This window comes from Candidatus Lokiarchaeota archaeon, assembly GCA_014730275.1.
GTDB lineage: Archaea > Asgardarchaeota > Thorarchaeia > Thorarchaeales > Thorarchaeaceae > WJIL01.
Map to the genome: position 1 here is coordinate 1 of WJIL01000089.1, position 47,352 is coordinate 47,352.

Annotated in this window: 41 protein-coding genes; 25 read left to right on the top strand and 16 right to left on the bottom strand. The window is 44.5% G+C overall.

Translation table 11 applies throughout. The annotated features are described in order from the left end of the window. On the top strand, positions 1-854 hold an 854-nt coding region (locus GF309_10050; GenBank protein MBD3159117.1), incomplete at its 5' end, for a hypothetical protein. A 4-nt stretch (positions 855-858) separates the two neighbouring features. On the opposite strand, the gene GF309_10055 is transcribed toward GF309_10050, so the two are convergent. Both GF309_10055 and ligA read right to left on the bottom strand, forming a co-directional pair. Beyond that, positions 859-1,461 carry a DNA ligase gene (locus tag GF309_10055; protein ID MBD3159118.1) on the bottom strand — a complete coding sequence of 201 codons (603 nt, stop codon included), beginning with the start codon at positions 1,459-1,461 and terminating at the stop codon, positions 859-861. A gap of 32 nt (positions 1,462-1,493) precedes the next feature. After that, complete coding sequence (ligA, locus tag GF309_10060) at positions 1,494-3,572, bottom strand: NAD-dependent DNA ligase LigA (GenBank protein ID MBD3159119.1); 2,079 nt, start codon at positions 3,570-3,572, stop codon at positions 1,494-1,496. A 97-nt stretch (positions 3,573-3,669) separates the two neighbouring features. Here ligA and arcC point away from each other — a divergent pair, with 97 nt between their 5' ends. The 8 genes from arcC to GF309_10100 all read left to right on the top strand — a co-directional run bounded on the left by arcC (position 3,670) and on the right by GF309_10100 (position 14,830). Beyond that, positions 3,670-4,629, top strand: a complete 960-nt coding sequence (arcC, locus tag GF309_10065; GenBank protein ID MBD3159120.1) for a carbamate kinase — start codon at positions 3,670-3,672, stop codon at positions 4,627-4,629. 106 nt (positions 4,630-4,735) lie between these two features. Next, positions 4,736-5,113 carry a deaminase gene (locus GF309_10070; GenBank protein MBD3159121.1) on the top strand — a complete coding sequence of 126 codons (378 nt, stop codon included), beginning with the start codon at positions 4,736-4,738 and terminating at the stop codon, positions 5,111-5,113. A 27-nt stretch (positions 5,114-5,140) separates the two neighbouring features. Then, positions 5,141-5,899, top strand: a complete 759-nt coding sequence (locus GF309_10075; protein MBD3159122.1) for a hypothetical protein — start codon at positions 5,141-5,143, stop codon at positions 5,897-5,899. Between the two features lie 183 nt (positions 5,900-6,082). Beyond that, complete coding sequence (locus GF309_10080) at positions 6,083-7,561, top strand: hypothetical protein (GenBank protein ID MBD3159123.1); 1,479 nt, start codon at positions 6,083-6,085, stop codon at positions 7,559-7,561. A gap of 151 nt (positions 7,562-7,712) precedes the next feature. Further along, complete coding sequence (locus tag GF309_10085) at positions 7,713-8,318, top strand: tetratricopeptide repeat protein (GenBank protein ID MBD3159124.1); 606 nt, start codon at positions 7,713-7,715, stop codon at positions 8,316-8,318. Positions 8,319-8,540: 222 nt separating this feature from the next. Then, positions 8,541-11,237 (top strand): hypothetical protein, encoded by a 2,697-nt coding sequence (locus GF309_10090; protein MBD3159125.1) that lies wholly within the window; start codon positions 8,541-8,543, stop codon positions 11,235-11,237. Between the two features lie 18 nt (positions 11,238-11,255). Then, the gene (locus tag GF309_10095) at positions 11,256-12,641 is read left to right on the top strand and encodes a hypothetical protein (protein ID MBD3159126.1); all 1,386 of its coding nucleotides are present in this window, start codon (positions 11,256-11,258) and stop codon (positions 12,639-12,641) included. 332 nt (positions 12,642-12,973) lie between these two features. Next, positions 12,974-14,830: a hypothetical protein gene (locus tag GF309_10100; protein MBD3159127.1), complete on the top strand. Its 1,857-nt coding sequence runs from the start codon at positions 12,974-12,976 to the stop codon at positions 14,828-14,830. A gap of 77 nt (positions 14,831-14,907) precedes the next feature. Here the strand turns inward: GF309_10100 and GF309_10105 are convergent, their stop codons facing one another. The 3 genes from GF309_10105 to GF309_10115 all read right to left on the bottom strand — a co-directional run bounded on the left by GF309_10105 (position 14,908) and on the right by GF309_10115 (position 20,138). Beyond that, positions 14,908-16,980, bottom strand: a complete 2,073-nt coding sequence (locus tag GF309_10105) for a hypothetical protein (GenBank protein MBD3159128.1) — start codon at positions 16,978-16,980, stop codon at positions 14,908-14,910. Further along, entirely contained in the window at positions 16,977-18,740 is a 1,764-nt protein-coding gene (locus GF309_10110; GenBank protein MBD3159129.1) for a tetratricopeptide repeat protein, read from the bottom strand. The genes GF309_10105 and GF309_10110 overlap by 4 nt, the downstream gene beginning before the upstream one ends. A gap of 81 nt (positions 18,741-18,821) precedes the next feature. Further along, positions 18,822-20,138 carry a hypothetical protein gene (locus GF309_10115; protein ID MBD3159130.1) on the bottom strand — a complete coding sequence of 439 codons (1,317 nt, stop codon included), beginning with the start codon at positions 20,136-20,138 and terminating at the stop codon, positions 18,822-18,824. A gap of 83 nt (positions 20,139-20,221) precedes the next feature. Between GF309_10115 and GF309_10120 the strand changes: the two genes are divergently transcribed. Then, positions 20,222-20,710: a hypothetical protein gene (locus GF309_10120; protein MBD3159131.1), complete on the top strand. Its 489-nt coding sequence runs from the start codon at positions 20,222-20,224 to the stop codon at positions 20,708-20,710. Between the two features lie 146 nt (positions 20,711-20,856). Continuing rightward, the gene (locus tag GF309_10125) at positions 20,857-21,921 is read left to right on the top strand and encodes a hypothetical protein (protein ID MBD3159132.1); all 1,065 of its coding nucleotides are present in this window, start codon (positions 20,857-20,859) and stop codon (positions 21,919-21,921) included. A gap of 95 nt (positions 21,922-22,016) precedes the next feature. Here GF309_10125 and GF309_10130 read toward each other — a convergent pair whose 3' ends face one another. Continuing rightward, positions 22,017-23,564 (bottom strand): mucoidy inhibitor MuiA family protein, encoded by a 1,548-nt coding sequence (locus GF309_10130; GenBank protein MBD3159133.1) that lies wholly within the window; start codon positions 23,562-23,564, stop codon positions 22,017-22,019. 6 nt (positions 23,565-23,570) lie between these two features. Then, positions 23,571-25,178, bottom strand: coding sequence for a mucoidy inhibitor MuiA family protein (locus tag GF309_10135; GenBank protein ID MBD3159134.1), 1,608 nt, complete (start codon positions 25,176-25,178; stop codon positions 23,571-23,573). Between the two features lie 99 nt (positions 25,179-25,277). Between GF309_10135 and GF309_10140 the strand changes: the two genes are divergently transcribed. Together GF309_10140 and GF309_10145 are read left to right on the top strand one after the other, a co-directional pair. After that, on the top strand, positions 25,278-25,853 hold the full coding sequence (locus GF309_10140; protein ID MBD3159135.1) for a hypothetical protein: 576 nt from the start codon (positions 25,278-25,280) through the stop codon (positions 25,851-25,853). A gap of 53 nt (positions 25,854-25,906) precedes the next feature. Further along, complete coding sequence (locus tag GF309_10145; protein ID MBD3159136.1) at positions 25,907-26,287, top strand: hypothetical protein; 381 nt, start codon at positions 25,907-25,909, stop codon at positions 26,285-26,287. Positions 26,288-26,380: 93 nt separating this feature from the next. Here GF309_10145 and GF309_10150 read toward each other — a convergent pair whose 3' ends face one another. Further along, complete coding sequence (locus GF309_10150; protein ID MBD3159137.1) at positions 26,381-26,944, bottom strand: hypothetical protein; 564 nt, start codon at positions 26,942-26,944, stop codon at positions 26,381-26,383. 2 nt (positions 26,945-26,946) lie between these two features. Beyond that, positions 26,947-27,465, bottom strand: coding sequence for a hypothetical protein (locus GF309_10155; protein ID MBD3159138.1), 519 nt, complete (start codon positions 27,463-27,465; stop codon positions 26,947-26,949). A 133-nt stretch (positions 27,466-27,598) separates the two neighbouring features. On the opposite strand from GF309_10155, the gene GF309_10160 reads away from it, so the two are divergent. Further along, a complete protein-coding gene (locus GF309_10160) occupies positions 27,599-29,002 on the top strand; it encodes a CoA-binding protein (GenBank protein ID MBD3159139.1) in 1,404 nt (467 codons plus the stop codon). 26 nt (positions 29,003-29,028) lie between these two features. On the opposite strand, the gene GF309_10165 is transcribed toward GF309_10160, so the two are convergent. Then, positions 29,029-30,159 carry a type 2 isopentenyl-diphosphate Delta-isomerase gene (locus tag GF309_10165; GenBank protein MBD3159140.1) on the bottom strand — a complete coding sequence of 377 codons (1,131 nt, stop codon included), beginning with the start codon at positions 30,157-30,159 and terminating at the stop codon, positions 29,029-29,031. Positions 30,160-30,305: 146 nt separating this feature from the next. On the opposite strand from GF309_10165, the gene GF309_10170 reads away from it, so the two are divergent. Together GF309_10170 and GF309_10175 are read left to right on the top strand one after the other, a co-directional pair. Then, positions 30,306-30,824: a hypothetical protein gene (locus GF309_10170; protein ID MBD3159141.1), complete on the top strand. Its 519-nt coding sequence runs from the start codon at positions 30,306-30,308 to the stop codon at positions 30,822-30,824. A gap of 344 nt (positions 30,825-31,168) precedes the next feature. Then, a complete protein-coding gene (locus GF309_10175) occupies positions 31,169-32,317 on the top strand; it encodes an acetoin utilization protein AcuC (protein MBD3159142.1) in 1,149 nt (382 codons plus the stop codon). 1 nt (position 32,318) lies between these two features. Here GF309_10175 and GF309_10180 read toward each other — a convergent pair whose 3' ends face one another. Then, complete coding sequence (locus GF309_10180; GenBank protein ID MBD3159143.1) at positions 32,319-32,906, bottom strand: hypothetical protein; 588 nt, start codon at positions 32,904-32,906, stop codon at positions 32,319-32,321. Positions 32,907-32,992: 86 nt separating this feature from the next. Between GF309_10180 and GF309_10185 the strand changes: the two genes are divergently transcribed. The 3 genes from GF309_10185 (at position 32,993) to GF309_10195 (ending at position 35,264) form a co-directional block, all read left to right on the top strand. Further along, positions 32,993-33,748, top strand: coding sequence for a hypothetical protein (locus GF309_10185; GenBank protein MBD3159144.1), 756 nt, complete (start codon positions 32,993-32,995; stop codon positions 33,746-33,748). 169 nt (positions 33,749-33,917) lie between these two features. Beyond that, on the top strand, positions 33,918-34,478 hold the full coding sequence (locus GF309_10190; protein MBD3159145.1) for a hypothetical protein: 561 nt from the start codon (positions 33,918-33,920) through the stop codon (positions 34,476-34,478). Positions 34,479-34,703: 225 nt separating this feature from the next. Then, complete coding sequence (locus GF309_10195) at positions 34,704-35,264, top strand: hypothetical protein (protein ID MBD3159146.1); 561 nt, start codon at positions 34,704-34,706, stop codon at positions 35,262-35,264. Positions 35,265-35,403: 139 nt separating this feature from the next. Here the strand turns inward: GF309_10195 and GF309_10200 are convergent, their stop codons facing one another. The 3 genes from GF309_10200 to GF309_10210 form a co-directional block, all read right to left on the bottom strand. Beyond that, a complete protein-coding gene (locus tag GF309_10200; GenBank protein ID MBD3159147.1) occupies positions 35,404-35,742 on the bottom strand; it encodes a hypothetical protein in 339 nt (112 codons plus the stop codon). A gap of 17 nt (positions 35,743-35,759) precedes the next feature. Beyond that, positions 35,760-35,993 (bottom strand): hypothetical protein, encoded by a 234-nt coding sequence (locus GF309_10205; protein MBD3159148.1) that lies wholly within the window; start codon positions 35,991-35,993, stop codon positions 35,760-35,762. A gap of 84 nt (positions 35,994-36,077) precedes the next feature. Then, on the bottom strand, positions 36,078-36,659 hold the full coding sequence (locus GF309_10210) for a hypothetical protein (protein MBD3159149.1): 582 nt from the start codon (positions 36,657-36,659) through the stop codon (positions 36,078-36,080). A 440-nt stretch (positions 36,660-37,099) separates the two neighbouring features. Here GF309_10210 and GF309_10215 point away from each other — a divergent pair, with 440 nt between their 5' ends. From GF309_10215 to GF309_10240, 6 genes are all read left to right on the top strand, one after another. Further along, positions 37,100-37,738, top strand: a complete 639-nt coding sequence (locus tag GF309_10215) for a hypothetical protein (protein ID MBD3159150.1) — start codon at positions 37,100-37,102, stop codon at positions 37,736-37,738. Positions 37,739-37,916: 178 nt separating this feature from the next. Then, positions 37,917-39,053 carry a hypothetical protein gene (locus tag GF309_10220; GenBank protein MBD3159151.1) on the top strand — a complete coding sequence of 379 codons (1,137 nt, stop codon included), beginning with the start codon at positions 37,917-37,919 and terminating at the stop codon, positions 39,051-39,053. Positions 39,054-39,106: 53 nt separating this feature from the next. Then, positions 39,107-39,496 (top strand): hypothetical protein, encoded by a 390-nt coding sequence (locus tag GF309_10225; GenBank protein ID MBD3159152.1) that lies wholly within the window; start codon positions 39,107-39,109, stop codon positions 39,494-39,496. Between the two features lie 233 nt (positions 39,497-39,729). Then, a complete protein-coding gene (locus GF309_10230) occupies positions 39,730-41,838 on the top strand; it encodes a DUF255 domain-containing protein (protein MBD3159153.1) in 2,109 nt (702 codons plus the stop codon). Between the two features lie 184 nt (positions 41,839-42,022). Next, positions 42,023-43,159: a hypothetical protein gene (locus tag GF309_10235; GenBank protein ID MBD3159154.1), complete on the top strand. Its 1,137-nt coding sequence runs from the start codon at positions 42,023-42,025 to the stop codon at positions 43,157-43,159. A gap of 159 nt (positions 43,160-43,318) precedes the next feature. Next, on the top strand, positions 43,319-45,466 hold the full coding sequence (locus GF309_10240) for a hypothetical protein (GenBank protein ID MBD3159155.1): 2,148 nt from the start codon (positions 43,319-43,321) through the stop codon (positions 45,464-45,466). 1 nt (position 45,467) lies between these two features. Here the strand turns inward: GF309_10240 and GF309_10245 are convergent, their stop codons facing one another. Beyond that, positions 45,468-46,955 (bottom strand): hypothetical protein, encoded by a 1,488-nt coding sequence (locus GF309_10245; protein ID MBD3159156.1) that lies wholly within the window; start codon positions 46,953-46,955, stop codon positions 45,468-45,470. 83 nt (positions 46,956-47,038) lie between these two features. Then, the gene (locus tag GF309_10250) at positions 47,039-47,326 is read right to left on the bottom strand and encodes a hypothetical protein (protein MBD3159157.1); all 288 of its coding nucleotides are present in this window, start codon (positions 47,324-47,326) and stop codon (positions 47,039-47,041) included. Between the last annotated feature and the right edge of the window lie 26 nt (positions 47,327-47,352).

A 47,352-nucleotide genomic window follows, 5' to 3' on the forward strand; every position in this document is an offset into this window, starting at 1 on the left:
CATATCATAACAGCTACATTATTGCAGACTTCACGGAAGCTTGGATTCTCGAAACTTCGGGCCGACAGTGGGTAGCAAAACAAGTCGAAGGGTTTCAAGCCATTTCAAATGGTTATACGATAACCAACGACTGGGATAGAGCTTCGGAAGACGTGATTGATCATGCTATTGAGAGGGGATGGTTTGATGAGGAAGAAGAGTTCTCTTTTGCGGGTGTCTATGAAAACGAAGCCATGAGGTATATCACTCGTTGTGATGATAGACTCTCAGAATCAACAACACTATTGCAGGATGAGTTCGGCAAGATAGAGTTCTCCACGTTGATGAAGCTTCTCAGAAATCATCCTGATGATTGGAGACCGTGGAATCAACCTAAAGCAGCCATATGTCAGCATGCTTGCCATGAGAATTCCTATGTAACGGCGGGCAGTCAAATATCTGAGCTGGGTGATGATCATCTTCACTGGTTTACTGGTTCGTCTAATCCTTGTACCAGCGTTTATTGGCCATTTACCTTTGATTCTCCGTATGTATACGATGGTTTCGATATGGCTTCTGAGAAATACTCCGAAGAATCATATTGGTGGATTAGAGAGAAGCAAAATCGTGCAATATCAAAAAGCTTCGACGTAGCTATGACAGAGGCGCAATATACTGTAGCAAAGCATCAAGATATTGTCTATAGACTGGCTAGCAGGAGAATAGAGCAGGATGTCGTTGAAAGAACAATCATCGAATACATGAGAGAGCTACAAGGCAGCATTGAGAGCGCTGCTGTTGATACTGGTATTCCGACGGAGTTCAAAAATTACTGGAATAAGAGGAATGCTGAAGCTGGTATGAAAGTACCCTGAATACTCACTCTTTCGTAGATTCTGCGATTTCTTGCAAGGTCTTTCCGGTTAATGCTGATTCTGGCTCCTCCTCCAAAACATTCCGGTCTGGTTCTGCTTTTTCATCCCTCATCTTGATTAGAAGCCATCTTGCATTCTTTCCGCTTCCAGTTCGAATCAAAACATAACCACCTTCTAGTTTCTTGCCTTCCAGCCATACCTCCACTTTCCCATCATCTAGACTTTCAGCCATATTCTTGCGGTCTTCTCTCTCTTCTTTCTCAGCGCGTAGATTACGATACGTCCCATAATCCCATACCATTACAGTGCCCGCACCATATTCGCCCTCAGGAATGACGCCTTCAAAATCAGCATACTCTAATGCATGATCCTCAGTAGGCACGGCTAAACGTCTGGTCGATGGATTGGTTGAGGGTCCTTTCGGAACAGCCCATGATTTCAAGATACCTTCCACTTCCAGTCTGAAATCGTAATGGAGATTACTAGCATCATGTTTCTGAATCACGAATATTGGCTCCTCCGATGGACTCCTTTCACCCCCTTCAGGTTCAGGGGTTTTAGAAAAATCTCGTTTCTTGCGATATTCCGTAAGCGGGTCTTCTTCCATACTCCTCTTCTCCCTTTACAAAGCTCGGAGCTTCATTCTTCAGTCATTGCAATAAATTCTTCCTCATCGATAACAGGGACCCCTAACTCTTTGGCCTTGTCTAGTTTCGAGCCAGCACCGGGGCCAGCTACAACATAGTCAGTAACACCGCTGACGCTTGATGTTGCCCGCCCACCCAAACGGGTAACCAGTTCTTTGGCCTCAGTCCGAGTGAAATTGTCCAGGGCTCCCGTGAATACAAAAGTAAGCCCTTCAAGTGGCTGTTCTTCTTCTCCATAGAGAGGATTCTCAAGTGTTAGGCCGCTCTCACGAACTTTTTCTATGGCTTCTCTGTTCTCTGGCTCGTTGAAGAAGGTGGTAACACTATCAGCAACTTCAGGACCGATTCCCTCTATCGATAGCAAATCATCCGCACCTGCCTCCATCAAATCGTCTAATGTGTGATAGTTCTGCGCCAGAAGCTGTGAAACATGAACACCAACAAGAGGGATTCCCAGTGCGTGGATGAATCTGTGCAGAGGCTGCTCCTTGCTTTCTTTGATTTCACTAAGGAGATTCGAGGCAGATTTCTCTCCAAATCGCTCCAATTGTGTCAAGTCGTCTAACGTCAGGGAGTATAGCGACTGAAAACCGTCTACGATTCCAGCCTTGATAAACTGCTCAGCTCGCTTTTCCCCTAGGCCTTCAATATCCATTGCTTCACGAGATGCGAAGTGCGTTAGCCGTTCTCTAACCTGAGCAGGACAGCCAATGTTTGTACATCTAGCAGTTTTCTTGTCTTCGCTCATGAAAACATCAGAACCACATACGGGACAAGAATCAGGCAAGGTGAACTTCTGCTCAGACCCGTCTCGCTCCTCGTCTATTGATTTCACCACGTACGGTATCACATCGCCGGCACGAACAACGAGAACTGTATCACCAATACGGATGTCCTTGCGCTCGATTTCGCTCATATTGTGCAGTGAAGCATGCGAAACCTCAACACCCCCGATTTCAACAGGATCTAAAATAGCCACAGGTGTTAATTTCCCGGTTCTACCGACTTGAACCTCGATATCTAGAATTTCAGTAGTCGCTCTTCTAGGTTCAAATTTGTAGGCTAATGCCCAGCGAGGGTCTCTAGTTCTTGTGCCAAGCCTCGATTGAGCTTCCAAAGAATTGACTTTGAAGACAACACCATCTATTTCAAAAGGAAGGTCATCACGCTGCTCTGCCATTTCTCTATGATATGCAAGAAGCTCATCTACACCCGTACACTTGCGTGATAAATCGAAATTGACCCTCAATCCCCATTTTGGAAGAGCTTCTAGGACATCCCATTGAGTATCAAACTCGATACCAGTAGCTTGTGCAGCAGCGTAGAAGTAAATATGTAAAGGTCTTCTAGCAGTTACATTTGGGTCAAGCTGGCGAAGGGATCCAGCAGCAGCATTTCTTGGATTTGCAAAAGGATCCTCTCCACGTTCTAGTCTTTCTTCATTCATCTCCTCAAACTCATCCAAACGCATGTAGATTTCCCCTCGGACAACAAGTCGTGAAGGAATGAAGAGACCCATGTCTCCAAGCAGCATAAGAGGGACTTCCTTGATTGTCTTGACGTTTGCTGTTACATCCTCACCTGTCTCGCCATCACCTCTAGTCGATACTACGGAGAGACTTCCCTCCTCGTAAATCAGTTCTACAGCTAGGCCGTCGTATTTTGGTTCAGCAACATATTCAACTTCTTCAAGTCCCAGTTCTTCCCGGCATGTCCGGTCAAAGTTCAGAACTTCGTCTTCTTCATATGCAGTTTTCAGACTGAGCATGGGAATCGGATGCTCTACCAATCCTAGCTCTTCACGTGGTGCTCCACCTACCTGTTGTGTCGGAGAATCAGGGGTCTGAACTGCTGGATATGTTTCCTCAAGATTTCGAAGTGTGCGCATCAGTTCATCGTACTCTCGATCCGAGATTACTGGATCATCCAAGACGTAATAGCGATAATTGTGGTAACGTATTGCTTCACGAAGCTTCTCAGCAGCCTCTCTTGCTCCTTCTTCTGTTTCTATAGCTTCGAGAGATACGTCTGGTTTTCGGTTTGAATTCACTACTCTTCCTCCAAGACTCATTATTCATTGCTGCAAAAGAGTATATCAAGGTCCCCAATATACGATAACAAACTCTTTAATTAGGAGGAACAAGGCACCGGTCACCTCTTAGTGTAATATGGAGTTGATTACGACGAGTCGCAGAGCAGTTGTAGCAATAGGCGGAAATTCGCTGATTAAGGACAAGGAACATCAATCCATTCCAGACCAATATGCCGCTGCAGCAGAGAGCTGTAAGCATATCGCGGATATGATTTCGAAAGGTTGGGATGTTGTGCTAACATCTGGAAATGGACCCCAAGTAGGTTTCATTATGCGGCGTTCAGAGCTTGCCAAACATGAGCTGCACGAGGTCCTGATGGATTACGCTGGAGCTGATACTCAGGGTGCAATAGGATATATGCTCCAAAGAGCCCTGCATAATGAGTTCAAGAGAAGAAGTATAGACAAACATGCAGCAACTATTATCACTCAAACGCTTGTTGACAAAGACGATCCAGCTTTTGAGGATCCCGCAAAACCAGTAGGCACATTCATGGACAAAGAAACCGCAGAAAAGAGAGCCAAAAAGCAAGGTTGGGAAATAGTTGAAGACGCTGGTCGCGGCTGGCGAAGAGTTGTTCCATCTCCAATCCCCATAGAAATCATACAACAGCCTGCTATTGATGCCCTCATCAAAGAGGGAATTGTTACCTACGCCGTTGGTGGAGGTGGCATCCCCGTGATTAAAAATGAAGATGGTACTCTCGAAGGTGTTGAGGCAGTCATAGACAAAGACAGAGCATCTAGTCTGCTTGCTAGTGATATGGGTGTAGATCTATTGCTAATCTCGACTGCAGTTGAGAAGGCTTATCTTAATTTTGGAACTGAGGAACAAGAGCCAATTGATGAGATGACACCCTCAGAAGCAGAGAAGTATATCAAAGAAGGTCATTTCGCTCCAGGAAGCATGCTGCCAAAGGTAGAAGCCTGTGTTGAATTCATCAAGCAAGGTGGAGATCTTGCGATAATAACCGATCCACCAAATATCACCAATGCCTTAGAAGGCAAAACAGGAACACGAATTGTTCCGGAATAGAAAAAGTGTTCATCAAAAGCAAAAAAAGCCTCAGATATGTCTCGGAACCTGATGGCATAAGAGGACAGATTAATACAGTCGTTTGTGGATGAAAAGGTGAAGTAAAATGAGAGAAGTAGTGCACACCAAAGATGCGCCGCAGGCTGTCGGACCGTATTCACAAGCTATCAAAACAGGAGAGCTCATCTTCTGTTCAGGCCAAATACCCATGGAACCCGATACAGGCGAGATTGTAACAGGCACTATAACAAATCAAACCAGACAATGCCTTAGCAACATCAAAGCTGTACTTGAAGCAGCTGGCTCATCTATGGAGAAGGTTGTGAAGGTTACCGTTTTTCTGAAGAACATGGATGATTTCGGCGAGATGAACGAGGAATATGCCAAATGGTTTGGAGATGAGCCCCCGGCCAGAGCAGCCGTCGAAGTACGAAGGCTTCCAAAGCATGTGGGTATAGAGATCGAGGCAATTGCGCTTCAGTAAATCGAAAATGTGTAAGGAGAGAATCCCTTGAGACAGCAGCTGTCCCAAATTGGAACTATACTTGTAATAGTTTCAGGTTTCATAGTTGCGTTAACTGTTATAGCTGATGCCATGCTTGGTCTTGATGTCATTGGAGACCGGATTCCCTTCATGATTATTGCTGCTCTAATTTTCATACTTGGGGGATCTGTTTGTTTCAATGCTCAACTCCAACACCGATCACTACTCATAACAGCAGGACTGGCTGTCATTGGGATTTCTCTCTATCTGATTGAGCCATTCATTATCTCTCTTTTCGCCCTCGCTTCTGGAGCTGTTCTCCTGTCAGCAGGTTTTGTTGGGAGACACAAACCACCAGACACTCCATTCAAGTTCGATTTGGCAAATGATTGGCATTTTCGTAATGCTCGCGGAGATGAACAACAGGGTAGCCTCCAAGCAGCTACCTTCGTTGAAAGCGACCTCGTTGTTTTCTTGTTGATGTGGAACAAAGCGGAAGGGGCTGTCAAGGATGCATTCAGCAAAATCAGGAAAGAGGTAATGGAACCGCGAAGTGAGGATATCACCTCAAGAACAACCGAGATTCATGGCCACGAAGCCAAATCATTCATGGGAACCAGCACCGATGGTCACTACTTCGAAGTGTTTCAGTACTTCTGCGAACGTTCAAACACTCACATACTCCTTCAGATAAGCTCTCAAGCAGGAGAGGCTCCAGTAAAGGAAGGCCACGATTTAGTCACTTGTCATGATTCATTTGAAGAAGAAACGGATAGTCAGACATAAGATGCATACCCGATAGGCCACCATAGAAATCAAACTCAGAACCACGCAATTTATTGGCGTTTATCTTGTCCGTAATATCTCTTTCTGGCAAAAAAAGCATGCTAGACTGTCTTAGAGCTGTTCCCTAAGCTATATATTTCATTACGAAATGCTTGGTCGTACATAACGTTAGGGTGCTAAAGAATGTCAAGCAGTCCAGATACAAAGAAATTAGCAGCCTTCATCGTTGTCGTAATTGTCATAGCAGGGGCTGCGTTCGGTGTTATCATGTTGATGCAACCGAGTGTAGAGCCTGGCGGTCCAGAAGTGGGAATTGCTACACCTGATGAGGCTACGAATATTACACTCAATGAAATCAAAGCAATGGAAACCGTAGAAGGCTTTGCATCATTTCAAAACTCTTACGGAAATATAAGAGGTCAAGGAAACTACAGCGGAATCAAAGTTTCCTATTTGCTTGATGAACTCGTTGGCGGTATGGAAAGCAATCAGATACTTACAGTAAACGCCACCGACGGGTATGCTGTCACATTTCCATACTCAAAAGTATACCCCAATGAGACAATTCAGGCAATCCAAGGAGATATGATTCTGGCGTACGAATACAACGGAACCGAAGTTCCTGACTGGGAAGATGGTTACAGAATTATCTTCCTTACTGAGGATGGGTATTACTCAACTGAGGACGCCAATCAAACAACCCCTGATGAATACTTCATGGGGGCTGCGGGACCAACTTGTATCAAGATGGTTGATACGCTGAAAGTTGAGACCCTAGAACCGACGGCTCTCACCGTTGTGAGGGAAGAAGGGACAACAGAATTTACCATGACTGAATTGAAAGAAATGGATACGATTACCGGCCTAGGGGGTTACAAACGATCGTCCGGCACTATGGAAGGACCACATAATTACACCGGAGTCACATTTCAAACAGTTCTGAGTGCTACGGGTCTCCTACCTGCGAACTACACAGTTGAAGCCATGGGGAGTGATGGCTTCACAACATACTACAACAAAACACAAGTTGAACTCGGATACTTCCCCGGGTACGACCCCGAAACAGGAGATGATATCGGAACAATAGCCTGTAATGTATCACTAGCATGGGCTGATGAAGGCGGAACTCTTCCTTCAGATATCGGTCCACTTCGCGCCGTCTTAATCAATGAAGATGGCAATTTCACCGATGGGCATTTCTGGAACAAAGACGTTGTCAAGCTAACTGTGATTGAAGAAGTGCCAGACTGGGAGGTTGAGCTGGATGGCGTAGATCATTTCAACATGAGCCATGATGATTACTATGCCGGCGCCTCGTGTAGTCACCATCGGACTGAGATAGAAATGAACGGTGATACATACAAAGGATTGCCACTATACGTACTCGTTGCTGCGATGGATGGCGGCGATGATACGCATTTTACATTCAATTCCAGCCTAGCACTCCAAACCCATTACAATGTCACACTCTATGATAGCGAAGGTACCAATGTAACGATATCTGTGGACCAGATTGCTGATAACACCAGTATTGTGGTTGCTGGCTGGAAGAATAACAAGCTTCTTGAAGGAGATGAGTGGCCCATTAAGCTTGTTACGCCCAATGCAACCGCAGTACTTGACGGTATCGTCAAGATTGAGATGGTTGGCTGGGAAGACTAAAACCTGTTAGGGGGATTTGGGTGGGTTTTCCCGCTCCTATCCCTCAACACACTATTTCACTACGATTGCACTCAGAACAACCCTTTTTTGTAAACGATTGACGCCTTTTCTCAAATAGTATGTGCCATGATTATAGGGAGCAAGGCAGTTAATGACCAAAAATACACCTCGAAGCCAGCGAATGGGGGATTTCTTAGAGAAAGCCGCGTCTCTCATTAACAGAGCAAAATACAGCGAGGCAGTGGATGCACTTGAAGAAACTCTGAGAATTCAACCTGACAACGCTGAAGCATGGAAAAGGCTCATCGCCTGTCAAATCGAAATGAAACAGCCACAGCAAGCAATTGATGCTCTTGATAATTTGTTGAGAATTGAACCGGGAGCGCAACGGGCATGGGCAGATAAGGGGTATCTTCATCTCCTTCTGAATCAGCAATCGGAAAGCGTAGAATCTCTAAGGAAAAGCCTAGAACTATCACCCAGAAACTGGCGGCACTGGCTACTTCTGGCTGCGGCCCACCTTCTTGAAGAAGAATGGGCAGAAGCCCTTCTAGCTCTGGAGAAGGTCCTGCGTCTCAACCCAAATCATGCAGAGGCGTGGTACAACTGCGCAGTATGTTATCTGATGTTGGGGGACGAAGAGGCTGCTGCGATAGCACTTGACTATGCTACATCTTTGGACCCGAATTTCGAGGACCTTATTGAGGAATGGTCTGATATAGATAATAAGGCTGAGAACTTGGGCGAAGCGTCATAGTATATCCATGATGCTAACAGCATTTCGAATCAGAGAAAGATGTTGTTGAGTTGCAATACAAGGTTATTATAACTGAGGCATAGGAAGTAAATCATAGCAAGAACCGGCTATTTCGAAATAACACAATATAATGGTCCAATTCGAAGAAAATCCGAATATTCGCGAAATAGACTTTAATATGTGGTTGACAAGTTTGAAGAAGACTATCAGGAGGTAGGCCCTTTGAATACTACAGAATGGAGGAGAGAATTAGACAGACTCTCTGAAGCAAAAAGCATACTTGTGCGCTTGAATCCAAAGACTGATGAGAAACTCAAAAGGCCAATGCGTCACCTGTACGACGTATTTGCCAAGCTAACGCAAATTGAGGACGAACTGGAAGGCACCTCAGGCATAAACATTCTCAAGAAAAGGAAACTATCGGATCAACTTGAGAAAACAAAAGGTGAACTCAGAGAAGGCTTCATGAGAATAGTAAGAGATTTAGCTGACGAGGTACGGCAAGAATATCAACAGACTGTCCAGCTTACTCAACGCCTCCAGAATATATCACCAACAAAAACCAAAGCACTACAAGCGCTTGAATTCCCTCCGGTAGGAGCTGGAGATGTAAAGGATTTCAAAGAGCTCTACCAATTCCTGAAGGAGTATTCCGATAGATACTCAGCTTTGCACAGAGAAGTTGCAAGACAAGTAGGTTCTTTGCTTGATGAAAACAAGCGCACCTTGGAAACTTATGAGAGACACATAACAATAGACCGGGGAGAGGTCTCTGCAACAGTTTCTATGAACGGTGTAGAAGGGCAACCTATCAACGACCTTGTTGAATCAATGGAGAAACTCAAGGCGGAGAAGTCCTACCTTGACGGTCGAAAAGACGAAGTAGGTAGAATGTTGGCAGCCTCCCTGGTTTCTGAAGTAGAATCACTTCAGGCTTCAGTTGATACTGCTTCTCGATTGGGACTCGATTTGCCAATAGATTACTCAAAAGAAATCAGAAGCATAGCCAGAGATGCCACCAAAACAGACAACCTTACCTCTCTAGTAAGTTTGGAAAGCCGATTACGATCTTCCAAACAGAAGATGGCAAACATGCTCAGAGACAAGATTATCAACATCAAGCATAGTGTGACATCAAGGGTTGTGGAAGGAGGCATACCAACTAGTTCTGATATGATTCCCGAACCACCTACAGCAATCTCAGAAAGCGAAGATGTGGCCGGTCTTCTGTCATCATACCAAGAGATGATTGAGTGGCGAGGGCAAGTCAAAATAGCCCTAAAAGATCAAATCCAAGAAGTGTTAGAAGAAATCGAAAAAGCCACTGAACGTCCCGAAGATACGGGCATCAAGGATATACTCAAGGTCAGGGAATTTCTTGCAGATGCGAAAAAGAAGCTCGATAAAGCAGAAATCGATGACATGATTAAGATTTACTTGAAAGCTAGTAAGATGCAGGAGAAATATCGGAAAACAGTTACCGAGGAAATCCGAGATTACCTGCAGCGATTCAATGAGCTAGCAACCTCAGCAGACCGTGTGCTTGACTACGCTCAACTGAGCAAAAAGGCTCCAAAAGTAGACGAATTGCAGGGCGGGTTAGTGTATCTACTTGAGTCTCTGGATAATCTCCGCGATGCTGTTGAGAGCGGAGTTGCTACATTTAGAGATGCCGCCAAACAGGAACTCGAGGCAATCATCAACGATCTTCAAACTATCAAGCCAGAGTATGCAGAGTTATTCCTTCCAATAATCGTTGACTTGGAAGACGGTGTAGCGAGAATAGAAGAGCTTGATGAATTTGGTGCAATTCGCTCCGAGATGAGGACGATAAAGGATAGCATCCTGGTGAAAGCAAAAGAAGCCATTGAGAACCTCCGTTATAGACTTGGAGTCAAAATCCGACTCGCCGCAGCAAAGCTCATGGGTGCGGGAGTCAAGATGCCCGCTGAAGTCCAAGATTCAATTAGCGAACTAAACAACGTTGGAGTCGCTGCTGATTCCGTATTCAAATTGCCAGCAAGAGCACGAAAAATGATTGAAATCTATGAGAATGACATCACCGATGAAATCGTGGAACTTCTAATAGATGAAATCGACGAACTCATGGAATCATTTGAACAAGCTGCAAAGGTGGGAGTGCCAATGGATGAAGAATTAACAAGACTAAAGTCCATCAAGCACGAGCCGCCTCGTGAGCTGGAAGCTGCAGCAGAGACCTATGATGAACTACGTGCTTTGACCTCGTCAAATGATCTACAGCAGAAAATACGCAGCAGAGGAGATCAAGCGTATGACCAGCTTAAGGGAGCAATATCTATCTTCGAACAGGAAGGCATGACAGATTTTGTAGAACGGTTGAACAATCTGCTTGATCAGGTCCCTGAAGAGATAGCCAGTGATGACACAGAAATTACAGAGGCTCTTGATGTATGTCTTACCATGGCTAATATCCAGGAGGAAATGCTTGAGGTAATCAAGGAAATTGCGGGGAAGAATCAAGCAGCATTACATGAACAGCTTTCAGAGGAGAGCAAATACTACTCTACGATTCGTCGGGTTTACGAGAAACACCCTAAGGAATTCAGTAAGAAGGTCTATCCACTAAACCGTATGGAAAACCTTCAAGAGGATTTGCAGAATGCCGATATACTAGATACTGCAATAACGAAGTTCAAGGAAATCAAGGAGCTTCAAACCGGATGGGTGCAGCAAGCGAAGAAAATGGATGATTGGCACAAATCATTGCGCATGTACATGTCTGGATTCACACCAGCAGCACCAGTTGATGATCGAAACAAGTTCATTGAGGATGCTATAAGAGAAATCAAGGACAACTATAGCAAGGAAGATATTGTTTCCTATCTATCCTGGGCTATGCGTGTAATAGCCGATACGATGGTAGAAAAACGAGAATAGACAAGGTGGACGACAATTATGCAAGGAATGGGATCAGCAGGAACTGAAGGCGACTCAGCTCGAGCTGCCGAAGTATTTGCCATAGGAATTGGGGAATGTGGATCGAATATCGTTGGCTCTTACCTGCAGTCAAGCAGAGACAAGAAACTGCCCTCCAGAGTGAGGGGCTATATGCTCATCAATACAGATAGAGCTGACCTAACCAAAGTTAGGGACAAGTATGGAATTCCAAAAGAACATACCCTCCTGTATGGAGCAAGCGAAATCGGTGTAGGTGGACGCTTCATGGATGGTTATGAAGCTGTCATGGATTCAAAGGACATCATTTTCGACCAGCTGGCCGGGCTGGGCTTTGAAGGAGTTTCTGGATTCTGTATTTTCACCAGTCTTGGTGGAGGTACCGGATGCGGTGGCACTCCTGCACTCATCAAGCTATTGAAGCAGAGATTCCAAGAAGAAGAAGGTAGGCGAATATTCGTCTATGTGATTGGAGTGTTGCCTTTTGAAGGGCAGTCAAGCGAAGCACTCAACTCGCTATGGGGAATGTCAAAATTACTTCGGGAACAGCTTCAGGAACGCGGCGCTGATCTTACCATTCTTCTCAGCAATCGAACTATGTTAAAGCGCATCCTCCAGTCCAGAAGGACAGATAGTGTGGATTACCTTCAAAGGGAGCTTGAAGTCGATATTGCAAATGTGAATTCTATCGAGAGAATGGTTCCATCTACGCTCGAATCTGCAGCCCCTCAAGATGTTAGGACTGAACAAGCCTTCGTTGAACTTGTCAATCCCCTCGCACTTGAGGTAATCGATGCCATGCTTTCTCCAGGGGTATATGAACCTGAAAAGGATGTTTTCCCAACCACGGACCTAGCAGACTACAGTAGGCGCCTAGACCCAGTAGTCATACCAGCTCTTTACCGAGATGCAGGCTTAATACCTGATGCAGGTAATATGCAAAACCAGCTGAAGGCAATGGTCAACTATGCAGCTACAGAAAGATCCTATGCTGATATTGGAGAACAGCCCAACGCGGAATCGGTCTTCTATGTTTTGAAAGGGTCACGAAGAATCGCAAAAGCAGAATACGGGGCATATCTCAAGGAGTCACTTAACCAGTTTACGGCACCCGGCGCAGCGGTAACTCCCTGTTACGTGAAATATAATAACGAAACCCCAACGGACCTACTGATTCTTTTTGGTTTACCAAAAATACCTGAACTCGTACAGATTGTCAAAGAGGCCACACAGCTTGTTAATCTGCACAGTGGGAAATCTCCACTCAAACAGTCGTGGTTCAAGCGTTCAAAGGGTGTTGAGCGCAGAGAGTTGGTAAATGCAATCAACGATATCCGCGAGCTTTTTGGCTACTATGCAGATTTCTCTACTCAACCCACTGAGTAGCCCCAGATTGCTCTTCAGTACAGCAATACAGGGTCAATCCGGCAAGCAAGGTGACATAGCTAGAGTGTGTTGGCACACGTCCAGATTATAGGAAGCTTGGCTTATCTAGGATGATGATTGTTCAAGTTCTACGATTGACAAAACTCCACAATCCACCTTTCATTTGTATTTCCCGTACAAATCCGTCTGAAGCAGCAAGCAGGCTGTATGACTCTGTGGGCTTCAAGGTAGATTCTAGGGGGAATACTTCTGTAAGCACTATTGTCGAATGTACTAAACCTTTTTAGAAGAAAGGCCGAACCTTAAACAGAATTTCGTACCGAGGTTTCAGTTTGGAAGAATATAGAGGGAGAATTGTAGCAATCTACCTGCTAGTTTTTTTGATTCTGGGAGGTTTGATTTTCACATCACCAGAAGTCACTCCAGATGGCACCAGCACTCTGGAGGAAGTTGAATCATTCGAAGGGAGTTTAGGTGTAGAGAAAGTACAGGATGTTTACAGTCCAACATCTGAGATTGTTCTTTTCAATGACACACCCTCCAGTAGTTCTTCATCATGGGTGTTTTCGTTCCGTTGGGGCATTCCAGAAATACAAGAAAGTTCTGAGAGATTCACTGTTGGAATGGAACCGAATATCCTGATAGGCGAGAATGCAGCTATGTCGTGTTCCGCGGTAGTAAACGTCCCCGTACAAAGCATAGATACTCTCACATACAGTAGCTATTTGAGCGTGCATTCAGGTGAAATCAAGGCCAGACTGGGAGCTAGCACCTTCAATCTAGATGAAGACTTGGACTTCTCACATGAATTGACACTTGATACAGGAGAAAGCACTAGAATAATTCTTGATGACATTTTGGAAGATATGCAGGCTGCTACCGATTCGTTCATAGTACAGACTCTATTCTATCTGGAAGTAGTTTTCATCTCAGACGCCAAAGTTGGCATACATTACATGGCGGCAAACGCATCAACCACAGAAAACGTCATGCCGGTGACAATAGATCCACAATCTCCAGATGGGACAAGCCTCTCAGAAAGTCAGTATCAGCATCAAATAAGTGAGTGCGCGGCGATAAGCGTATCCTCATTGAATAGTAATCAAACATTCATGCTATACTTTTGGAGGGGGAAAAATCAGATTTTCCTACCTTCAGATAATTACACGTGTTATGCAGGGTGGAAGGACAATCTTGGTGATGGAAAGCCGCCATTCTATGGCGGAGAAATCCTGGCTTTTTCAATCAACGTTGAAAACGGAGAAAGCACAGTCTGTGCAGTCAGGCTACCTTGCATCAAGTTGTACATCCGTGTCTCCCCCAGTGTTCCCACGCTGTCACTCAGGATATCGACCAGTAGTGAAGAGCAATACGATGTAGACATACACGGAGGGCCAAATGACGCTTTGTTGTTTGTTCCAACTGAAGATAGTGATTCCTGGCTTTCCGTCCGAAGCCGTGTCGTGAGCAGAGAGTATCGGAATTGGCCAGAAATTCCTAGGGTGTCAGGCGAATTCAGCATCTATTCAATTATCAGAGCTACCTTATCGGTATCAAGCACTACATTTTTCGGTGTCTTGATAACGCCGTTAGAAATCTACACTGTTTTGGCAGCAATAATGGTAGCTATTCTCGCTGTACCAAAGATACATGAATTTGTGAGAACAAAGGGAATGAAGAATCTGCTTAGGCAGCCAGCAACGATACCCTTTCTCATGTTGACAGCGAGCGTACTACTACCATGGATAGTCTTTCAGAGTTCATCGGGCTATGACACAGGCAAGCATTTGACATGTTCATACATTTACAGCATCCCACTATCCTCCTTTGTTTTAACAGCAAATGGCTTTCATGCGTTTTTCATGCCCGAGATATGTATGATACATAATCCATCATGGTCACATCTGTGGGGCAATGCATTTCGAGACATTGCATTTTCCCTTATTCTCTTCTGGATACCATGGATGTATCTTGCTAATAGGATAAAGCATCAAAAGGCGAATCAGCTTGCCCTTACCAAACTATGGATTTTTCTCCTTCCTTCTATTGCAATTCTGCTGGTTCGGTTGTTTAATCCCTGGCTCTATTTCGGATATTTGTCTCTCGGAGCATTTCTTGCAATAGCAGCTCCAACAAGCTACATAGCAATGCATGTCATCCATCGGTACAGGCCAGAGTATATTTCCTGATTGGCATAGTTGACTCCATATTTGCCAAGTAATGACCTTCAAACGCCTTAGACCGATAGATTTTGCTCAGTAAGCACTTAGGCCCAGAATTCATCACGCTCCCTTGTTTCATGAAAGAGCTTTGATTCAACAATAATTTGTTGTACGGATTCGTCCGTGTCGTTCCGAAGGATCTCTACTACACCTGGATAGCAATCAACGCCCAAGCGAAGTAATACGATTGCAAGTGTCCTTCTGACATTTTCATCTGGATCCCTGGCAAGTTGTGCTAACGGCTTACTCAGCTCAGAATCCATTCTTAGTACTAGGTGCTTAGCCACAGCTGCCCTAACAAGAGGGTCTGAATCTCCAGTTTTTTGAATCAAGTATTTAGAAGCTCTGCGATGGTTGATGGAACCGATTCGCTCTATTTTCTGCAATGTTACAAACCGATGGGTTTCTGGAACCTCGAGCAAAGCTTCTAAGGCGGGAAGATCAATCTCTCCAAGGGCTTCCATTGCAGCATGGACAATCTCTTCACGCTCTGACCTTACAAGATCTACCAAGTATGGAATCGCCCTCTCTGAATGAGTCAATCCCAAAGCCTCAATGGCCTCAGTCACTGCAAATTTAGGATAATCTATATCTGAAATCCTACGAAATGCTTGAATTCTTCGCTGAATCAAGTCTAGAATGTGCTCTTCGGAAGGTTTCCAGTCGATTTCAGTTTCTATGATTTTCGCGGTTTCCGGATACAATTTCAAAAGGCTTGCCAAAACTGGTACCCCAATAGAACCAAGCCGTTTGAAACCAGCTACAGCCTGCGTTCTCAGTCGGTCAATAAGAGTATCAGCTAATTCTTCTTGGTTCTCACGTCTCAGAGCCATAATCATATTGAACATTCGGATTTCATCAGTCTCCAAAAAGGCTTGCAAGTCGAGCATCAGGAGGTTAACCAAGAAGGACACGGCGTAGTCTGATTTTGTGGCGCCTATCTCCTTTGCCATCGAAGCCAAATTCACGATGTCGAACTCCCGAATCCATTTCCAATACTCATTCTGAATCGTCGGTGAGTTAATCCTGAAAAGCGCTTTCAAGGCTGAAAGCCGAACTTTATCGTCCGATGAGTCAACTAACTTTCTTAGCTCATCTGTACACTCCGACGCTCTAAGTACACCCAAAGCATCGCAAGCTGCCTTTTGTATGACAGGAGAGCTTCGTCTTAGAGAGTTTCGAATTTGTGGAATAACCTCTTCTATTCCCAATCTTCCCAGTCCTGTAAGAGCACAGGCCACAGTGGATTCGTCTTCCCGACCTAATGCAAATAGAAATGGCTCTTTACAATATTCATGACCAATTTTGCATGTCTTCTCGAGCCCGATTCTACAAATCTGATCATCAATATCTAGGCTCATGGTGATACCCTGAAGCAAGTCCTTATGATATGAAATTGAATCTGTGTAAAGTCCGAGGTATCTTTCCTTCACAGACAGAGAACCGACCTCATCACGTGCTGCTTCTGGAATTTTGACTGGTGAAAGCTTGAGCTCAACAAGCTTTTCGAGAACAGGTTTGGCTTCTTCTATGGTAGTTCTACCACCTACCCCAGATTTGACGAGAAGGTTCAGAGCAAGTGGAAGCTCCAGAAAATCGAACATATCGACAAGTCCGTCTTGCATCAGGTATGGCCTTGCTTCTCCCATTTTGGCCTTGCGTGCATCCAGGATTTTTGGTAGATATGCCATCAAATCAGGATCTTCGAATTGACTCGGGCGAAGTAGGAATACATCCCCTGTCTCAATTTGCTCTTTCAAATATTTAAGGGCAAGTTCTCGACTAGCACTGTTCACCTCGCCCCAAGATTCCGGTTGTTGCTGAGCTATCTTTTCAACAAATTGTGAGGGGTCGCAAGCCAATCCATAGAACTCTCTGATTTCAAAAAGACGGAGAATTGAATTCAGATACATTCCCCATGCTTGCGTTAACTGGAATGACAGGGCAATTTGCTTCAGGGTATTGGTGATTCCTATTTGTTCAGCAGAGTCTAGTATTTGTTTCCGCCATGCCTTTCGCTTTGCCAAATCCAGAAGCTCTGCTTGATTAGATGCAGCCAGATAGTCTCTCCAGCTCAAACCTTTCTCCATGAGCTCTAGAAGTGTGTTCTCAATCATTCAAGCGACTCCGTCATGTATTTCTCAAGCAGATGAGCTATCTGTGCCCGAAGATAATTGCGTTTGAGCTCAGTTGCCAAGTCGCCATACATGTATTTCTCAGTTAATCGATCTACGTGAGCACGAGGTATTCCTAGGTCCAGCGCATCTTCAGTTCCTTCGGTATCAGAATGTTGTATAAGTGCCTTCAGTCTCTTTCTGGCAACAGTTCTCACTGCATCTTCTCCATCATTCTTGCGACTGAGAGCCAGTAGAGGCCAGGCAATGGGTTCTTCAGGATTCTCTTCCACTACGTCCTCAAGAAGTTGAATTGCCTCATCTCTCCGATTCAGTCCAAACAGACTTCTTGCCCGGTCTACAGGCGAGGCCTCTGTAGAGGAAAGGACTTGATTCAATAGACTCTCAGCTTCACCCCTTTTGCCTTCTCGTCTCAACAAACTTGCCAATAGAATCATAGAATCATGAGTTCCCTCGTTTGCAGCTATTTCTAGTGATTCTTGCGCGTCAGAATCATCAAGGTAGGTCTGCACACGACCAAGAACCGCGTAGAAGAGAGGCGGGGTTTCTTCGATCTTGACATATTCGTTTAGAGCCTCAGCAATAGAATGATAATTTTGATCTCCAAGGTTTTCAACCAAGAGCACAAGGATTTGATCGCGGTTTGACTTCGCTTTTTTCTTTGCTTGTGCAAAGATTTTCTCAGATTCTTCCTCCAAACCATGAACTCGAAGATCTAAAGCAAAAAGCGCAATACTGGCTACATCCTCGAGGGGGACATCACTCATGAATTTCTTGAGATGCTGTTTAGCCTTCTCAATCTGGCCTTTTTTGAGTAGCGATCTAACGCGCAATACTTGGGAAAAGCGCCAATCAACCTGTGACAGGAATTTATCCGCCGGCTTATTCTGTGTAACCTCTTCTTTCAGACGCATCCCTTCCGCGATATGCCCTGTTTGGAGATACACTCCTAGGAGCTGCATCTTGACCCGGATATTATCAGAATCCCAAGATAGGACATCCTCGAGATTCTTAATAGTCTTCTCAGGATTCTTTCTGTGAGATTGCCCAGAAACTGAGATAAGCACATCTATGTTATCAGGGTCTTTCTCAAGTGCTTTTGTTCCATATTCAAGAGTCAGATTCCCGTCGATTTCGTGAAGCATGCGGATTGTTCTCGTTCGTTCTTCGATGTTTGTCTGGAAGAGATTCTTCAAGGCCCTCTCGGTGTATTCCTCTGATTCTTCCAATCTTCCGCGGTTCTTGAGATCAATGGCGTAGAGAATTGATATCAGAGGGCTCTCCGGATTCTCTTTCAATGCACGTTCTAGGAGCGATTTACTTTCCTTTTCCTTGCCCACCCGGTCGAGTATGGATTTAGCCGCATGAACAGCCCACGGATATCCAGGGTCAATCTCTAGAGCCTTGTACATCCATTCCAAGCCCTTTTCATATTCCATGTTGTTTGAAAAGACAACCCCAATGCCGGTCAGCAGTTCCAAATTCTCTGGTGCTAAATCAATGGCCTGCGTGTACACTTCCTTTGCTCGATCCAAATCCCTTCTTCTATTCAGAATCTTCCCAAGAAGGGCCAGTACGTCAGGATCAGCCGGGCGATGCTTCAGGACCTTGGCTATCGCCTCTTCGCTGACACCAACAATGTATCGATCTGCTGCGTGTTTTCCTAGTTTGAACCAGGCATCTATGTTGTCTGGTTCCGACTCTGCCTTTGCTTTGAGTTCAGCAATCCTGCCATCTCTCATACGGAACTCTCCGCCTATATATTCACTGTTTTAATATTTAAATAACGCCCCAAAAAATAATCAAGCCATTTGGAAGAGCGTCTATCTGTATAACAATAGATTCCACATCATGTCGGCCAAATTGGATCCGTAGAATCTCTCCTCAGAAACTTCTTCGCTCATATTCGTCCAAGAATGAGTACCATCATGTAGCGTTACGAGCAGAACCTGTTTGTACTCAAGACATCCAGTATACTTCCAAATCTCAATGGCCCCACTAGGAGACTCTTCAACAATCGGTATTTTAGAGCAATTATTGCTATCCACCCAGAATGCCACAGATTCGTTGGCTGACAAGTCAATACGGTCTACGAGGAATCCTTTCTCTCCTCTTCCTCCTTCGTATAATACTTGTTCATCTAGTTTCCCATGTATGTGTACTACTGAAACTGGGTGCTCAGGCTCGGGAATAAGATACAACTCACCATCTATAGTGGCTTTTCCACCCACGCTCCCAGAAACCGGGGCAATACCAGCAAGCATCCCAGAGTGTTCCGCAGCGAATCTATATGTCATCATAGCACCGTTCGAATGACCTGTCATATAGATCTCTGAAGTGTTGATATTGTACTCATCAGATAAATGAACAATCAATTCGTAGATAAACTGGACGTCACTGATGTTGTTTCTTGATGCATAAGCGTCTATGTAGCCAGAATTCCAGGTGTGTAGTGAGTATGGGAGATCACCTGTGCCATCAGGATAAGCCACGATGAAACCGTAGTCCTCAGCAACAGAATCAAAACCGTATGACCGTTTCATGTTTCGAGCGTCACCTCCACCTCCATGCAGAGCTACCAGCAAAGGCACGGGTTGAGAGGATTCGTAAGATTTGGGAACATGAAGCAAGTATTTTCGCTCCGTGCCCCCGATAGTTAGATAATGAAATCCGCGAGCTCGGGAGTTCAATATTCCCAGTAGAGGAAGAAGCACAATAACGCAAACGAGTAGCAATCCCACAACCTGCTTTCTTTCAAAGGATGAAATATGAATGCAAATTAGAATACCCGATGCAATGACCCCCACCAATGGCACAATATACGAACCCATCACCAATACGCCCCAAGATGAAGAAACAGCAATCATCACTGAGCCTACAGTCTTGTATCTTCGATAGATTAGGAGGCTGATGAAAACTGAGCTTCCAATCAGAAGCCCCCATAGTACAAGAATCATCCCAGCGGTTGGCCTAATCGTGGTTAGTAACGTGCCAAAGACAACGAACTTCAGGCTGTTGATTAGAATTAGAATGCCTGCTATGATTGAGACAATGATTCCAAACTTCCCAAGATTCCGGTTTGACTTACTCTCACTCATTTGATTCGAAATCCATATCTGCGATATAATAACAAAATGCATGAATCATCTATAGCAAAGACACAATTGGCGTATTCCAAGGCCTTAATTGAGACCCTGACTCGCTGCTATTCAGGGAATAGAGTATGGACTCGAAGAACTTGAAAGGACTCTTTCTCATTCTGGTGATTGTTGGAGCTGCCGCCGGATTCATTCATCTATATGGGATGACTTCTACAGCGTATGCCATTGACCAAGTATCAAATTCCGGTTCAGTCAAGAGCATATCAATACTCCGAGAGAGGGACCCCGACCAGGCGTTTCTCATAGTTCAATTGGAAAACCCCACCAATCTTGATGTGAAAATAGGATTTGATGAATCATATGCAGTAACGCTTGATAGTTTCACAGCTACAGGCCTACTCTCGGGTTCGAGGGAAGAGGCCATAGAACCCCATGGATCGATTGAGTTTCAAATGATTGCTACTCTCAGTGAGGGGTGGACAGCTACTGATGACAACCTTACAATTACAGTAGCAGGGGAGCTAGAGATATCGACAACCTCTCTTTGGGTGCAAAAGACAAGAACCAGAGAACTAGATTTCACTGACTACTACGAAATATTTGAGAGTTAGCTACTCTTTGTCTGCTTCAAGATGAAATTACCTTGAAGAACATAGGTTGGAACATAACCATGAGCTAGAAATCTTGATATTGGTGGTCATACCCTGATGCATAGCCGAGGCAGTTTATTAACTAACTACTTTGGAGGAAGCTGCGAGTGAGTGAACCACTAAGAACAGATGAACTCGTCGAGAGACTACTGGTTATCTCGACGCTCAACTCAACCTTGATACACTTTCTCCTTAGCTCGGAGATTGAGGGCAGAATAGACCCAGATCGGGTCGATTCGTTAACTCAAGGGCTCCAGCGCACTCGGAAGTGGATGGAGAATGCGACGACGGCGAATGGTATTTCCGATTCAGAAGCTAACATTATGGGTCTCATAATCAAGCGACTATCGCAAATAGAGAATCTTCTACCAAGATTGGCAGAACGTGAGAAGCTAGCAAAGATTAGAGGAAGGCCTGCCACTGAAATACTATCGCTACTCGAGGGCGAAACGACTAGAGTCCCCGGCGAGGTAGAACAAGTTCCAACTCAAGCTACACCTGCTCCAGACACAGCTCAAGTCCCTCAGGAATTTGAGCCGCCACAAGAAGATCCTTACAGGAAAGTGGATATCGAAGATGATGAATGGGGCCTGATTGGCACCACTCAACGCATGATTAATCAATACGCCAAAAGGTGTCATATTCTCCTTCCAATGTTCTGGCTCGAAGTGCTAAAGGAATTACATCGATATAGGTCAAATTCACCATACATCGGCGATGTAATCGAAATGCCAGCGAAAGTCGTTGTGCGAATTATACGAGGGTTACTCACCGAAGCACCAGGCGCCAGATTGCTCCAAGACCTTCAAAAGAAAAGACCACCCGAAAGAGAACTTATGCCTGACGAGCTAGAAAGAATAGAACGGGCGGTAGCAAAGTACTTCGCAGGTGTCGAACCCGTTCTTGCAGAAGAAGATGTGAATGTGCAGGAAAAAGTGCTAGAAGCACAGACCACTTTCGACTCCTTTGATTGGGGCGGCCCCGAACTCGAGAAACGGATCATCAAGCGATTAAACCAGCGCTGTGAGGAGACTCTGAGGAACGCAGAAACCGATAGCGATGCAACTCGACAGGTAATCTACGCTGAGACATCGAAGCTTCTGTGTAAGCTGCAGCTTGCCATTCTTGCTGAACCACGTTTCCGGGAAGTTCTAGCGCAAATGAAACCCTAAGATTCCATTACCGTCTCTTGGTGCAGTATCGATCCAACTGTTTGGACTTTCTTTCAATTCTATGATATGCTGAAGATTCAACCACAAAGTATTGATTATGGAAGAGGTGGTCTAATCTCAATTTCCTTCTCCCATTCCACCGAATAAGAATACTCGATTCTCATTTCTTCTTCAGCTGGCATCTCAAATTCCCATTCAACAACACCAAGCTCCATGCTTTTGTAGTCCCGGGTGAGATTCTCGAGTTGTACATTGATTCTCTCCGAGTCACTATGCGGGATTCGATCAATTAAGCGAACAGTGACAGGTTCCTTGGTGAAACTCTCAATCTCTAGTTGGTACTTGTACTCCCGTCGCTTCTTGCCCCTTGTTAGACCCGCTTTTTCGGTTTCCTTCTCAAGCATTTTCTTCTCGCCTTTGATATCATAGGCTTCTCTAGTTCCCAAGTGGAACTCTTCTCGTGGAGCGACTGTTGATATTGCCGTTTCACTAAGGAAATCTCCATCCGCATAGACCTTGACTTTTCCGGGAATAATCAGCGAATCGCCATTGGTTATGCGATTCTGAATCACGAAAGAGTCCATTGCATAGGCATTCCAGTAGTAGATTTCTTTACTTTCAAACACCTCTTCAAGCAGAGTGATGGGGTGTTGATCCATATCGGCAGGAATAGTTACCCTTCCAGGAACCTGAAATACCATACCTCCAGCTGTGGTTTCAGCAACTCTCGCAGGAGCAGACCTCATATCATCAACACTTTCATAGGCTCTCTCGATTTCAGCAATGACTTCCTCAGTTTCATCACGAGTTGGTACGGTATCTCCTCGTCTTGATCTGATGTAAAGTGGTTCGGGTTCAATCTTGCTCACTGGTTTAGCTGATGCTGTTGACACCACCAGTTCCACATCAGTCCAGTTCTCAAGGCTATGATTCCATATCAATGCAAGCCGCTTCATGGTGGTTCTATTACCCACGACATCTATGTCATACTGGGGAATCCATCGAGCCTCCCGAATCTGATATGTCACCTCTAACTGAACTGTACATTCCTCTTTTACATCGAGTTGAATTGATACATCCTTAGTGACTTCTATTCTTCGCTCGCCCTCGATTCGTTGCAATGAGTTTCTAACCTCAGAAATTTGTGCTTCGACCTTCTCCAGTTCCATTTGTAAATCTCGAAGCTTTTTGTAGGCTTCCTGCTTCATAGCAGTAGTTTCCTGGTCTAAAGTGGATAATGCAGCTATTTCACTATCACCAAAGGCGTAGCGTTTTCCAAACTCCTCGGAAAAGCTGGTGAGTACAGTCTGAAGACGATCAATCCTAGCCTGTTGAAGTTCTACTTCATCATTGATTTCGTCTCGCTCAGCTTCCAGCTTCTTCAGCTTATTTCTCAGCTTCTCGGTGTCGCCCTCTGGCTCATAAATTTCTTTTCGAGTACTCGAGTTAATTCCACGAAGGCTTGCTTTTCCAGTACCTTTCACGCGGAAGCTATCATCTTCAGCGAATTTTGTTATTCCGGTTACCAGAATCTCATGCTCTCCGGGACCGAGTGATTTCGTTCCCTTTCGCGTTACTCGAGCACCATCTACAAATACAGTAACGCTGCTAACTGGTGCATCAATTGTCGTAGTCATATTCATCACATCTTATGGCAATGGGGGAGAGATGGCCTTCCCGCGTTCCCATTCTACCTCGTATTCATATTCAATCGTATGTTCTTTCTGAGGCGTTAATCCAAGATTCCAGGTTAGTATTCCCAGCTCATGTTTGTCTGGATTGAATCTTTTCAAGTCAGCCTCAATCTCTAAATCAGGATCATCGCTGTGCGGAATCCGATCTACAACCTCAATTTCTATTTCTTCTCTGAACAGATTCTCTATGGATAGCCGATACGAGTACTTCCTTCTAAGCTTCCCTCGAGTCAAACCAGCTTTCTCGATTGTCTTGTCAACCATTTTTTTCTCAGATTTTACATAGTGAGCAATTCTAGTGCCAAGAGTTCGCGTTTCACGGGGAGAAGTGAAGGGGATATTTGTTTCACCTATGTATTCGCCATCGGCATAGATTTTTGCTGGGCCAGCCATCAATACAGTATCACCATTGGTAACTTCATTCTCAGCAATGACATCCATCATACCATCAGGATACCAGTAATGTTTCACTTCTGAATCCAACTTCTCGCTGATGAGGTCTACAGGCTTCTTCTCACCGGATTCAATGGTAACTGGAGATGGAGCTTCATATCTCGAAATACCACCCTCAATCTCCTCGACTTGTGCTTCTTCGATTTCCATTTCGGGTTCAGGTGGTCTAGGAGCCATCGCCTCCTTCTTCGGAGCTGCTGAGGGTATTGCACCTACACCACCGCCGCGTGCAGCCATTTTCCGCTTCGGTGGCCGCGGGACATACTCCCTCAGTATCAAGGGTGATCCTTCGATAGCCTCTACCGGTCCGGCTTGAGCGCTGGAAACAACCAGTGAAACATCGTTCCAATCTTCACCAGTTTGATTGCGTACTACTGCGATTCGCCTGACTTCAGCTTCAGTATGCGTAAGATTGATGTCGTAGTTTGGCTCCCAAGATGCTGAAGAACATTGGTAGATAACATTCATAGTAATGTCTGATGTCTTTTTCACATCAAGACTTACCCGAACATCATACGTGTTCTTGGTCAGTTTCTGTCCAGACTTGTCAGCGATTTCATGCTTCAGGACCTGAATTTCACTTACAAGGTTCTTTCGCTTGTCCGATAATTCTCTGAGTTTCTTCTTGACTGATCTGATTATTTCCAAAGACTCAGTATCCATCTCGGTTAGCTTCTGAAGTTCAATTTCACCGCCAGCAAAGGTTCGGCCGAATGTCTCCGAAAAATCGCCAACAACGGCCTTGATAGCGGTCAGACGATTCTCATGAATCCTCAACTTGTCATCGATTTCATTCAGCTTCTCTTCGTGTTCGCGAAGCTCATCTCTAAGTTCAGAAAGGTCCGCTTCTGGAGCTACAACCCTAGTTTGTTTGATAACATCGAAATTCGTAATCGTTGCTGCTCCGTCTCCAGTCACTCGAAAACTATCACTCGAAGCATTGATAGTGATTCCGCGCACCCAGACCTCGCGAGAACCAGTTTCAAGCTTTGTGCTGCCGGTTCTGGTTACTATGGCACCGCCCAACAGGACGCTGACCTCTGTAACCGTTGATTTCAAATCGGTCAAAATTATCTGCCTAGTATTTTCATGGGTATTGCTCCCATTTATCTCTTGAGCCTGTTGTTCGCTCTTGAATCCACTAGCTGACCTTCTTGTTTAGTAATTCTGTTTTCTCAAAATTGGGGAAACACTAAGTGTAGTAGCCAGATGCAGCTCCAAGTAAAAAAATATATAGAGGAGTTATGTATCAATACTCAATATGTAGACGATACATATATTGAGGTGTTAAGTATGGCAAATCTGATAGTTATGACGATCATGAGATTCCTACACAATCTCTTCACAGTGATATGGATAGGCGGAATGTTTGTACTGGGTATTGGAATGCTTCCTGTTATTCAGAGCAAAGTCGAGAAACCAGAGAGAAGAATCCTTATTGAGGGGATAAGAACAAGAATGAACAAATTGGTCGCAATCAGTATCATTGGCCTATTTGTAAGCGGCCTCTTGATGAGCAATGCGTCGCCACTGTTTCAGGGATATCTATCTCTGGGCAATCAATACTCAAGCATATTGGCTATCAAGCATATAGCCGTTGGAGCTATGGTAGCAGTCACACTTGTTAGGAACAGAATGCTTTCAAATCTAGAGCCCGGAAGACAAACCAAACAACAGAAGATTACTGCCCTTCTCTTGATTGTAAATATACTACTTGGCATGGTTGTTCTCTTCTTGAGTGCATGGACAGCTTCTCTCACGGCAATGCAAGCAAATCTAAATTAGGTACAGCCACGTAGACAAACTGAAAAGCGGCAAAAAGAGCTAAACGACCGCACATGGACTTGTATGTCATGAATACAGGCTCAACAGAATCTCAGAATTCCCTTGACCCATTACCACTGGTTCGAGCAATCCTACTTTCGGAAATCTGGAAAAATCCGAAATCCTCAGGATATGACCTTATGAAGTTGAGCTCAGAATTGACCGGATTCAACGTAGAGATGCAGTCAGGGACAGTTTACGGAGAGCTTCGAGCCATGGAAGAAATGGATCTGGTTACATCGGAACAAGAGGATTCGGGGCGGCGGAGACGTGAATACAAAATCACGAGCAAAGGTAAGAGATATGTGGAGGATCTCCAGCAACAGATTAGGGGAAGAGTGAATGATGTTCTTGAACCCCTTCTTTCACTCATGACTTCTTTAACAGGATTGTAATCTTCGTTCAATTTTCAAAACCAGTCCAATGCATTGGAGGTTAAATCCTGAGGCTTCAAGATGCAGCTCAAGAAGCAATCAGAATAGCCGGATTCATTCACTGGTCTCTCTTTGCAATGCCGCAATCTTTTCTGGATGCCAAGGAATATTACTTAAACTGGGTGGATCGGAGTTAACCAATGCGGGAAGCACGCATAACCTAGCTGCGCCCAAAAGCGACTGAATTCTCTCTCTAATTATGTTGATTGAATCCTCTCTTTGAATAGGCTCAAGATTTGTAATTCCGAAACCTTCGAATAGAGAGGCGTAATTAAGAACACCCGAAGTGGTTTGTTGATGTCCGGTGGTAGCATATTCATTATTGTCGAGAATCAAAATTTTCAGGTTCTTCGGACCAACGAACGAAGTGGTTGCTAGTGAACTTAATCCCATCAACAGATTACCATCTCCAGTTACTACAAGAACCTGCTTCTTGGGGCGGGATAAGGCGACACCCACTCCAACTGAAATCCCAAGCCCCATGCTCCCACGCAAGTAGATTTGCGGGCGTGGTAAGTAGTGATACACCTGTCGGCTGATATTGCCGTTGGTGCTGACTACTACTTCATCCCCACTCAGTAGATCTGCGAGTTCCTGAATGAGCTCATAACCATACATAATTAGCCTAAAACCCCCTTTCTCACCACAAGAGCAACAGGTCTTGATGTTTCTTCCATCTTCGCAAGTGCCTCATTCAAAACATGCTTCCAATCGTCTTCTCTCAAGAACCAGTATGGCACACGATAGCAATCTAGTGCATCTTCCATCACATCACCCATCAGGGAGTGCTCAGGGAAGTCTCTGTCTGGTTCAAGGCCTCGATAACTGATGATAATCAGCATTGGCAGTTTGTATAGCTGAGCCAGTGAAGTCAATGCATCACCTATTGTAGCATATCCAGAATTCTGCATGATCACGAACGCCTTCTTGCCTCCAAAAGCAACTCCGGATACGATTCCAATTGCCTCATCCTCTCGTGTGGCTGATATATATCTAATAGAATCGAAGGAAGGAAGTTTGCGGATGATTTCAGCGAAGTACGAGCATGGAACTCCACTACCAAATGAAAATCCATTCGAGCTAAGATGCTTCAGGAAATCTGTCGAGTCAATCATTGCTCTACGATGTGAGTCAACCATTCTTTAAACATAGTGTTTCACAAGCTCATATTTGTCGAGTTTTCATTACCCTGCGTATCGCCAATAAAACTGGAGAGCGTATTTCATATAAAGGGGAATTTCATACGTGCACATCATTACAAGAGGATGTATCATGTCTAATCTGGAAACTATGCTCAACCCAAAATCCACGGCGGTACTTGGTGTATCAACGACCAATCCTTTCTCGCCTGGAAACGTAATCTTCAGAAAACTGGCCTTCGAGAATGGACTCCCCACCTATCCAGTTAATCCTAAAGGAGGAAAGGTGGAAGGAAGAGACGTATACAAGAACATAGCAGACACACCTGAAGTCGACTTGGCAGTTATATCCATTCCAGCCAAATACGTTCCTTCAGCACTTCAAGAATGTGGAGAGAAGGGAATAAAAGCGGTAATCGTGGTTTCTGGAGGATTCAGTGAAACGGGTGAAACCGGAGAGACCCTGCAACACGAAATCGTGAAGATCGCACAAGAATATGATATTACAATGGTTGGGCCAAACTGTATCGGCGTCTTCGTTCCAAACAAGCTTGATACATTCTTCCTGCCCTCTGAACGTGTAGCCCGTCCTCGTGAAGGATCTGTCGCAATTGTATCTCAGTCCGGAGGGTGGCTGATAGAAAGACTGGAAGAATTCGCCCACCGAGATGTTGGTATAGCTGCTGCTGTTTCCATTGGAAATGCAGCTCAAACGAACGTGACGGAGTTGGTAGCCCATTTTGGCACAAAACCAAGAGTCAGCACGATTCTTGCATATCTCGAAGGGTTCAGTCCAAACGGCGGGAGGGAATTTGTCAGGAAATGCAAAGAAGTCTCTCCTGAGAAGCCAGTCATCGTACTCAAAGGCGGGGATTCCGATGCAGGCCAAAGAGCAACTCAAAGCCACACTTCTTCTCTTGCAGGTAATAACAGGATAGCAATTTCAGCGTTCAAGCAATATGGTGTAATCGACGCAGTAGATGAAGATGAAGTCATGGCCTATTCGAAGGCGTTCTCGTTTGAACCAAGCTATATGAAAGGGCCTCGGGTTGGTGTTCTTAGTGTAAGTGGAGGCCACGGTGTCATAGCGTCGGATGAAGCTGAGCATTACGGGCTCGAGTTTCCAAGATTCAATGAAGAGCATCAAGACGCAATGAGAGAGGTTATGACTGATGCGTACCGAGATATCTCCTCGTTCAACAACCCTTGCGACCTCACTGGCAGTGCTTCAGACATCGATTATGAACGCGTATTGGACGTTATGCTAGGAATTGATTATATCGATGCAGCCCTCTTGCTTCTATTGCCATACGCTCCAGGAATTTCACTTCAAATCGGCGCTAGGGTAGCCAATGTAGCGAAGAAGCATGAAAAAACCGTTGTCGCATATGTTCCAAACCTAGAGAAGTATGAGGTCATAATCAGAGGCTTCGAGCTCAACGGCATTCCTTGCGGGGACACAATTGAAGAGTCGGTTCAAATGCTAGACGGCATCAGGCAGCATTCCAAATTCCTACAACGCATTGGCAAGCTATGATTCAAATCTCTCCTTGGCAAGATCCATCAGTAGATGCGTGAATAGCTGCGATAGTCGAGTTCAAGAGCCTCTAACCGTTCTAGCAGGGTACCACCAACAATGAGCCTGCACTCTCTAAGCTCGTCTATGGTCTTCGTGCCAAGCAGGTACATGCTGACATGTATGGATTCAATCATCTGATTTAGAAGTCCAATGATATCGTCTGAAGTCCCATTCACAGCAGCTTCGAGCAATGGATGAGCCAATCCCGCTGCGATAGCTCCTAAAGAGATGCACTTCGCCACTTCCAAGCCGCTTCTGATTCCTCCCGTTGCCATAATCGGAATCTCTGTCGCCTCTTGAGCCATGATAAGGCTCAAAGCGGTTGGAATTCCCCAGTCCCAAAATTCCTGTCCAAGATGTGCCTTTGTGGGGTCTTCCTCACGCAAGGCCCTGTAGTATTCCACAGCAGACCAACTCGTACCTCCAGCACCACCTACATCAATAGCTGCTACTCCAGCTTCCTGAAGAGACCGGGCAGCATTAGCAGAGACACCCGCACCTGTTTCTTTTGCAATAACTGGAACATCAACAGCATCGACTATCTTGCGTATGCTCGAAAGAACACCACGTGAATCACAATCGCCCTCTGGCTGGATAGCTTCTTGGAGTGTGTTGAGATGAATGGCCAGAAAATCCGCATCAATCATCTCAACTGCATCAGGGGCCTCACGAACATGTGTAGCTCCGATATTTGCAATAACGGGAACAGAGGGGGCACTATCCCTGACAACTCTGAAAGTATCTACGAGTGATGGATCTTCCAGGGCGGCACGTTGACTTCCAACACCGATTGGTAAGCCTACTGCTTCAGCGGCTTCGGCAAGCCGTTTATTGATATCATAAGTGTCCGGGTGGCCGCCAGTCATGGCCGCTATCACAATCGGAGCTGCAGCTTCAACACCAATGAAATCAACTGTCAGATCGATATCTGCCTTGTTGATTTCTGGAACCGCATTATGAATGAAGGATACATCTTCCAGGAGTGTTGAATGAGTATATTGAACATCCTTCTCCAGACAGATTTCAATGTGTTCCAATTTTCTCTTCCGTGTTGCTCTAGCTTCAGGTGAACCCAACTTCGTATCGTCTTTGTGTGTGGATTGGTCTTTCGCCATGCATGATTCTCCTAACAAACAACTCAATACGTTCATAGATAGCGGTTTTGGTTCTAGGAAACTAGTATTCAGTAGCAGCAAAGGTGAACTTGCGCCATGCGAAGCCTTTATCCAAGATTGCAGTCAAGTATAGCGAGGAGTCAACTATGGACGAAGAAGAAAAATATCGGCTAGAGGAGGCCGATGAAGAGAAATCAAAGACAGGTATCGCGAAACCCCTTCCACAAAAACCAAAGAGAGGGGGAAAGGCCATAGTTAATTTCCTTGGATTTTCCATAGCTGAAAATCGAAGAGACATGATTGTGTTTATCATAACGCCAATCATAACAGCACTTGTAGATGCCGCAATCTATGCAAGGATAACAACGGACATGCTTCCAGACAGCCAAATCTACATATTTGCAATTCCAATGCTTGCTGCCATTCCCATTGGGCTGTTGCTCCATAGAGCTGGTAGGGCCTTGATTGGAGGATTTTTATCTGCAGTGTATTTCGCGATAATATACATCCTCTTTCTGGTCAGCCCTGCATTTTACGATCCGAATACAGGTGTAGGTGATTTCTTTATTTCCGCGGGTGCCATAACAGCTGGCTACTTCTTTTTCGTAACCATGGCATCCCTACTAGGAGCTTTTGTCGGATTGCTATTGCGAGAATTCTTCTAGGAATTCAAGAATAGGTAAGTTTTACAAGAATCCCAAAAAACAAGGCGGAAAAGTACAAGAAATCGGTAAGACTTCCCTGAAGAGTTCTTACCACCCACGCGGGGCGTTTACTAATGCCCGTATGAGACTTCGTTTCAGTAGGTCTAGGGCGGTGGGGCACTCCCCCACGGGAGGAACCCCGTTCCAGTAAACGTGGACAAAGCCCCTGTTAACTCACGGGCCTATGGGTACCGTAAGGATAGTGACGCTAGCAGTTTCATGCAGTTGCTACAACTGAAAGAAATAGGTTGTGAATGCAGCTACTGCACAAGAAATAAGGGCAGTCTCATTAACGTTGCCTTGAGATGTCACGAAATCTAGCCTACCCCTACTCAGATGAACTCCTAAATTACGAGTTTAGTAAGACCCATCCATTGAAGCCTGAGAGACTCAAACTTACGCATCTTCTTTCAAGAATGAAGGGATTACTGGATAGCGTTGATATTATCAGGCCGGGTGTGGCCTCAAGAACTGCTTTGGAGCTATTTCACACCAGTGATTTCATTGAAGCTGTGAAGAAATGCAGTGTTGGTTCTTGCAGGAATGTTAGGTATGGGCTTGGTATTGCTGACAATCCTGTTTTCCCAAAAATATACGAAGCAGCTTCCCGGTACGTAGGGGCAACCCTGGAAGGGATGAAACAGATAATCGAAGGATATGAAAAGGCATTCTGTATCTCTGGAGGGCTTCATCATGCACAGAGAAGCGAAGCCGCTGGATTCTGCATTTTCAATGACGTCGTCATCGCCATCAACTATCTACTGAAAAAAAGAGATTGTAAAGTGCTATACTTCGATTTTGATGCCCACCATGGTGACGGTGTACAAAATGCATTCTATCGGCAAGATAATGTCCTCACTATCTCTATCCATCAAACGGGGAAGACGCTCTTTCCAGGAACAGGTTATGTCTACGAGATTGGAGCCGGTGATGGTCTCGGGTATTCTGTCAATATTCCGCTCCTACCAGGAGCAGGATCATCCGAACTCATCAAGGTATTCAATGAAGTTGTTGTTCCTCTATTCAAATCATATGAACCTGATCTCCTAGTCAGCCAACTGGGTGTAGACGGGCACTACATGGACCCATTGGCTCATCTGACATATACCACCTACGGCTATGAAACAGTTTTGAACAAATTCAAGGCTTTACAAGAGGAATGCTGTGATATGGGATGGTTAGCAGTTGGCGGGGGTGGTTATCACCCAATCAACGTAGCGCGGCTCTGGACACTCTTCTTATCAATCATAGCCGGTCAAGAGATTTCATCAGACATTCCCCGCTCCTTCAAGAATAAATGCTCGGAAATGGGATTTGACCGTTGCCCAACATCGATGCGAGATGAAACGAAGGTGATACAGATGTACAATTCCAGAGAAGACATTGAACTGGATTTGGAGAGAGCTTTAAGACGGGTGAGAGAGATGGTCTTTCCACATCACGGCTTGGACTAAACTACCGTAACTGACTATCAATCCATTTCTTCACCATTTTTGTTGCCAAATCTGAAGCAGCCGCCATTATGACAGAATCAGCATCTTCTGACAGAAGCGAAGTAGGATCTACACCCGACCGAGCAGTTCGTAGGAGTGTGGGCAAACAGAGAAGGCCAAGGGCTTCTATAATCTTAGCAGGATTCTCTCCCGTAACTTTCATTTCTTCACCCAAGACCTGGACAGGCAATAGTTTTGAATCAGGATCAAGTAATTCAATGAGTGTGTCCTCAGGACATTCAATTATTACCTCGGGATCTGTGCAATCCTTGTAAACATGGGACTCTCCCCCTGTGAAGACAAATGTGAATTGCTTGGAGGTCTCTACGGTTTTGAAACATATGTCTAAATCCTGAAAGGAGTCTTCAGCCAAATGCATGTAATGCTTGAATTTGGAATCAGACATCTTGTCGATTGCTGTCGCATCTTCAACACTGACATTCATTGCAGCTTTGCATCCATCCACGACAGGCCCCAAATACTCCATGAGCATGTATGAGTCTTCGTTGGTTTCGACTGAGAGAGATTTCAGGCTCTCCTTTAAACTCATAGGCTCTCCAGATTCACTCAATATCATTCACAGCTCAAGTGGATATTACACACATTGTTTATCAATCATTGCGCATAGTCAGGTGTATGACCACCGATATTCACACTCACCTGGGCAGGAACCGCATGGAGTACGCCAGTGTGGATAAGCATAATCTAGCCGAGCATGTTGATACCCATATCCAATACATGGATCTCTTTGGTATAGAACGGGCGGTCTTGACACCCGTGGAACCAAACATATCAACCAATCTCTACAAAGAGGCTGCAGCAATATATCCGGACCGTTTCTTTTGGGCATGTTCATTATTACCGAGACCAATGAATCTTGCACAAACGAGGCTTAAGGAATACGAAGAAGAAGGTTGCATGGCGCTGGTCTTGGATGAATCTCAGTATCATCCTGACGATCCGGCAGTCCACATATTGATTCAGAAGGCAATCCAACTCAATCTTCCCGTCTTTTTTCATCAAGACTCTGTAACTTCGAAGACTGCAGCATTTATTGATGAGATATCAAGAACCTATGAGAATGGCAAATTTGTTGTCTTACAAATGGGCGGAATCTTTGGTTTTCAGAATCTGCTTCCAATCATACGGAGAAAAAACATCTGGCTTGAAATATCAGTCACCCTTGCACGTCTGGTAGAGTCACCGCTTCGAGTATTCCTTGATGCTCTCATTCAGGACATGGGCGTTCGAAGCCTGGTTTATGGATCAGAGCATTGGAGCGAATATCCGAATCTTTCTGCCGCCATGAATATGATCGACCTAAATGTTGAAACGAACCGTGCAATACGAAAGCAAAACGCCCGTGAGATTATTGGTTTAGCAGCCTATTAGAACCAGATCCGAATCTTTTGCCTGGAAACTATTGAAAACCCCATTTCGCAGAATTATCATCGGCCCATCCAAGGGCAAATATCTTTTTATTAATACAGAAATTTTTCATATATTCATACTATTTAACATTATATAATAGAAAGTAAGTAACAAGAAACAGGTTATCCAGATGAAAGTGGAAAATCTGAATCTCAAAGAACAACTCGACTTCAATCCGGAAGACGGTATTCTCAAACTAGGTGGTCAAAGAATGGTGATCATGCCGGCTGATTCAATCGGGCAGTTGATTGGATTCATCATGCGAATAGGCGACGAAAACATGGTTCATATGTTTCTGTTTGAAATGGGAGAAGAAGCTGGACGCAGAGACGCAGAGAACCTGAAGAAAGAATTTCCGCCCGATACGGACATGGATTGGGCAGGTCTAGGACCCACTATCCACTCCTGGGAAGGCATAGTCAAGGCAGTTCCCGAGGAAATCGAAATAGATCGTGACAAGCCATACACACACTGGAAAGGCACCTGGGACAATTCGTTCATCGCGGATCAGTGGCTGGATCGATTCGGTGAATCTGATGAGGCAGTATGCTCGTTGCTTACAGGCTATGCTCAAGGATATTCATCAATCGTTGTTGGCGAAGAGACCGAAGCACGGGAACCAATGTGTAGAGCAAAGGGCGATGATAAGTGCATGTTTGAAATCAAACTCAAAGGCGATTGGGAAGAATAGTGCCAATCTGTGAGATATCCAAGAGGGTATCTCGCAACCTTTTTCTTTTCCACCAAGCTAGCGAATTCCTGTATCCTGTAGTCCCCCCGTTTTCATTACAATTGTCGTACAATCTTTAACAGGATTTTCATAATATTGTATTAATTTAGTAATATTACATATATTAGTACAAATTAACGTTATATAGAGGATTTCTTTTGGTTAGGCTATAGAGGTCCATTCAAAATGAAAGCAAAAGACTTGAACCTAAAGACTGAACTCAACTTCAACCCTGATGAAGGGATCCTCAAACTTGGGGGCCAGAGAATGGTTATCATGCCCGCTGATTCGATTGGGCAGTTGATTGGATTCATCATGAGAATCGGTGATGAGAACCTCGTTCACATGTTCCTACACGATATGGGTGTTGAAGCCGGACGCAGAGACGCAGAAAACTTGAAGGAAGAATTTCCACCGGATACGGATATGGATTGGGCAGCCCTAGGCCCCACTATTCACTCTTGGGAAGGTATCGTCAGGGCAATTCCTGAGGAAATCGAAATAGACCGTGAGACGCCATATACATACTGGAAAGGAACATGGGATAACTCGTTCATCGCGGATCAGTGGCTGGATCGATTCGGTGAATCTGATGAGGCTGTGTGCTCACTGCTTACAGGATATGCTACAGGTTACTCATCGGTCGTCGTTGGTGAAGAAACAGAAGCACGGGAACCGATGTGTAGAGCAAAGGGCGACGATAGGTGCGTGTTTGAGATCAAACTCAAGGGCGATTGGGAAGATTAGAAAAACACAATGAGATGTCCGAGAGGATGTCTCACCCACCACCTCGTTATTTATTCTTTTTTTGCTACGATTCGTGAGGTTCTTTCCTGATACTTATGGGTCCATTTTGGCGAATGATGATTTGCGGCCTAAATCATTTTTACTGGAGATCTAGTCCACGATGAGGAATGCATTTTCGTATCAGTTCACTCAGCTCTTCTCTGCTGGGAAGACCAGTAATCTGTGTGTTTCCAATCATCAGTGTAGGGAGTGCTACTATGTTCTCCTTCTCGCAGTCCTCAATTGACTTGTCAATAATCCGAATATTGTAGCCATAATAGGAAAGCTCCTGAGCTACACTCCGCACAAGCTTCATTGTTTCATCATGAAACATACAAGCATCGTTGGAAAAGACCTGCATCTTGATGGATTCCTCGTTCTTGATAGATTCAAGCGGATACAGCTTGTTTGGTTGATAGACCGACGGTTCCATTCTCATGGTGATGTGCTTCCTTTCTATTCGGCGTACTTAGGAGGCTTGAGTCGAATTTGTTGTTTGACAGAATGAACGGCGCGAAGGGGGATGGTCTCCCAGCTCATGCTATTATTCCTAGTTGATGGTCTTTCAACAACAACCAATGGTCCATGTTCCTCATCAAACCAGACACGTTTCACTCGACCGATTGGAAACCCGCGAAAATCACAAACGAGTTTATTCTTCAGAAGCCAGTTGGTGTCGTCGCTTGTCATTGCTCCTCAGTATCTCGATAAGAAACAAGACTAAGAGCCTATGTAAGACGAGGATTAGGCCGCAATAACACTAAGTTTGCGATATTAAGCTTCCATGTCTTCCTCATAGCCCCAGTCGACTATGGCCTCTTCTCCCGTTTTCATCAGACTTCCGCCAACACAATAACCAATCATGCACATGACAAGACCAATGATATTCAAAGAGCCACCGGTTACGATGAACAATCGTGAGTCGCTGACTTGCTTGTAACCAATATCTATGATTGTGGGGCCTTCAACATTGTCAAGGATTATGGTGTAGTTTCCAGGCTCCAAAGAAACGACAGACCGATCAACATACTTGGGCGGATCACTGTCTTCTATCCGGTCTTCATCATCCAGAGTCATGTTGATTACTTTCGTCTCCGAAGTTACATTGTTGATAATCACGAAATCCACTTGCATAACATTGGATGTCACATTCTCGGCATTGATGCTTACTGAAGCCTCAAACTCTGGATAGTAGCCAGAACGATCCCATATTTCAAATGTACCAACATGTCCTTCTCTTGCCATCAACCCAACATAATGGTAAGGAGCTGATAATACGATTGCTCCACCAAGCAGAATCACAAAGGCACCACCAAAATACAAGAATGCCTTCACTTTGTTAATCCGGCTACTCATCGGTAATCACATGGTTTGATGTAAATTGAACATTTAATCTTAGTGAACTCCGTGATGAAACATTGAAATTGAATCTGGTCGCCAACGTAGGAGAGACGAATATCGAGGACTATCTATGGCTCAATTTGATGCATTTGCTAGTGTGCAAGAAAAGATAGCATCCACGTCGAGTACGAATTCGAAAGCAGATTTCCTTTCTGAGTGGTTCAAATCTCTCAGTCCTGATGGAATCGGGACTCGCCCTTCGATTTGCCAGAATTATTTCCATTAGAGAAGATAAGGGCCCCGAAGATGTCACAAATATTGGTCAGCTTCGATGAATATTCGATAAGCAATTCAAGTATGAAGCCAGAAGCCAATGACTTCGGTTTGTGAACTAAAAGAATTGCAAGGTAGGCTTAAGAGGGTCAAAGTGAATAATCGATTGGGAGCTCGCCGCAATGATGGAGGAACCAGATTCGGGCAAATCCAATTTGAATCCGTACCTCAGATACTATGTACATGGCTTGCTATGGTCGATTATTCAGCAAGTTCTTGGAATAGGATGGTTAATCATAGTTATTCCTTTGATTCAAATCGGCCTTCTCTTTGGTTTGATACTCGGTTTCGCATTGCTATTCTATGGTATGGGGTATCTAAATCAAGGATTGATTGGAATCATATGGAATGGGAATCAAAGTGAGGATTGGAAGGTTGTTGTTTTTCACGGCTTCACGCTTTTTCTTATCCTAGCTACCTTGCATATACCCCTGAGCCTCTTCTTTGGTCCGTTAGTCCTCGCACGGACTTCGGGTCTTCCAGGTGCCATAGTTTTCATGATATTCGCCTTCCTAATGTACCCGATTGCAGATGGTCTTATTGCCAAAGGCGTAGGAAGTGCGTTTGTAGATGATGAATCTTCAAAGGGCTATTTCCCTACTGTTAATCGCCCTGAAGACATTGAAAGAGAGGCTGGGCCCCTTACCAAATGCCCATACTGTGAAGAGTTGTTTCCCTATAGAGATGATCACCTTTCTGAAGATGGTATAGCAACATGCCAACACTGTGGAGCTTCAATAAAGGATCCTCGTTATGAGTAAATCTAGTGTTGTGCACTCCAACAGAGAATCGAGGAAGTGGGGCTAGGATAAGAGAAGTAACTAAAGTGGAATTCATTTTGCAGTAGATACTGAGACAATGAAGGCGAAAATGGAGTAGTTTAATACTTGCAGGGTTGAACTTATCGATATGCTTTAGATTACGTGTAGGAGGAAACTAATGGGCAAAAAGGGAAATCCCCCTCTCTCTTCGCTCGTTCCCAAGCACCATTTTGCCGGTTTAAGCTTCTTCCGACAACCTCCCCTGGTAAACTGGAAATTCACCGATTCTGTTCTTTTCACGGCTTATGATTTCTATCGAACAAGCAGTTTTTGGGTAGAAAGAGTGATTCGCCAAGGAATGACGCTCAAGCAAGCTCTAATCGATATGGGCTTTCCAAAAGAGAACAGATCACTGGCCGATACCGGAGTGTTCTCGATAGAAGCCAGAAAAGCTGGAATTGCTAGGGAGTTAGGTATTGAACCCGATATTGAGCTAACAAATGAACAAATTTTCCATGCCTATTCGGTGTCCGGTGCGGACCTTTTTGTATCGCCGGACGAAATCGTTGTTCCCGATGATGGGAAAGAAGAAGTCAATGAGAAAATATCGACAATCAAAGACAATTTCCTTGACCTACTGGAAATCGTACCCCCATCTAAAGTTCTGGCTGTGATTCAGGCCCCAGATGAACCGACCGCCCAAGAACTGTTTGATTTCTACAAATCACACGGAATCACAACATTTGCTGCTGGTGGACTGATCCCTTTGTGGAAATCAAGCGCTAAGAAGCTTCGAGACATGTTGCAGTACATCAGGGAACTCACCGATGGCTACTGGCTCCATGCCTTCGGACTCCCACGAATCAGGTTACTGCCCTACTACATTCATATGATTGGCATTGATTCTGTTGATAGCAGCATGTTGCTGTATCTATCAGCCAAAAAGCGTTACCTAGAAGGGTTGAAAGCTATACCCGTTCGCAAAGCCGATTTCAGCAAATGCCAGTGTTCCGGATGTTCCAGTATGAAAAAGAAACCAGTTGCTCACAGCTATCAGTTCTTCATAAATCTCTATATCCACAACGTTCACGCTGCGACAAACTTAGCTTTGGAATCACAAGAAAAGTCCAAACTGGATAATTATATTGACAAGGTTGCTGAATATAGACAAAAACGACGAAAGAAGAAAGAGACTCGGCAGAAGCGAAAAATACCACAAAACGCATGGATGAACGCCAAGACCCTCCATCGAGAAAAATACATGACTAAAAAGAAGAAAGTGGATTCCAAAGAGAAAGCAAAACGCAGACCGTAGGCTTTATAGGCCTCTCTTGTCCGCAAAATCATGTATAGCTGGTGTGACCGAAAATGTGGTTCGAAATTAGTTTAATCCCCTTTGTTGTAATCGTCGTGCTGTTCGTTATCTTCTTTATCGTTCAGGAAGGTACGACTTGGCAGAAACATAAATATCTGGGTCCATTCGCAAGATTCATTCAAGCGTCAGCAGCACGAGGGTTCTTCACCTTTCTCATTCTAACCATAATGAGTATTCCAGCAGTCCTTGGTGTAATGCAGGGATTCTGGATTGATCGATTCATAAGTGGTAATTTGCCATCAGGAAACACATTTGTTGTCAATACTCTGCTCCTTATGTTTCTGATTTTGGCGATGATGCTCCCTGTAATGTGGGGTAGATTCAGAGCCTGGCGTCAAGCTGTTAGAGCCAAGTCAGAAGTAAAAATCAGATCTTCAACGTAGAAAGTCCGGCAACCACAGCCGGCTTTCTAGTCGGTTTGATTGGAATCTAGCACAGCTATGGATTACAATTCACGCCAGCTGTATAGGTTTCTCAAATACATCTAATATATAGTGTATCCGTACTTTTGTTGTCTGAGAAAGAGACTGATTGCTATCCAATCAGATTCCATGTTTTAGTATCAAGAGCAAACGTTTATTATGGATTTTAACAATTGTTAACATATTCTGGGGATATGCCGTTGGATGCTAAAGAACACAGAACAACAAACAAACTCATCAACGAAACTAGCCCGTACCTACAACAACATGCACATAATCCAGTAAATTGGTACCCTTGGGGCGAAGAAGCCTTCAAGAAAGCCAAAGAAGAGGACAAACCAGTTTTCCTTTCAATTGGCTATTCCACCTGTCATTGGTGCCATGTGATGGAAGAAGAATCATTTGAGGATGAAGAAGTCGCCGATTTGCTCAACGAGAACTTCGTATCAATTAAGGTGGATCGTGAAGAAAGGCCTGATATCGATGGACTGTACATGCAGGTAGCTCAGATGATGACTGGAAGAGGAGGATGGCCATTGACAATCGTGATGACTCCAGGCAAGGACCCATTCTTTGCTGCCACCTATATTCCGAAGGAATCTCATCACAGCAGGCTTGGAATGGTCGACCTTCTTCCAAAACTGGCTGAAGTCTACGAGACCGAACATGAGAAGATAGAATCCACGATAGCGAAGGTGAAAACTCGTCTGAATCAGATGCAGCAAGGAGTCTCCAGTGATATCCCAGATAGAAGCGTAATCGACGCTGCAACAGGGAAACTTTCAAACAGATTCGATGAAGACCACGGGGGTTTCGGAGTGGCCCCTAAATTCCCATCTGCCCAGAATCTAATGCTGCTCCTTAGATCTTGGAAGCATAATGATGACGAATGGCATCTGCATATGGTTGAGAGAACATTACAACAAATGAGGAAAGGAGGTATCTATGACCAGATTGGATTCGGCTTTCACAGATATTCAACAGATAGGAAATGGCTACTACCTCATTTCGAGAAAATGCTTTACGATCAAGCGATGCTAGTCTATGCCTTAATTGAGACATATCAAGCAACAAGCAATGAATACTATGCTGACATAGCAGCAGAAACCATCGAGTATGTACTAAGAGAAATGACATCAGAGGAGGGGGGTTTCTTCTCGGCTCAGGATGCAGATAGTGAAGGAGAAGAAGGAAAATTCTACATTTGGTCAATTGATGAGACAGAATCGATTCTAAACAAACAAGAATTCGAAGTTGCTACGCAGTTATACGGGATTCAGGAAAAAGGTAATTTTCTCGACGAGGCCACCCGAAAGAAAACAGGCAAGAATATTCTCCATGTCAACAAAGAGTCAAAGGAAGTAGCAAAGGCGCTCGGAATCGACGAAAACGAGATTCAAGATACTATTCAGACCATAAACACGAAGCTACTACGGCGTAGAAAAGAGAGAGTTACCCCTCTCACCGATGACAAGATACTCGTAGACTGGAATGGGCTTATGATTGCTGCATTGGCTAAAGCCGGAAGAGTACTGAACAATTCTAAGTATCTAGAAGCAGCCAGAAAAGCAACAGATTTCATACTGAAGGAGATGAGAACAGAAGAAGGAGGGCTATATCATCGGTATCGTCAATCCGAAGCTGACATAGATGCCTACTCTACTGATTATGCATTTCTAGTGTGGGGCTTGATTGAGTTGTATGAAAGCACGTTCGATCCAAATTACCTCTCGATATCAAAGCAGCTTCTGACATTTTTGGAAACACATTTCTGGGATGAAGACAATGGAGGTTTCTACTTGAGTGCTGATTTCTCAGAGGAGCTTATGGTAAGACAGAAACCAGCATTTGACGGTTCACTGCCCTCAGCTAATTCTGTTGCAGCCTATGTCTTCCTGCGGCTTGCGAGACTGCTGGGAAATTATGAATTGGAGAATGTCGCAGAAGAGATTCTAGCTGCTTTTGGGAAACAAATAGAGGCAAGACCTACTTCACACACAATGATGCTGGTCGCGCTCGAGTATCTTCTGGGCATGTCACGAGAAGTGGTTTTGGTTGGAACACGCAATAGCCAAGATCTACAGGCGATGATTAGCGCACTTCAGCAAAAATTTCTGCCTTCAGTTTCGGTACTCGTCAAGGATGATGAAAGCATCTCAGAAAAGCTTGCTTCGGTTGCCCCATTTACAGAACACTTTGATTCTGTCAATAAGCAGGCAACAGCCCACGTTTGTATTGATCAGAATTGTAAGCTTCCAACAACCAATCTCGATGAGATGCTGTCCTCAGTAAAAGCCAAGTAACATTGGAGAAATGTAGGAAAGTGTAGCGGTAAGTCCGGTTCAGTTTCTCTAAATCCACAAGATATATTGGGTGGATGAAAAACTTGAATGGACAAGTATGCGGGCGGCGGTTTACGCTGAGACTGATTATTTGTTATCTAACAATAGGCCCTCAAACAGAATCTCCCATCAGATGTGATACCCAATGAACATCCGTCGGAAAAGCGATGGCAAACCGGGATTCACCTTTCCATTGCCGACGTATTTCCTGGCTAAACTCGTGCATAGTTATCCCCAAGTTGGAGATGCCCTACATGGTTTAGAATCGCGATACTTGAATTCCAAATTGACAAAAACTAGAATCAAGAAGCCAATCTATGTAGTAGGACTCGCGCGAGCAGGCACTACAATTACGACACAGATGCTTGGGGAACATAACAAGATAGCAACGCACACATATCTGAACATGCCTATGCCATATCTTCCCTACTGGTTTCGAAGGCTGGTGAGTAATACATCAATCATGACACAGCCAACCGAAAGACTCCATAAGGATGGACTTATGGTAACCAGGGATAGCTCAGAAGCCGTTGAAGAAATATTCTGGCAGAGATACTTCCAAGAAACACTGGAGGAAGATAAATCCAGCATTGTCAAATATAATGGGGGCGATACGGCATTTGAGAGATTCTACAAGAGCCACATTAAGAAACTCTTGCTGTCTCAAGGAGCTAGTCGATATGCCTGCAAGAACAATTACAATGTTGCTAGAATGAAGTATATACAGGGTTTGTTTCCTGATGCGAAATTTGTCATTCTTGTAAGGAATCCATTCAGCCATATCGCATCACTTGCAAAACAAGACATGGTCTTGGAACGACTAAGGCATGAAAACCCCCTTCTTCAAGATTGGACCAAAATAATCGGGCACAGAGACCTAGGCTCGTGGAAGATATGCATCAACTTGAACGATGGAGATACTGTAAGATCAATTAGGAAACTCTGGAGCGAAAATGACACATATGTCAAAGGATGGGCCTTATACTGGAGTCATATCTACCGACACATCCAAAACAGACTCCAGCATGATAAGAAGTTGAATAGGAACTCATTGCTCGTAAACTACGAAACACTCTGCAAATCACCAAAGCATGTGATAGATGGCATATTCAAGCATATAGAAATGAATGATAGAGACTTTATACGAGTGAGAGAGAAATATTCAGAATTACTACATGAACCCGGGTACTATAGCGTTGAATTCTCTGAGAAGGAGAAAAAGGATATCATAGACGCAACCGGTAGTACTGCAAGAGAATTTGGATATGATTTAGCCGTTTGAAGTGGACTAATGAACATACAATACGGTTTAGCATTCGGCTTGCTCGAAGAGTATGGATTAATTATGCCCTCGTTCTGACTGATAACACTAGCCTTAATACTCACGACAAAAAAGTCGCATTTGCGACACCTTGGATACCAAGCCAGAGTGCTGATTTCGATGACTAGCAAACGATACACAACAGTAGCTTTTCTTCTTGTAATGATAGGACTTCTTCCTGCGATAACTACAATCACAATCGACTATCAAGTCACCACTCAGATACGCGCAGCAAAGGGTCAGTTCGTCGACTCAGAGTTGCCGCTCATATTTCATGAAGGAACTGTGGAGAGCATATCAGTGGAGGAATATGAGTCGATTGACGAAGCGTTGACAGCACTCAATAACGGCGAAGCAGACATCTTCGGTCATCCGATTAATGATTCCGATTATTCACTTGTAGATTCATATCCTAATATTGAGAAGCAATGGGCGTACGACAACTGGATTTACACAATGGCCATCAATACCAGATTCTATCCACTGGAAAACGTCTATCTTCGAAGAGCCATCGCCTACGGGATTTCCAAACTAGATATCGCCGAAGACGCCATGAACAACACTGTCGAGCCAGTAGATTTTGCCACTCCTATCACCAACGAGTACTCAATAGAGCGTGGAGAAGGCGGTAGATACTACGAACACGACTTGGCAAACGCAACAGATATGCTTGCTTCTGCGGGCATGTTGGATGTTGATGACGATGGTCTAGTCGAGGCACCAAATGGTAGCGAGCTTTGTTTGGATCTCTGGTACCCGAATGATGTACCAGGACTTTTTGATACAGCGCTTCTGATTTCAAATAACTTGCTAGACATAGGAATTAACAACACTCCAATTGGTATGAGCAAATCGATTCTGCAGTCCGAAATCAGAAACCATAATCAGACATACAGTCTTGCGCTCTATCATCAAGAGCTTCCTCCGTATAGTCTTCAATGGATTTCAACCACATTCAAAGATGAAAACCGCTTTGTGCCGGGAGAGAACATTGCCAATATCGATAATAGCCAGCTGAACGATATAGCGGCAGAATACGAGGATAACCTAGAGCTCTCGAAAGTAGAAACAATTGGTCAGGAAGCCATGAGAACGGTCAGAGACTTGTGCCCGATTATACCACTTTTCGAAGAAGAATGGCTTTCAGTCTATTCCGATGTCAACTTCGATGGTTGGATAAATGAGACTAATAGCGGAAGCTTCAGCATATGGAACCCAATTTCTGTGCAACCTAAAGGTTCACGAAGTGAGCTCCGGATAGCAGTACTTCCTTCATTTTTCGGCGAATTTTTCACCTCGCTTAATCCTTTTGATTCCAGCTCCCCTATAGATCACAACTGGATTGCTAGAGACTTTTTCAATCCATATCTGTTAGTATTTGACAGCCCTCTCGCCACATTGCCAAATGGAAAACCAGTCCCAAGACATGCCACATATTGGGAGATGCTTTTTCTGGGCCAAATTCCAGATATCAACAGCAGCCAAGCGAGGGCTAGGTACTATTTGGATCCTTCTGCAAATTGGACGGATGGAGAACAGATTAATGGACAGGATTATAGTTTCACGTATTCCTACTACTCTAATTACTCACTGATAGAAAACGCGGGGCTTATAGATTCAGTGAAAGTTGCTGGAGATTACAAAGCCGGTGTTACATACAATGCCAAGGATATATTCGCGTATCGAAAGCTTGGTGAGCTTCCAATCCTCCCGCGGCACATTATCGAAGGCATGTCTCCAACCAACTGGAACTTGTCTGTGGATACTTTTGTTGGGTCAGGCCCGTATATGATTTCCAGTTTTAACCCGGGAGAATCATTAGTGCTTGAGAAAAATGCAAACTACTATCCAGCAGTTGATACCGAGCCACCTGTTCTTGTTTCCAAAACAGTAATTCCGGACGATCCTATACCCACTGAAAGCGTACTCATTCGCGTAATACTCGATGACAAGAGCAGAATCACGAATGTGACATTAGAATACATCTACCAAGTGGGCAATATCAATTTCACAGAATCCGAGTCCATGATTGAGACTCCTTCTGGTTTTGAGGGCACAATTCCGGCACGAGCAACAGCGACCTCAGTCTTCTATGAGATAAAAGCCACAGATTCTTGGGGAAACTCTGCAGTAATACTGAAGGGATCGTATGCACGTGCTATTGAGGGCAACAACAATGGAATTCAGACCACTCTGCTGGTTGCAATAGCTGTTATCGGGGTCATATCGCTCACTGTGGTGGTCATAGCTCTGAAGTACAGGAAGTAAGCTAGCCGGACTGGTGGTTTTTGGACCACCAATAGACTGCTAAGCCTACTGACACCAAACCAACAATGCCCAGGATTATGAAAGGTGCATAGACGATCAGCGGATTGTTTGGCCATATTTCAGAAAGTGTCTCACCAGCATGAAGCCATGAATCAGCTATGGCTTGCAAATGGGTAGTGATGTTTCTGAGATCTTCTTCAAAGACTGTAAGGGTTCCTTCCAAATCACTCGATTGATTGAGTTGAATCGACATGCTGCGAAACACATCTACAACATGACCCTCAGCAGCACTCTCATTTCCTGGAAATATTAGAGTCGAGTTATCGGATAATACTTCGAAATTGTCCAATGCGTCTTCTGCAAAACTGGTGAAGGCAGAAAGATTGTATTCACTAAGAAATGAAGGAAGAGTCGATAGTGCTTGACGATAAGATAGATACTGCAAAGTCACCTGTGTCTGCAATCCAAGTCCTATGAAATTCAATATTTGAGACTGTAACCTCGGTGCGTTTGAAGCTTCTGAGAAAATGCTAAGAAACTCTGATAGTCCTTCTGCTGTCAAATCACGTGCCAATTGCGAGAACGCTTTTGCACCATAATCAAACAGATAGGCACCTGCACTGTTAGGATCATATGAGGACCCCACACCAAGTAAACGATCGCGGACATAAGGACCAAGTCGCTCTGCAATATCAGCAGTAGCACCTTCCTCGTTTGGTTTCAGTAGCATGCTTACGTAATACCTGTTACTCCATGCTTTGTTGAGAGACGTGTATGTAATTTCGGAATAGTTGCCTCTTCCATCTTCAGGATAACTACGGTTCTCACCAAAGGAACCTACTCCTGGATCCAGAATTGTTGCCTTTCCTTCTGCATCATCATAGCCAACTATGACCACAGCATGTGCCCCTCCTGTCAAACCCTGTTCTCGAAGAACATCATAATCGGCTGTTGGTAACCACGAAGGGTCAACACTTGCAACAACAGGATATCCTGTATCAATCGCTCGCCGCATAAGGTCAAAAGCGGCAGACTGCCCCTTAAGCAAACCAACTGATGTCCCTTGACTCCTCCAAACCTCCGCTTGGTCTTCAGCTCCTGCCAACTCCTCAGAAAGATACACGCTGAGATTCAGACCGTAAAGATCAGCTACGAACTGGGTAGGTTCAATTTGCTTATAGAGTACACCTGGAAACATTGTCAACGTATCATTGTATTTTATGTAAATGAAAGAGAATCCAGTCCCCGTCACTGAAAATAGGTCATACAAATCCAAATCCACATCAAGATAGTTTAGTACACTCGTCAAGGACGCCCAAGCGCAGAATCCGTTGATTTCCTGCCAAACATACGGAACGCCAGAAAGTAATTCAGATGAACCTGTCTGTGAAGTTACCGGATGAGCTGGTTCCGAGCGTGGGTGCTGAACCGGCGTAGAACCGATTACCAGAAGAATAATCAAGACGGTTGATACAACATGGCGCTTCATAGGAACTCTTGATTGAGGTTACTCAATTCATTTCATAAGGATGACGATGCTGCGGTTTGTCAGCTTTAGGTGAATCTACTAGGCTATTCCGCAAGTAGGTTATCGAGCTTCGATTTTGCCGCACGAATCTGTTGTATCGCTTCACAATCAGGGGCATAATCAAGTGGAGCTTCGCCTTTTCTCCCAGCAGCGCGTATTTTGTCGTCGTCCGGAAGGATTCCGATGAGAGAGAAACCTCCAGCAGTAGCCTCTTGCTGGATAAAGGCCTTGTCCTCTTGAGAACGAACCTTATTTCCAATAACGAAAACATTGTCATGGCCAATATCACCAGCGAGGCCCGAGATTCTATCAAGTGTTTCTATTGAACTCATGCTTGGTTCCACGACTACTATCAGGG

What these genes read in the sequence shown, in the direction of transcription:
- GF309_10055 (MBD3159118.1), bottom strand. Translation starts at nt 1,461, where the DNA reads ATGGAAGAAGACCCGCTTACGGAATATCGCAAGAAACGAGATTTTTCT.
- ligA (MBD3159119.1), bottom strand. Translation starts at nt 3,572, where the DNA reads ATGAGTCTTGGAGGAAGAGTAGTGAATTCAAACCGAAAACCAGACGTA.
- arcC (MBD3159120.1), top strand. Translation starts at nt 3,670, where the DNA reads ATGGAGTTGATTACGACGAGTCGCAGAGCAGTTGTAGCAATAGGCGGA.
- GF309_10070 (MBD3159121.1), top strand. Translation starts at nt 4,736, where the DNA reads ATGAGAGAAGTAGTGCACACCAAAGATGCGCCGCAGGCTGTCGGACCG.
- GF309_10080 (MBD3159123.1), top strand. Translation starts at nt 6,083, where the DNA reads ATGTCAAGCAGTCCAGATACAAAGAAATTAGCAGCCTTCATCGTTGTC.
- GF309_10085 (MBD3159124.1), top strand. Translation starts at nt 7,713, where the DNA reads ATGACCAAAAATACACCTCGAAGCCAGCGAATGGGGGATTTCTTAGAG.
- GF309_10095 (MBD3159126.1), top strand. Translation starts at nt 11,256, where the DNA reads ATGCAAGGAATGGGATCAGCAGGAACTGAAGGCGACTCAGCTCGAGCT.
- GF309_10105 (MBD3159128.1), bottom strand. Translation starts at nt 16,980, where the DNA reads ATGATTGAGAACACACTTCTAGAGCTCATGGAGAAAGGTTTGAGCTGG.
- GF309_10110 (MBD3159129.1), bottom strand. Translation starts at nt 18,740, where the DNA reads ATGAGAGATGGCAGGATTGCTGAACTCAAAGCAAAGGCAGAGTCGGAA.
- GF309_10115 (MBD3159130.1), bottom strand. Translation starts at nt 20,138, where the DNA reads ATGCATTTTGTTATTATATCGCAGATATGGATTTCGAATCAAATGAGT.
- GF309_10120 (MBD3159131.1), top strand. Translation starts at nt 20,222, where the DNA reads ATGGACTCGAAGAACTTGAAAGGACTCTTTCTCATTCTGGTGATTGTT.
- GF309_10130 (MBD3159133.1), bottom strand. Translation starts at nt 23,564, where the DNA reads ATGAATATGACTACGACAATTGATGCACCAGTTAGCAGCGTTACTGTA.
- GF309_10140 (MBD3159135.1), top strand. Translation starts at nt 25,278, where the DNA reads ATGCAGCTCCAAGTAAAAAAATATATAGAGGAGTTATGTATCAATACT.
- GF309_10145 (MBD3159136.1), top strand. Translation starts at nt 25,907, where the DNA reads ATGGACTTGTATGTCATGAATACAGGCTCAACAGAATCTCAGAATTCC.
- GF309_10150 (MBD3159137.1), bottom strand. Translation starts at nt 26,944, where the DNA reads ATGTATGGTTATGAGCTCATTCAGGAACTCGCAGATCTACTGAGTGGG.
- GF309_10155 (MBD3159138.1), bottom strand. Translation starts at nt 27,465, where the DNA reads ATGGTTGACTCACATCGTAGAGCAATGATTGACTCGACAGATTTCCTG.
- GF309_10160 (MBD3159139.1), top strand. Translation starts at nt 27,599, where the DNA reads ATGTCTAATCTGGAAACTATGCTCAACCCAAAATCCACGGCGGTACTT.
- GF309_10165 (MBD3159140.1), bottom strand. Translation starts at nt 30,159, where the DNA reads ATGGCGAAAGACCAATCCACACACAAAGACGATACGAAGTTGGGTTCA.
- GF309_10170 (MBD3159141.1), top strand. Translation starts at nt 30,306, where the DNA reads ATGGACGAAGAAGAAAAATATCGGCTAGAGGAGGCCGATGAAGAGAAA.
- GF309_10175 (MBD3159142.1), top strand. Translation starts at nt 31,169, where the DNA reads ATGTCACGAAATCTAGCCTACCCCTACTCAGATGAACTCCTAAATTAC.
- GF309_10180 (MBD3159143.1), bottom strand. Translation starts at nt 32,906, where the DNA reads ATGAGTTTAAAGGAGAGCCTGAAATCTCTCTCAGTCGAAACCAACGAA.
- GF309_10185 (MBD3159144.1), top strand. Translation starts at nt 32,993, where the DNA reads ATGACCACCGATATTCACACTCACCTGGGCAGGAACCGCATGGAGTAC.
- GF309_10190 (MBD3159145.1), top strand. Translation starts at nt 33,918, where the DNA reads ATGAAAGTGGAAAATCTGAATCTCAAAGAACAACTCGACTTCAATCCG.
- GF309_10195 (MBD3159146.1), top strand. Translation starts at nt 34,704, where the DNA reads ATGAAAGCAAAAGACTTGAACCTAAAGACTGAACTCAACTTCAACCCT.
- GF309_10200 (MBD3159147.1), bottom strand. Translation starts at nt 35,742, where the DNA reads ATGAGAATGGAACCGTCGGTCTATCAACCAAACAAGCTGTATCCGCTT.
- GF309_10205 (MBD3159148.1), bottom strand. Translation starts at nt 35,993, where the DNA reads ATGACAAGCGACGACACCAACTGGCTTCTGAAGAATAAACTCGTTTGT.
- GF309_10210 (MBD3159149.1), bottom strand. Translation starts at nt 36,659, where the DNA reads ATGAGTAGCCGGATTAACAAAGTGAAGGCATTCTTGTATTTTGGTGGT.
- GF309_10215 (MBD3159150.1), top strand. Translation starts at nt 37,100, where the DNA reads ATGATGGAGGAACCAGATTCGGGCAAATCCAATTTGAATCCGTACCTC.
- GF309_10220 (MBD3159151.1), top strand. Translation starts at nt 37,917, where the DNA reads ATGGGCAAAAAGGGAAATCCCCCTCTCTCTTCGCTCGTTCCCAAGCAC.
- GF309_10225 (MBD3159152.1), top strand. Translation starts at nt 39,107, where the DNA reads ATGTGGTTCGAAATTAGTTTAATCCCCTTTGTTGTAATCGTCGTGCTG.
- GF309_10230 (MBD3159153.1), top strand. Translation starts at nt 39,730, where the DNA reads ATGCCGTTGGATGCTAAAGAACACAGAACAACAAACAAACTCATCAAC.
- GF309_10235 (MBD3159154.1), top strand. Translation starts at nt 42,023, where the DNA reads ATGAACATCCGTCGGAAAAGCGATGGCAAACCGGGATTCACCTTTCCA.
- GF309_10240 (MBD3159155.1), top strand. Translation starts at nt 43,319, where the DNA reads ATGACTAGCAAACGATACACAACAGTAGCTTTTCTTCTTGTAATGATA.
- GF309_10245 (MBD3159156.1), bottom strand. Translation starts at nt 46,955, where the DNA reads ATGAAGCGCCATGTTGTATCAACCGTCTTGATTATTCTTCTGGTAATC.
- GF309_10250 (MBD3159157.1), bottom strand. Translation starts at nt 47,326, where the DNA reads ATGAGTTCAATAGAAACACTTGATAGAATCTCGGGCCTCGCTGGTGAT.